Origin of the sequence: Acaryochloris sp. IP29b_bin.137, assembly GCF_028285745.1 — a bacterium.
GTDB lineage: Bacteria > Cyanobacteriota > Cyanobacteriia > Thermosynechococcales > Thermosynechococcaceae > Acaryochloris.
The window spans coordinates 1-45,491 of record NZ_JANQOP010000228.1 but is presented as its reverse complement, the minus strand read 5'-3'; the positions used below and the strand labels follow the sequence as shown (position 1 = coordinate 45,491).

At 48.0% G+C, this 45,491-nt stretch carries 33 protein-coding genes; 23 read left to right on the top strand and 10 right to left on the bottom strand.

Annotated elements, in window-relative coordinates:
• The first annotated feature begins 538 nt into the window (after positions 1 to 538).
• The 7 genes from Q0991_RS15840 to Q0991_RS15810 all read left to right on the top strand — a co-directional run bounded on the left by Q0991_RS15840 (position 539) and on the right by Q0991_RS15810 (position 12,212).
• Entirely contained in the window at positions 539 to 724 is a 186-nt protein-coding gene (locus Q0991_RS15840) for a hypothetical protein (protein WP_299489984.1), read from the top strand.
• A gap of 126 nt (positions 725 to 850) precedes the next feature.
• Complete coding sequence (locus Q0991_RS15835) at positions 851 to 1,714, top strand: class I SAM-dependent methyltransferase (RefSeq protein ID WP_299489982.1); 864 nt, start codon at positions 851 to 853, stop codon at positions 1,712 to 1,714.
• Between the two features lie 645 nt (positions 1,715 to 2,359).
• Positions 2,360 to 3,496 carry a glycosyltransferase family 4 protein gene (locus tag Q0991_RS15830; protein WP_299489980.1) on the top strand — a complete coding sequence of 379 codons (1,137 nt, stop codon included), beginning with the start codon at positions 2,360 to 2,362 and terminating at the stop codon, positions 3,494 to 3,496.
• On the top strand, positions 3,423 to 4,709 hold the full coding sequence (locus tag Q0991_RS15825; RefSeq protein ID WP_299489978.1) for a glycosyltransferase family 4 protein: 1,287 nt from the start codon (positions 3,423 to 3,425) through the stop codon (positions 4,707 to 4,709). The genes Q0991_RS15830 and Q0991_RS15825 overlap by 74 nt, the downstream gene beginning before the upstream one ends.
• A 22-nt stretch (positions 4,710 to 4,731) precedes the next feature.
• On the top strand, positions 4,732 to 6,519 hold the full coding sequence (locus tag Q0991_RS15820; protein ID WP_299489976.1) for a hypothetical protein: 1,788 nt from the start codon (positions 4,732 to 4,734) through the stop codon (positions 6,517 to 6,519).
• A gap of 68 nt (positions 6,520 to 6,587) precedes the next feature.
• Positions 6,588 to 7,850, top strand: coding sequence for a nucleotidyltransferase family protein (locus Q0991_RS15815; protein WP_299489974.1), 1,263 nt, complete (start codon positions 6,588 to 6,590; stop codon positions 7,848 to 7,850).
• A gap of 411 nt (positions 7,851 to 8,261) precedes the next feature.
• Positions 8,262 to 12,212 (top strand): G8 domain-containing protein, encoded by a 3,951-nt coding sequence (locus tag Q0991_RS15810; RefSeq protein ID WP_299489972.1) that lies wholly within the window; start codon positions 8,262 to 8,264, stop codon positions 12,210 to 12,212.
• Positions 12,213 to 12,235: 23 nt separating this feature from the next.
• Here the strand turns inward: Q0991_RS15810 and Q0991_RS15805 are convergent, their stop codons facing one another.
• The 3 genes from Q0991_RS15805 to Q0991_RS15795 form a co-directional block, all read right to left on the bottom strand.
• Positions 12,236 to 12,916: an ABC transporter ATP-binding protein gene (locus tag Q0991_RS15805; RefSeq protein ID WP_299489970.1), complete on the bottom strand. Its 681-nt coding sequence runs from the start codon at positions 12,914 to 12,916 to the stop codon at positions 12,236 to 12,238.
• Entirely contained in the window at positions 12,913 to 13,179 is a 267-nt protein-coding gene (locus tag Q0991_RS15800) for a hypothetical protein (RefSeq protein ID WP_299489968.1), read from the bottom strand. The genes Q0991_RS15805 and Q0991_RS15800 overlap by 4 nt, the downstream gene beginning before the upstream one ends.
• Before the next feature lie 147 nt (positions 13,180 to 13,326).
• Positions 13,327 to 14,298: an aspartate carbamoyltransferase catalytic subunit gene (locus Q0991_RS15795; RefSeq protein ID WP_299489966.1), complete on the bottom strand. Its 972-nt coding sequence runs from the start codon at positions 14,296 to 14,298 to the stop codon at positions 13,327 to 13,329.
• Positions 14,299 to 14,617: 319 nt separating this feature from the next.
• Here Q0991_RS15795 and Q0991_RS15790 point away from each other — a divergent pair, with 319 nt between their 5' ends.
• The gene (locus Q0991_RS15790) at positions 14,618 to 14,821 is read left to right on the top strand and encodes a hypothetical protein (RefSeq protein WP_012162404.1); all 204 of its coding nucleotides are present in this window, start codon (positions 14,618 to 14,620) and stop codon (positions 14,819 to 14,821) included.
• A gap of 62 nt (positions 14,822 to 14,883) precedes the next feature.
• Here Q0991_RS15790 and Q0991_RS15785 read toward each other — a convergent pair whose 3' ends face one another.
• The 3 genes from Q0991_RS15785 to Q0991_RS15775 form a co-directional block, all read right to left on the bottom strand.
• Positions 14,884 to 15,726: a sulfurtransferase gene (locus Q0991_RS15785; protein ID WP_299489960.1), complete on the bottom strand. Its 843-nt coding sequence runs from the start codon at positions 15,724 to 15,726 to the stop codon at positions 14,884 to 14,886.
• 18 nt (positions 15,727 to 15,744) lie between these two features.
• Complete coding sequence (locus tag Q0991_RS15780; RefSeq protein WP_299489957.1) at positions 15,745 to 16,974, bottom strand: LL-diaminopimelate aminotransferase; 1,230 nt, start codon at positions 16,972 to 16,974, stop codon at positions 15,745 to 15,747.
• 621 nt (positions 16,975 to 17,595) lie between these two features.
• Complete coding sequence (locus Q0991_RS15775) at positions 17,596 to 18,564, bottom strand: sodium-dependent bicarbonate transport family permease (RefSeq protein ID WP_299489954.1); 969 nt, start codon at positions 18,562 to 18,564, stop codon at positions 17,596 to 17,598.
• Positions 18,565 to 19,632: 1,068 nt separating this feature from the next.
• Here Q0991_RS15775 and Q0991_RS15770 point away from each other — a divergent pair.
• The 8 genes from Q0991_RS15770 to Q0991_RS15735 all read left to right on the top strand — a co-directional run bounded on the left by Q0991_RS15770 (position 19,633) and on the right by Q0991_RS15735 (position 33,498).
• Positions 19,633 to 27,261: a choice-of-anchor I family protein gene (locus Q0991_RS15770; protein ID WP_299489951.1), complete on the top strand. Its 7,629-nt coding sequence runs from the start codon at positions 19,633 to 19,635 to the stop codon at positions 27,259 to 27,261.
• Positions 27,262 to 27,467: 206 nt separating this feature from the next.
• Complete coding sequence (locus tag Q0991_RS15765) at positions 27,468 to 28,229, top strand: hypothetical protein (RefSeq protein ID WP_299489949.1); 762 nt, start codon at positions 27,468 to 27,470, stop codon at positions 28,227 to 28,229.
• Positions 28,230 to 28,282: 53 nt separating this feature from the next.
• Positions 28,283 to 28,882 carry a DJ-1/PfpI family protein gene (locus Q0991_RS15760; protein ID WP_299489947.1) on the top strand — a complete coding sequence of 200 codons (600 nt, stop codon included), beginning with the start codon at positions 28,283 to 28,285 and terminating at the stop codon, positions 28,880 to 28,882.
• A 206-nt stretch (positions 28,883 to 29,088) separates the two neighbouring features.
• Entirely contained in the window at positions 29,089 to 29,652 is a 564-nt protein-coding gene (locus Q0991_RS15755) for an SRPBCC family protein (protein WP_299489945.1), read from the top strand.
• A gap of 210 nt (positions 29,653 to 29,862) precedes the next feature.
• Positions 29,863 to 30,744, top strand: a complete 882-nt coding sequence (gene glyQ / locus Q0991_RS15750; RefSeq protein ID WP_299489943.1) for a glycine--tRNA ligase subunit alpha — start codon at positions 29,863 to 29,865, stop codon at positions 30,742 to 30,744.
• Between the two features lie 63 nt (positions 30,745 to 30,807).
• Positions 30,808 to 31,953, top strand: a complete 1,146-nt coding sequence (locus Q0991_RS15745) for an AI-2E family transporter (protein ID WP_299489941.1) — start codon at positions 30,808 to 30,810, stop codon at positions 31,951 to 31,953.
• Between the two features lie 43 nt (positions 31,954 to 31,996).
• Positions 31,997 to 32,356: a single-stranded DNA-binding protein gene (locus Q0991_RS15740; RefSeq protein WP_299489939.1), complete on the top strand. Its 360-nt coding sequence runs from the start codon at positions 31,997 to 31,999 to the stop codon at positions 32,354 to 32,356.
• Between the two features lie 161 nt (positions 32,357 to 32,517).
• Positions 32,518 to 33,498 (top strand): serine/threonine-protein kinase, encoded by a 981-nt coding sequence (locus tag Q0991_RS15735; RefSeq protein WP_299489936.1) that lies wholly within the window; start codon positions 32,518 to 32,520, stop codon positions 33,496 to 33,498.
• On the opposite strand, the gene Q0991_RS15730 is transcribed toward Q0991_RS15735, so the two are convergent.
• Positions 33,449 to 34,546, bottom strand: a complete 1,098-nt coding sequence (locus tag Q0991_RS15730; protein ID WP_299489932.1) for an ABC transporter ATP-binding protein — start codon at positions 34,544 to 34,546, stop codon at positions 33,449 to 33,451. The two genes, Q0991_RS15735 and Q0991_RS15730, sit on opposite strands and share 50 nt — an antisense overlap.
• 572 nt (positions 34,547 to 35,118) lie before the next feature.
• On the opposite strand from Q0991_RS15730, the gene Q0991_RS15725 reads away from it, so the two are divergent.
• From Q0991_RS15725 to Q0991_RS15715, 3 genes are all read left to right on the top strand, one after another.
• The gene (locus Q0991_RS15725; protein WP_299489929.1) at positions 35,119 to 35,457 is read left to right on the top strand and encodes a P-II family nitrogen regulator; all 339 of its coding nucleotides are present in this window, start codon (positions 35,119 to 35,121) and stop codon (positions 35,455 to 35,457) included.
• 58 nt (positions 35,458 to 35,515) lie between these two features.
• Positions 35,516 to 36,394, top strand: coding sequence for a shikimate dehydrogenase (locus tag Q0991_RS15720; protein ID WP_299489926.1), 879 nt, complete (start codon positions 35,516 to 35,518; stop codon positions 36,392 to 36,394).
• Between the two features lie 218 nt (positions 36,395 to 36,612).
• Positions 36,613 to 38,181, top strand: coding sequence for a hypothetical protein (locus tag Q0991_RS15715; protein WP_299489923.1), 1,569 nt, complete (start codon positions 36,613 to 36,615; stop codon positions 38,179 to 38,181).
• 49 nt (positions 38,182 to 38,230) lie between these two features.
• On the opposite strand, the gene ntcA is transcribed toward Q0991_RS15715, so the two are convergent.
• Positions 38,231 to 38,920 (bottom strand): global nitrogen regulator NtcA, encoded by a 690-nt coding sequence (gene ntcA, locus Q0991_RS15710; RefSeq protein ID WP_299489920.1) that lies wholly within the window; start codon positions 38,918 to 38,920, stop codon positions 38,231 to 38,233.
• Positions 38,921 to 39,273: 353 nt separating this feature from the next.
• Between ntcA and fabI the strand changes: the two genes are divergently transcribed.
• From fabI to Q0991_RS25210, 3 genes are all read left to right on the top strand, one after another.
• Positions 39,274 to 40,050, top strand: coding sequence for an enoyl-ACP reductase FabI (gene fabI, locus Q0991_RS15705; protein ID WP_299489917.1), 777 nt, complete (start codon positions 39,274 to 39,276; stop codon positions 40,048 to 40,050).
• Positions 40,051 to 40,142: 92 nt separating this feature from the next.
• On the top strand, positions 40,143 to 41,624 hold the full coding sequence (locus tag Q0991_RS15700) for a hypothetical protein (protein ID WP_299489914.1): 1,482 nt from the start codon (positions 40,143 to 40,145) through the stop codon (positions 41,622 to 41,624).
• A gap of 497 nt (positions 41,625 to 42,121) precedes the next feature.
• Positions 42,122 to 42,670: a pentapeptide repeat-containing protein gene (locus Q0991_RS25210; RefSeq protein WP_366524975.1), complete on the top strand. Its 549-nt coding sequence runs from the start codon at positions 42,122 to 42,124 to the stop codon at positions 42,668 to 42,670.
• A 117-nt stretch (positions 42,671 to 42,787) separates the two neighbouring features.
• Here Q0991_RS25210 and Q0991_RS15690 read toward each other — a convergent pair whose 3' ends face one another.
• The gene (locus Q0991_RS15690; protein ID WP_299489909.1) at positions 42,788 to 43,387 is read right to left on the bottom strand and encodes a Uma2 family endonuclease; all 600 of its coding nucleotides are present in this window, start codon (positions 43,385 to 43,387) and stop codon (positions 42,788 to 42,790) included.
• A 266-nt stretch (positions 43,388 to 43,653) separates the two neighbouring features.
• Between Q0991_RS15690 and Q0991_RS15685 the strand changes: the two genes are divergently transcribed.
• Entirely contained in the window at positions 43,654 to 44,097 is a 444-nt protein-coding gene (locus tag Q0991_RS15685; protein ID WP_299489906.1) for a pentapeptide repeat-containing protein, read from the top strand.
• 114 nt (positions 44,098 to 44,211) lie between these two features.
• Here the strand turns inward: Q0991_RS15685 and leuB are convergent, their stop codons facing one another.
• Positions 44,212 to 45,300, bottom strand: a complete 1,089-nt coding sequence (gene leuB, locus Q0991_RS15680) for a 3-isopropylmalate dehydrogenase (RefSeq protein WP_299489903.1) — start codon at positions 45,298 to 45,300, stop codon at positions 44,212 to 44,214.
• Between the last annotated feature and the right edge of the window lie 191 nt (positions 45,301 to 45,491).

The window sequence follows — 45,491 nt, the reverse complement described above, 5'->3', positions numbered from 1 at the left end:
TAGCAACTCCCGAAGTTTTGGGATAGGACTATGACCGCAGGGAAGGTTAAACCTTACGAGTCCTCCGGTCAAACCGGAGGCTTAAGAAGGATAGTTAAGGATAGCTAAACTAAACCCTTTCCATACTACTGCCTTAATCAAAGACCCTATTGGTACATTATTAACTGAGTATCTATATCTACAATTTGGAGTAAAACCAGTAATATTGGTTAAGCACCCTCTTTCTCAAATTGCTAGTTATAAGCGTGTTAAGTTATGGCCTCCCTTGCTTCCATTAAGCCAACAGCATGAATTAATGACAGACTATTTTCCCAATAAAAGGGAATCTTTTTCTCAAACGTGGACAAATTCGCTGATAGAAGCTTCATTATTTTGGAAAGCAATGTATAAAGTATTGTTGTCTCAGGCTGATACATATCCTGACTGGTTACTTGTCATTCATTAGGAACTTTGTAAAAATCCTATTTCTTACTTCAAGGATTTATATAGAAGCTTGAATTTGAATTGGTCATCTAACATAGAAAGGAACGTTCAGAAAATGGCTTTAAGTAATACTTCTGCAGAAGCTAGACAGGGTAGATTTCATGATTTCAATCGCAATAGTGCCGAAATTTTTAGCATCAGACGTGACTCTCTGACGATAGAAGAAAGAAAGATTATCTTTGACCATGTCCAAGATGTTGCGCTTCAAATCTATTCTCGTGATAGCTTTGCTATTGATTAGTTAAGGATAAAAACAGTATTTAGAAGAGCAATGATATTTAAGAGCATATAGAATTTGGAGATGTTTTAAGTTCGCCAGCACTAGTTCAAATTTTTTAACCGATCGATATCTATAAAAACAAGAACGTTGGAGATTAGTTTATGTAAAAATAGCAGCTTAATTTTTTTTAGGGAGTTAAATAAAGCCCCAAGTAGAAAATTGTTAACAGTTAAGCTATTGTATAGAAATGGCAACTCGAAAAGTATTATGAAGAAAATAAATATAGAAAAAAAAGAAGAGGCTGATATTAATGCTTGGGCATCATCTGCTCAAAGGAATGAACATAATAATTTTTTGGAACATAAAATCCAAAAGATGGTAGCAGCTGATACGTTTTTAAATAAAATCAAAAAATACGAAACCATTTTTCAATCTTCACACAGTATTTTAGAACTTGGAGGTGGTAGCTGCTGGGCCTCACATATTGTGAAGAAAAAATACCCCAATGCTTTTGTCGTTGGGACTGATATTGCTCATGCAGCTATTAAAAGTTCCCATATTTGGGAATCTGTTTTTAATGTCCAAATTGATGAAGTTCAATCATGTACGTCATATAAGACTCCATTTTCTGATCAGTCTTTTGATCTAATATTCTGCTTTGAATCAGCGCATCATTTTGGTCGACATTATCAGACTCTTATCGAAATCAAAAGGCTACTTAAACCAAATGGCATCTGCCTGTATCTACACGAGCCAGCCTGCCAGCCTTATATTTATCCTTTAGCTTATAAGCGGGTCAATTCGCTAAGAGAAGAAGTTAAAGAAGATATATTAGTCTACAGAAAAATCATTAAGTTGTGTGAGTCTGTTGGCTTACATGGAAAAGTTGATTTTGACCCTATTCTTGGCAATAGAAAGCCTAAACAAACAATCTATTACTACACATTAAGCATTTTCCCTTTTTTACAGCACGTTCTTCCCTGCTGCATTGACATAAAGATAAAAAAATAGTCTGGTAATCATATAACTCCAAAAAAATATTTTATAAGTAAAATGGCAACGTAATATAGCAATCTAAAATAATTTATGAGATTTAATGAGGCTGAAATCCTTATCAGTACCTATTAAGATCGAATATTATTCTCACAACTCACTTCGGATTGCTATATATAGCTTTTCTTGTTCAAACAATAACAGTAGATAATCTATCATGATGGGAGATGGTATTCTGAAGAATTACCTGCAAAATAGAACTTAAACTTTTTCATCGATATAGACAACATTCTTTTTATCCTAATGATCAAGAGTTGCGAAGTTATAGGAAAGCCCAAATTGCAGCCATGCTTTTCAGCATTTCGAGCTTGGCTATCTCGCTCCTTACTCAACAATTTCAACTCCGATGGAAGGACGCACGAATGTCTGAAACAATTTATTTATGTTGTTACATAATATATATAGTGCGTAAGTCTTTTATGACTTGCTTTTCTGTTTACTAGACTTCTTGCATAATTATGCTCATAGTGTAAACACCAAGATATCTAAGTCAGATCAGGAAATAAGTTGAGGTAGAGATACATCATAAAATTAATATTGCAAGAAACCCATTAACCTTTTAGACAAAAGTATATTCTTACTAACAAAAAGCGATATTATCTTGTGGCTCAAATTCTCTGTGTTGGAAAAGGCTGGTTTCCTAACGAGCTAGGCGGATTGAACCGGTATGTATACGAGTTAACTCGTCATCTCTCGTTGCAGGATCAGGTTCAATTGGCTGCAGTTGGTTTGTCTGATACTCCTGGGCAGAACTTCTTGAAATTCATCAACCTCTCGACCGTTGATCGATCTCTAGTCTCTCGATTAGCTGAAACTTGGTTTAATTCACGTCAATGTTGCACTTTAGACCTTAATGCTGTCAATCTCCACTTTTCTCTTTATAGTCTGCCGATGTTGGGGCATTTACCCCAAGATGTTCCGTGGACCTTTACGTTTCATGGTCCCTGGGCTTCAGAAAGCTTGGCAGAAGGAGATAAAGCGTTGGGGGTGCGGGCGAAACAGTGGTTTGAACGGTATGTGTATGACCGTTGCGATCGCTTTATTGTTCTGAGTCAAGCGTTTGGCAATATTTTGCACCAAGACTATCGCATTAGTCGGGATAAAATTCACGTGATTCCCGGCGGAGTCGATACCCAGAGATTTAGCCTGACTTTATCCCGGGAAGATGCCCGCAGTCAGTTAGGCTGGCCGCAGGATCGGTTTATATTATTCTCTCCTCGGCGCTTGGTGAATCGGATGGGATTGGATCGATTGATTGATGCGATCGCAACGTTGAAAACAACGAACCCTGATATCTGGGTTGCGATCGCAGGTAAAGGACCTTTAAGAGATACCTTAGCGGCACAGATCTCTGACCTCGGTCTGGCAGATCACATCAAACTCTTGGGCTATCTGCCGGATGAACAGCTCCCAATGGCCTATCAGGCCACAGACCTCACTGTGATTCCGAGCCAAGCTCTAGAAGGATTTGGACTAATTATCCTAGAATCGCTGGCCAGTGGAACGCCAGTGATGACAACCCCCATCGGGGGGATGCCGGAAATCTTGCAGCCCTTTACCCCTGAGTTGATTACCCATGAACCCAGCGCAGCTGCAATTGCCGAGAAATTGAGCGATGTTTTAACCGGCCAAATATCCATGCCAAGTCGGGAAGAATGCTACGATTATGCCTTCGACCACTTCAATTGGCCTAAAATTGCCGCTCAAGTCCGTCGTACATTACTTACAGCCAGTAGATGATTGGTTGCCTATTGATAAGCAGGTTGGTATTGCTGGCGTGATTAATGGTCTTGCGATGAAGGTTCTCTTTTTAGATCAGAGTGGGCAATTAGGAGGAGCTGAGCTGTCTCTCACAGATGTTGCTAAGCATTTTAAGCATCAAGGCCTCGTGTACTTATTTGAGGGCGGCCCCTTTGCTGACAAGCTGGCTGCGGCACAAGTGCCTTATAAAGTCCGCCAACGCCCTAGCTTATCTATCTCTAAAGAGAGTGGTCTGTGGCAAGGCCTCCTAAGTCTTCGACAACTGCTTCCCCTGGTGGGAGAAGTGGCCAAGATGGCACAGACCTATGATCTGATATATGCCAATACGCAAAAGGCGTTAGTCGTAGGGGCCATGGCTAGTGTATTGGCCCGCAAGCCGTTGGTGTATCATTTGCGGGATATTTTATCGGCGGAGCATTTTAGCCCGATCAATCGAAGAGTTGCGATTACCCTAGCAAATACGTGCGCGACGTTGGTGATTGCCAATTCTCAAGCCACTCGGCAGGCTTTTATGGATGCAGGGGGGCGTCCGCAACTGATCAAGGTTGTATATAACGGTTTTGATCCTGATCAATACGAAGGTCAGCCCCTGCTCCGACCTGTGTTGCAGCAGCAACATGCGATTCAGGAGGGATTTTGGATCGGGCACTTCAGTCGACTCTCGCCTTGGAAAGGTCAGCATGTCTTGGTGGATGCGCTGCAGTACCTGGACGAAGCGGTGCAAGTGCTATTGGTCGGGAAAGCCCTATTTGGTGAGGATGATTATGTGCAGTCTTTGCAAGCCAAAATCTTGAATTTTGGCTTGCAAGACCATGTTCATTTCTTAGGCTTTCGTTCAGATATTCCGGCATTGATGGCGAGTTGTGACTTAGTGGCCCATACCTCGACCTCGCCTGAACCCTTTGGTCGCGTTATTATCGAATCGATGCTGTCAGGCTGTCCTGTAGTGGCAGCCAAAGATGGTGGTGCAACAGAATTAATTGACCATGGCAAAACAGGATGGCTCTGCCCCCCGAATGATCCGCAACAGCTGGCTCAAATGATTGGTGAGTGCCAACGCCAGCCGCAGCTCAGGCAGAAAATTGCAACTCAGGCAAGAGTCCAGGCCAGCCAAACCTTTAGCCTGGAGCAGACCAATCAGGTGATCGCAGGGCTATTGCAGCAACATGTGCGGAGAACAACGTCATCATAGTTAGAGTGTTGATGAAAAATAGATGAATGATCTTTTTAAGGGCAAAATGCTTCAGTTGTTGCTGACCGTACCGTTCGTCTGTTGGGGTGGCCCATTTCCGGTGATTGGCCCTGCTTCCCAGTTCAAGCCCCTTGTGCCCCAATATGCCTTGGCCCAGACGCCCTCATCAACCCGTTATCGTCAACGGGCTCAGAGGATTATTCGACATTTTGCCCAGCGTAAACCCCATGGTTTTCCTAAGAATCTGAAGCGATATGCCCGAACGGGCATTTACCATGCGATGGCGAGATATGAGGTGGGTGATGTTGCCGCCGCCAATGCGCTGGCGGATCGAATTTTTAGCGGCGATCTCAAAGTCCTGGGGAATGATCAAAGCTTTATTGTGATGACCGGGATGGATCTATATCTGCGGTATCGGCAGCATATGCCATCGAGTTTGCGATGGAAAATCCGTCAGTTTGTTACTGGCAATCACCGATACCCTAAACCCTTGACGGCAAATCATCGGTTGATGCGAGCGACGGGTCACTATTTAGCCGCACAAACCTGGTCGGATTGGGGGCAAGCTCAGCCAATGCAGCAGCAAACCAAAGCGCGTATTTCGAAGTTTATTGCTAATCTAGGCGTTCACGGCATGATTGAGCATGATTCGCCCGTCTATCATGTGTTTTATCTCAATAGTTTGTTATCCCTTCAGGATCATGTTCGTGATCCGGCGTTCAGACGACAGACCCAGATTGGGTTGGAGCTGTTGCTGACATCAATGGCCCCAGAGTGGCTGAATGGCTATTGGGCGACGGCGACCTTACGAACGTTTGCCTTTACTCATGATCCGCATCAAGCCGCTCAGATTGGGCCTGTGGGGTGGTTATATTGGGGCGGCAGGAGGCCGCCGATGTGGTTAGGAGCAGCAGTGATGCATGCCGTTTCGGCCTATCGTGTGCCAGAAGTTTTGGTCCAAATTAGTCGTGATCGCACCCAGCCCTACCGTCACCGTGAAACTCATGGTGCCCACTTTAATGGCAAAGCGAAGTATCGCAAATATACATATATGGATCGCCAGTATGCGCTATTTAGTCAATATGACGGTTTGGGCCGGTTGGGATGGAATGAACAAATGCAGCGCATGGGATTAGTCTGGGATGCGCCTGCATCAGGGGCCTCTCTCATGATCAAACAACCTGTGAAAGGCATTCGGGGGGATACGAAGCGCGGGCAAGTCTTACAGCATCAACGCACCTTGATTGGGGTATATAAAGGCCCAGTGACAGCGTTTATACCCAACAATTCAACCATCCTTCATCGGTTTGAACAATCGGGTTGGCTATTTATGCATGGTTCCTCGGTGTTGATTGGTTTGAAGTTCATCAATGGGTATCAATGGCAAAAAAAACAGAAAATTGGTTATGGGAAGCGCTATCGAGCAACATTTAACCGTCTTATCAGTCAAGGTGCTAATAATGGTGTGATTCTCCAAACAGCTCCGGTTGAGAATTTCCAGCAAGCTTCAACGCGGGCAACCCTACAAGCATTTGCTAAAACAGTATTGTCCCAAACCCAGATTGATCGAAGGGGGTTAAGTCAGGCGAATCCAACGTTGAAATACACCGATCTGGAGGGGAACCGATTGGCATTGAGGTTTAATCGCGATCGCACGGTCAATAACCAACCGATTAATTATTTAGCATGGCCCCTGTTCGATAATCCTTGGATGAAAAGCAATCGGAAATTTTGTCTTACCATCCAGTATCGGAACACCATCCGTGAATATAGCTGTCAGAATTGGACCATTCGAGAACGAAAGTTGTAAGTCAAATGGAGTAGCGTTCATCACCACTACTGTTGAGAGAGGCTGGCTAAGAGAGTTTGCCAGACGCTATGGCTAATCCGGTTCATGCTCATAACCCAGTCCAGCAGGATTGGATGCCGAAAGGCGATGTCCCCGCTCGCGAGATTGCTTTACTGGTTGGTTGTGCCCGTAGTCAGATGGATGATGAGCACCGACAACAGATTCGGGACCTCTTGTCTCCACCGATGGATTGGGCAGTCCTCCAACACCTGGCCCGAAAACATGGTATTTTGCCGCTGCTCTATCAAAACTTAAAACAGGCTGGCGCAGATCTGATTGATGCCCCCGTCTTGGCGGAGTTGCGCCGCTACTCTCAAGGCATTGCGTTCCAAAATTCCGTTTTTACCCGTGCCTTGCTTAACATCCTCAATCTGTTTAGTGCCAATGATATTTTGGCGCTCCCTTTCAAAGGAGCCGTACTAGCTGCATCGGCTTATAACAATATCAGTCTTCGCTCTTTTTGTGATTTGGATATCTTGATTCGTCAACAAGATTGCCTGAAAGCGGTTGACGTCTTGACTCACCAAGCGAATTATCGAACGAGTCGAGAATGGCATTTTTTGAACGAGTCATGGGAATTGCTCTATCGGCGATCCTATCGCGAGATTTCCCTCACCAACGGGGTCGTGACGATTGATCTCCACCAGGCCCTCACTGTTGAACAGTACTTATCCACGCAGTTTTCCTTTGATGAGTTATGGCATCATCGTGAGTCGATAGAGATTGCTGCTCAGTCCATTCCCATTTTTGCAACGACTGACTTGCTCCTTTACCTGTGTGTGCATGCCTCTAAAGAATGTTGGCGCAAGTTGAAATGGATTTGTGACATCACTGAATTCGTTCACGTTCATCCAGAGTTAGATTGGCCGTTTCTCTGTCAGCAGGCACATATCCTCCATTGTGAACGGAGATTATTAACGGGATTACTGCTCTCCCAAACGCTGTTAGACTTACCTTTACCGGATGTTGTGCGGCAACGAGCTAATCAAGATCAAGTTTGTTATGACTTAGCAGCTGAGTTCAGCCAGCGTTTGTTTTGGGACCAGAATCAGCTAGATCGCCAGTTTACCGTTGAAAAATTTCGTCTGCATCTCAAATCTCTGGAAAATTTTGATGATCGGCGTTTAAGTGGGGAAGAGTTAATCCGGCAACTGGTGACTCTCCTCATCAAGTTATTACCCAATAGTGAAGATCAAAAGTTTATCCCTCTTCCTCAGCTTTTATATTTTTTATATTATGTAATTCGACCGTATCGGTTATTACTAAAAAAGGCTCGATCCACTCAAGAATAAGCTGAGATGCATGGGTTAATGTATATTTTTTGTATAAGATAAATATAATCTTAGAGATTAAGTTATATGCTTATTCTCCCTGCAGAGAGGGTATTATAACTAGTGTGTAGCGCTTCTATCTAATTTGTGAAAAGCATTAGCCTTGGTTATTTAAGCCCTAATTCTTTCATAGCAAGAATACGTCAATTCTTAAAGCAGAGATAATACTCTACTGGTCATTCTTGCAGCAAACACTGAAAAATATTTTTGCGTAGTCATTGTAGTCACTCTTGAGTGCTGGATTAAAGATCTTTGCATGCAGGGTGCGTGCTTAGGCTAGCTTTTCGCATGATGCATTACTGACCTGTTCGTAATGCGCAACGTCAAATGATTTCTTGGGGGAGACCTTGCGATCTCAAGGTCTAATTTGTAATGCAAACACATCAGCATCCGTCGTCGTCCACCACTCATGGGAGAGACTCTACTCATGCAAGCCCACATCCCGATCAACCGGGACTGCATGCCGAACATTCAGCCTTACTGGATTTAGTCCCCCATGCTCAGGTGACCCATAAGGCGATCCACAATGGGTCCTGGTTTGACCCCAATACTTGGGAAGGGGGACAAATTCCAGGAGACGATGCCAAGGTGCTGATTCCCACAGGGCTACACATTGCCTATGACCAGGAAAGTACAGCCAGAATTGACACCCTACGCGTAGATGGTACTCTTCAATTTGCCGCCGATCAAAATACACAGTTACTGATTGATACCTTTGTTGTGGCTCCAGAGGCAACCTTGCTGATTGGGACGGAAGATCAACCCGTTCAGGCGGATATCACCACCCGGATTACCTTTACCAGCGACCAACCCATCGATACGACTTGGGATCCGAAACAGCTCAGTCGAGGCTTAGTGAGTCATGGTCAGGCCAGAATTTTTGGTGCGGAGAAGCTTGATTTCGTCGCCTTACAGCAAGATCCATTGGCTGGCGATAATGAACTGGTTCTGAACCTGGACGGTATGAGTGAACCCCTGGGTTGGCAAGTGGGTGATCAATTGGTTTTGGGGGGCACAGGCTACAACTGGCGGGGCAGTAATGATGACAATACCCGGTTTCAGGATGAGGTACTCACGATTACGGCGATCAATGGCAACCGCATCCGATTCACAAATAATGACATTTTGACAGGGAATAACTCGGTTCTCCGCTTCGATCACCAACGACCCTCAGGCTTGCAAGATCAGGTCAGCCTGTACATTGCTAATACCACTCGCAATGTTGTGTTTGAGACTGAAAATGCAGATCAAGTGCCCATTCAACAGCGCGGGCATGTCATGTTTATGCACAATGCCGATGTGCAGGTTCTGAATGCTGGGTTTTACAACTTAGGCCGGTCCGACAAGTCTCAGATTGTGGATGATCCCGGACAGAATGTGGATGGTTCTGTAGGGCATGGCACTAACCCCAGAGGGCGATATGCCCTCCATTTCCATCGCACAGGTGCAGATGATATTCATGGCACTCCTGCTCTCGCACAGGGTAATGCGGTCGTGGGTAGTCCGGGATGGGGGATTGTCCACCACGATAGCCATGCTGATCTGACCGATAATGTCGTGTTTGATGTGGTTGGGGCTGGAATCGTAGCGGAGTCTGGCAATGAAATAGGGACCTGGCATAACAACCTCACGATTAAAACTACGGGGGATGCTAATCCAGGCCATGATATTAACCCTAAGTCTCCCCGGACCAATCGATTTGACTTCGGATTTAATGGCGAAGGCTATTGGGTTCAAGGTGCGGCTCAGGTAGCCATGACGGACAATATTGCCATTAGCTCCGCAGGACCTGGCATCGCCTTTCTAGGATTGGATGCTGGTACAGAATCGGTTCGAGATGCCCAGACTGTGGCGGTTGACACACTGCCCTCTGAACTTAGAGACATTGCCAAGGGGAATAAAGATGACAGTGTGGTTGATGTGGCCGCAGTGCCCTTACGCCAGTTGACCGGATTTCAAAGCTATAACGCCATCGAAGGGATTAGCCTGTGGGGACGGGTACAGAATGGAGATGGGCAATTAACGGTTAACGGTAAACCCAAAACTGCCCATGATTATCGCTCCATTATTGATAATTTTGTCTTGTGGAATATTCATAACAGTGGGGTGTTGTTAAGGTATAGCGGCAATGTCGATCTTCAAGATGGCATCATCCATGCCAGGCGACCTCGCGCTACGGGGATTCATGTCAACGATACGGCCCTAGAACAGCGATACCGTAATCTACATATCGAAGGCTTTAAAACCGGGATTGCGGTTCCCTATGACGCGGACAGAGACTTTGTTGGATCTTTACTGCAAGACAGTACGCTCATTAACAATCAACAGCACTTTGGTGTCACGCCTGGACAGCTGGTTGTAGACAACCCAGATTTTTCCGCTTTTTTCCAACTACAAGGGAACACATTTTCAGCCGTCGCCGATAATCTGGGTCCTACCGCTCAATTTACGAGCGCAGCGGTGGGTGGTCTGGCGGTTGGATTCGATGCGACGGCATCCTTTGACTCAGATTCGCCCTATATCGATCAGGCCAGTCAAGGGATTGTCAGCTATGCCTGGGATTTTGATGGGGACAACATTGTCGATCACTTTGGTCGCCAGGTTCGTCATTACTTTGACCAGGCGGGGTCCTATGACGTAACACTGCAAGTTTGGGACCAATTTGGTGTGGCTGATACCCTCACCCAAACCATTGAAGTGGCATCCACCACCTATGGCAATGTCTTTAGCAATGGTGAATTTTCCCAAAGCCCCGAGTTTCGCACGGGTGGGAAAAACCACAGTAATACGGCTAATTCGGGATGGTTTGCTGCGGATGGGGTGGCTTGGGATGCCGCAGAGGAAGGTGTGGTTCTTTCCCAGAATGCCAGTCGTTCCCACTTCGGACAGGTGATTTATGACGATTGGATCAGGAGGGGCATTCAAACCCTCAGTCTTGATTTGCGGAATATAGAAGGGGGCGTCAAGCCTAATAATGAAATCACGATTAGTCTCTGGGGGATTAACGGCGAATTCTATAACAACTCCAACGTGAACGATGGTCCGTTCCAAGCCGGGGCCTTACCCATGGAGCGTCATGAGTTAGTGCGTCAAACCTTTGGGGGAGAGAACTTTGACTGGACGACGCTGACTTGGGACCTTGACTTTAGCGGCGGCTATCAATTTCTGGTTTTTCAACTCAATACGGTTGGCACCAATGATGGGGATGATTGGGTGGTAGTCGATAATGTGAGCCTGACGGGTCCAGGGGTGTTTGGCCCTTTACCCAGCTCGGCTCGCATCAGGACTTTACCCATTATTTTCCGAGGATCGGCCATTGATGATTATGCCGTGGGTGGTTTTGTTAAGGATAAACTCTACGGTGGGGAAGGCAACGATACACTCAAAGGACTGGGCGGCGACGATTATCTAGGAGGTGGCCTAGGGCGCGATCGTTTAGATGGCAGTGAGGGTGACGATACGTTGCAAGGGCATGAAGGCAATGATCACCTTTGGGGTGCAGCGGGAGACGATAGCCTCCATGGGGGGGAGGGGAATGACTATCTTGGGGGAAGTTGGGGAAATGACATCCTCGATGGCTATTTAGGTAATGACTCCCTCAAAGGCCATCATGGAAACGATCGTCTATGGGGTGGCGATGGAAATGATACGTTGCATGGCGGTGATGGGGATGATGACTTAAGTGGTAGCTTTGGCAATGATCGTTTGGATGGCGCAAATGGTAACGATTATCTCAAAGGACATAGCGGCAATGATTTTCTCTGGGGTGCTAGTGGCAACGACACTCTAGACGGTGGTGATGGAGATGATTCTCTGGTAGGACGTGAAGGCAATGATTTTTTATGGGGCGCTCGTGGCAATGATACCTTAAACGGCGGAAAAGGTAATGATTCTCTTCGAGGATATGATGGAGATGATTTTCTACAGGGTGCCAGCGGCAATGATACCTTAATCGGCGGAGTCGGTAATGATTCTCTGACTGGAGGTATAGGGGTAGATCTTCTTATTGGTGGTGCTGGAGAGGATATATTCTTTCTAGATATATTGGCAAACAGCGCAGACAATATTGCTTCTTTCTCAATAGTAGAGGATGAAATCGCATTCCATTCTCACTCACAACTATCCCTACCCATTGGCCAGCTTACCGATCAGCATTTCATGTTAGGCACGACAGCGACAACAGCAGCACATCGGTTTATCTACGATCGCGCCAATGGAGAGCTGTTCTATGATGCGGATGGGAGTGGTGCAGCTCAGCAAATTTTGGTGGGAACCTTGCAAAACAAAGCCAACCTACGGGCAGACCATATTCAAATAGTCTAGGATTCTTGGAAAGATTCTCAAGACTAATTAGACGTGGCCTGCCATCGTTTAATCAGCTTCTCTCGCATTGATGCTGGCTGGCCCTGGTCAATCACCTGCCCCTGTTCTAAGAGGAAAGCACCATCGCAATAGTCGAGTTCTTCTAGGCGGTGGGTGACCCAAAGGGCCGTAATACCGCGTTTCTTGACCAGCCTCTGGACCTGGGCCACCAAATCGCCTTGACTTTCAGGATCCAGGAGGGCTGTGGGTTCATCCAACAATAGAACTTCGCAATGGCGGGAAATCGCACCTGCGATCGCAATTCGTTGCTTTTGGCCGCCGCTAAGGGCATAAATAGGCCGTCGCTTGAGATCAATTAAGTTGACGGCATCCAGGGCTTCATTGACCCGCTGGTGAATTTCAGCCATGGTCAAATTCTCTTCGACTAGGCCAAAGGCGACATCCGCCCCCACAGTGGGCATCACCAACTGGTGGTCTGGATTTTGAAACACAAATCCCACGGGCTGAGCCACATCAATTTGCCCCGCTTGGGCTTTGAGTAACCCCACGAGAAGACGGAGCAAGGTGGATTTGCCACTGCCATTGGTGCCCAACAGCATCCAAAATTGCCCCTTGGGCACCTGCAGGGAACAGTTTTTCAGTACAGGCTGATCTTTAGACCATCCAAAAGATAAATTTCGGAGTTGGATGGCAGGGTTGGTCATGCTCCCAGCTCAAAGAAGCCAGCAGCACGACCCGCTCCAGCTCCTCCAGATTTGTCAGACATTTGCACAGCGGTAATTTCGTTCACCAGAACGGCGGCTTTTTTATCGGGTTCGCGATCGCACGTCATTTCTAAAATGGTCGGATTCCCCGATTTGATGGCGGCTAAGACTTGTTGATACAGTGCTTCAGCATCAGCAGATTCTTTACGCTGAACCGAGAGTCCTAGAGGGGTGCCACGAAGGGAAATGTCAATGGTGTACATATATGGTTAAAGGTGCTGTATGAGGTGCATTCACAGGAATGAACAGGTCTGAAATCCTAATTTTAGGTATTAAGACCTGTGATTGTCCTGTTCCAGTATTGCAAATTCCCGCCCAGACTGTGCAGGCCGGAAAACCGGATCTCGATTCTAGCGGCTACGGTTGCTGATCAGGTAAAGCAGAGCCATGCGCACGGCAATGCCGCTGGTCACCTGATGGGGAATCAGACTGAGACTTTCGTCATCCATCAGATCCGAGCTAATTTCGACGCCTCGATTGACGGGGCCGGGGTGCAGCACTTTGACATGGGGTTGGCATCGCTGGATGAGATCGCGGGTAATCCCAAACTGCTGGTGATACTCCCGAATACTGGGAATCAAATGCTGGCTCATTCGCTCATGCTGCAATCGTAGGGTCATCACAAAATCCGCCTGTTCTAGAGCCGGTTCTAAGGACCAATGAACTTGAGCACCATAGTCTGCAAACTCCTTGGGTAACAGAGTTGGTGGACCTGCTAAATGCACATCCGCTCCGCAGGTGACTAGGCTAGAGAGATTCGAACGAGCCACCCGCGAATGCAAAATATCGCCGACAATGGCAATCTTTTTACCCGTTAGGAGGTGAGTAGTTGGCTGATCTGGATCTAAGGTTGTGCACAAGGTAAATAAATCCAGCAACCCCTGGGAAGGATGCTCATGAAAGCCATCTCCAGCATTGAGAACACCGACCTGCTCTCCCAGATCGTCCATCGCTTGGGCAATCATCTGGGGAACCCCCGAATGCTGATGGCGAATCACCATCATGTCTGCTCCCATCGCCAAGAAGGTTTTGGCCGTATCCAGAATGGTCTCGCCTTTGCTCAAAGAGGAAGTACCTGGGGAGAAGTTGAGGACATCAGCAGAGAGGCGTTTGGCAGCCAGCTCAAAACTGCTGCGGGTACGGGTGGATGGCTCAAAGAAAAGGTTGGTGACTAACCGAGCTTGCAAGGTGGGGACTTTTTTGGTCTTGCGATACAGCACATCTTTGAAACTATTGGCCGTTTGCAAGACGATATTCAATTCATCGGCGCTAAAGTCTGCTAGAGACAAAACATGGTGACGATTCCAGGTCGTTTCAGCCATAAGCACCCAACTACAATTAACGAAGGTCGGCTAGGCAATTCCAATTGCTGCAAGCAGTATATCGGGATTTGGCTAGGACGACTCAGTTGTTCATTCTCTATGTCTGCTAATCTGAACAACGTTATCTGTGTGTAAGAGTATAAATTTTGCCAACTGCTAATCAAGGCATTATGTGTGTCACGCTATGCCAATCACTCACTAATTCTTTCATGCCTATTTTTGTGGTGCGGCTTGATGAGCGAACTGGCAACGTCTTTATTTTAGCGGGCGATAATATAGAGATAGAGATATACTCTAATGGCCGCTGGAGGTTTTTATCATGAAGCCTGACTTCAATGAAACATCAAAAGCTGAACTGCGCGCCTATGTCATTGCTCATCCTGACGATAAAGACGCATTTCGTGCCTTCGTTGATCGCTTTACAGCCGATGCATCTTCAACCACTTTTAAAGCACCACAGTCAAAATCCGAGATTGAAGAAGTCGAGCATTTAATTCAACAGAAAGTCCAACAACTAAAATAAGTCATCGATGACTTGACGCAAGTTTGAGTATGCTTATCAGCATTGCTAGGAAACTGCCATTTCTAAACTTGAGCTTCCATATTCTCATCTAGAGGATAGGAGCACCAATCACTCCAACTCCCGGCATAGAGCTTGCCGTTTTTTATACCTGCGATGTCGAGGGCTAGCAGGTTCACACAAGCAGTTACTCCTGAACCGCAATAGACAATCACTTCATCAACATTTTCTAAGTCAGCATAGTGAGCTTGCAATTCAACAGAAGGGCGTAAAAAACCGTCTTCATTTGTTACGGCTTGCCAAGGATAGTTAACTGCCCCTGGAATATGTCCCGCTACTGGATCGATCGGTTCGTGATTGCCAAGATATCGCTCATGGGCACGAGAGTCCACCACCGTTACCTTGGGTTGATCTTTGCGGGCTTTGACCGTCTGAATATCCACGGCTTGAGCAGGGTTAGGATTGGCTCGAAACTCTCCTGATCGGGCCTCAGGAGTATCAGTCGTGATGGAATAGTGGGCTTGATAGGCTGCCAATCCTCCATCCAAAACGGCCACTTTTTCATGACCGAGATAGCGAAGTAACCACCATAATCGTGAAGCGAAGGCTTGCCGACTATCGTCATAGGCCGCAACCCAGGTCTCTGAAGTAATGCCCATCTGGGAGAGCTTCGCTGCAAATTGAGACGGATTGGGTAAAGGATGGCGTCCCCCATGGGTTTGCACAGGAGACGATAAATCTTCATTCAAATCCAGATAGTAGGCATCGGGAATATGACCTGCCTGGTATTGCTCTCGCCCTTGCTGAGGGGCGCTTAGGGCAAACCGACAGTCCACAATCACTACTTGTGCATCATGAAGATGCTTATGCAGCCATTGCGGTGAAACCACATTACCAACATGTGCCATTGGTCCAGCCCCAATTCCTTAGAGGTTTGCTGTAATCCGCCGCATGGCTTCTTCAACATTGGCCCGGCTATTAAAGGCCGAAATCCGAAAATAGCCTTCACCCGCTGCGCCAAAGCCGGATCCAGGGGTGCCAACCACATTGGTTTTATTCAACAACTGATCGAAAAAGTCCCAGCTAGAAATACCATTGGGCGTCTGCACCCACACATAGGGTGCATTAACGCCACCAAACACCTGTAACCCAGCAGCCGTTAATTTCTCACGGATGATTTTGGCATTTTCCAGGTAAAAGCTGATTAGACCTTTGGTTTGTTCCTGACCCGCTTCAGAATAGACGGCCTCTGCACCGCGCTGGACGATATAGGAGACCCCATTAAACTTGGTGGATTGGCGACGGTTCCACAGCTTCCAGAGTTCGACATCGGATTCATCCGCTGCTTTGGCCATTAAGGTTTTGGGGACAACCGTCAGGGCACAGCGAGTCCCAGTAAATCCGGCATTTTTAGAGAAGGAACGAAACTCAATCGCACAGTCTCTGGCTCCCTCAATCTCATAAATAGAGTGGGGAATCTCAGGATCGGTGATAAAGGCTTCATAGGCGGCATCAAACAGAATGATGGAGCCATGGGATTTGGCATAGTTCACCCAATCTTGCAGATGGCTCTTGCTGGCCACTGCCCCTGTCGGGTTATTGGGGAAACAGAGATAGATCAAATCCACCTTTTGGCTGGGAATTTGAGCTGTGAAGTTATTGCCTGCATTAATCGGTAAATAGGTGAGTCCTTCATATTCGCCCTGGTCGTTGCAAGGCCCCGTATGTCCAGCCATCACGTTGGTATCCACATAGACGGGATACACCGGATCGGTGACGGCAATAGTGTTGTTATCGCCAAAAATATCGAGGATATTGCCGCAGTCGCACTTGGAGCCATCCGAGATAAAAATCTCTCCAGCATCCACATCACAACCCCGGGCCTGAAAATCATGGGCTGCGATTTTTTCCCGTAACCAGCCATAGCCCTGCTCCGGACCATAGCCTTTGAAGGAATCGCGATTCCCCATATCTTCAACGGCGGTGACCATGGCACTTCGGCAGGCCTCTGGTAGGGGTTCGGTCACATCCCCAATGCCAAGCTTGATAATCGGTGCGTCGGGATTGGCCTCAGCAAATGCGCTGACTCGGCGGCCAATCTCGGGAAATAAATAGCCTGCTTTGAGCTTTAAATAATTGTCGTTAATCGTTGCCATGTTGTCTTAGCGATGAACACTCTCAACCAGCTTAGAACGTTACTGTTCCACTGAGTCGGTTTCGCTAAATTGACAACATCATTCCCTAACTTACAGTCTGCCAATGAGAGGCAATGCGATTGAGGCGACGCACAACCATAAGCCAACATGCATGCAGTGATTGAAGAATCGTTTAGGCATCATTTTTTAAACCACGAACACTTGCTTTTGTTTATGTTCGCTTGTCTTTTCTGCTTCTTTCACCGTACAAACACTGATTTTTAACCAGTAGTAAGATCTTTTAATAAACCCATTGAGTAGGTAAACGGTTATTATTAAGCGAACCTGAAGTAGAGGCTACAAGTCTTTTTCAAACAGCGCACTAACAGGATTTCTGGGATATCTGTGACGGAACAGCTTTACCAAAAATTGTACAAAAGAGGACGACTATTTTTTATGCCTGTTTAAAAGGTTAGGCGAGCAAAAAATAAGGTCATAAACAGTATCCCGCCTCGTTTGGTCTAAGTTCCAGTTCTAACTCACCAGCCTATTCCCGCAACATTACGGATGACAGCATAACTATCAACATCTGACTGAGCTGAAACATCTAAGATTTTACACAGTGTTCAAAGAAACAAGCGCTTAGTTCCATAAAAACTCGATTCCAGCCAGGTACAGCGGGATGCCGACAATAATATTGAACGGAAAGGTCACAGCTAAGGCTGTTGAAACATAGAGACTTGGATTAGCTTCAGGAACGGTCATTCGCATGGCAGCAGGAACGGCAATGTATGAAGCACTGGCACAAAGCACTGAAAATAAAAGTGCATTGCCAACGGACATGCCAATGAGTTTGGCGATGCCCAACCCAATGCCGGCATTGACGATGGGTATCAGTATGGCAAACCCAACTAAGAAAACACCGGTTTTTTGCAAGTCTTTAATTCTGCGAGCGGCCACTAACCCCATGTCGAGTAAGAAAAAGGTGAGCACACCATAAAACAACCCTTGGGTAAAGGGTTCTAAGACTTCCCACCCATGCTCACCAGTTAAGACACCAATAATTAAACTGCCCACCAGCAGAAAAACGGAGCTGTTGAGAAACGCTTCTTTGAGGACTTCGGCCCATGCAAAATCTTGTTCGCGATTGGCGGCAAACAGGTTAACTAAGATTAAGCCGACGATAATAGCGGGAGATTCCATCAACGCTAGGGCAGCCACCATAAAACCATCAAAATCAATGCTTAACTCGGTTAGGAAGGCGCTGGCAGTGATAAAAGTAACGGCACTAATGGAACCATACGTGGCTGCGATCGCAGCCGCATCATAATTCCCCAGCTTAATTTTGAGGATAAAAAAGGTGTAGAGCGGAACGAAACATGCCATCACCACCGCAGCAGCTAACGTCAGCATCACATCTTGGGTAATCCCACTTTTAACCAGCTCAACTCCACCTTTAAACCCAATGGCAAATAGAAGATACAGCGAGAAGAGTTTCGGAATCGGGGCAGGTATTTCTAGGTCAGACTGAACAAAAACAGCCGTCATACCTAAGAAAAAAAATAGAACAGGTGGATTCAGTATATTTGAGACGATGAGGCTGACGTCCATATGGACTCCTCCGGATGCAACAGAAAGCACGCACAAAAAACTATCAAGAGATGATTTCTCTGACAAACCCTTGTTTAACGTGGACAGCAACCAGATGTCAATGAGTGAAAAAACTGCTTATTCCAGCAGTTTAAAGATGTATAAATTCATACAGAATAAGAAACTACACGTCCTATAGATTAACGCTTCTTCATTAAAGATTGAGCAAACTCGTCATAGAGAATAAATTCGACCTTCAAAACTATTAAAAGACAATAAAGATAGATTAATTTACGCAAGAAACAAGGTACCGAATTTGCACTCATACACCGAAATATCCTTGAGCAGAGATGCTAACTCAGTTGAACTTAATATTTATTCATTTAATAATGATGTAGAACGATTGGGACCTGCAATTTTGACGTTGATAGCTTTTGATCCACAAAAAATAAATCCTCATTTTATTAAAAAGAATAAATCAGTTTTCTAAAACGCGGTCATCAGACTAGAGAGCTTTTAGAAATGCAGCTGCTGTATTTCATTGATTTTTTTATCTAAAAAGCTAGAAAACGACTATTACTTAAACGGCTATTTTATTGCCTACCAAAATACATAATATAAAAGCGAAGAAAAAGGCAGAATAGCTGTTGAAAGTTTAGAAGCCCAAACTCACTTTTTAGCCTGGACAAAGTGTGGGAGATTATTTCGAGATTCTGCAAAGCATTAAGAAATAACTTAGTTTATTTTTGTTTTTTTCAACATAATCAAAACTTAACCGCAACTGGAAGTCTTCTTAATCTCTAGTTTAGCTCGTCTTTACATCCCTCTGCGAGTCTTACTGACGGTACTTCTAAAGCAGTATTTGTAGTTCTTAACACTGCTGGACAAAGTCTTTTGGAGTGCTTCTTACTTGCATGATTCTTCGTTGGGGGATGGCAGTATTTACGGTTAACGAAGAATCTACTTTCTCAATTCACTCATCACTACTTCAAAGCTAAATTAAGCAGCCGAAAAATTGCTCATATTTAGGTCTCTTCTGAAGACGATTAAGTTTTCAGGTTGTTTTTTACTGTTTGTTTAGGAATGCTCATGGCTACTTCCCTCTCAGCTGGTGACATCGCAATTATTGGCATCAATGCTGATAATCCTGATGACTTTAGTTTTGTCCTGCTCGTCGATATCGATGCAGGAACTGAAATTCGGTTCACCGATAGTGGCGTCCTCAGTGATGGCAGTTTTCGGGCCAACGAAGGAGCTGTGAAGTACACTGCGCCCTCTGCTCTGACTGCAGGTACGGTCGTCAATTTTGTGAACAACAATGCCGACTTCACTGCCGATAACGATACTGGAGTCGGCACGAGTGGGTTCTCCCTATCCACTAGTGGCGATCAAATTATTGCCTTCCAGGGTCTTTCCACCGACCCCACCTTTCTATTCGCCTTACTGACCAACAGCACGGAATTCCAGGCCGATGCGACCTCTTCAAATACATCGGCGCTCCCCCCTGGCCTTGAAATCGGCACTACCGCAGTTGCTGTAGGTGCAGGTGCTGGACCCGCACAAGAGGTGGATAACGCCGTCTATAGCGGTCCAGTAACGGGGTCCCCTACTGAACTCTTGGCCGCGATTAGTGATGCCAGTAATTGGACTGGAAGCAATTCCCCCCTGACGTTGCCCACCGATTCTCTGACTATCGGCAATGGTGGTCCGACCGGTGGCTCTGAGGGTCCTTTAACCAAAATTGGGGGAGTCACACTCGACAACGGGGCTGAAATTAACGCCTTTGACCCTGTCTCTCAAAAGCTTTTTGTCGTGTCGGGTGAAACGGAATTACAGGTCGTGGATCTGAGGGATCCGACCCAGCCCCAAGCATTAGACTCCATTGACTTATCTAGCTTCGGTGGCGGGGCGAATAGTGTCGCGGTCAAAAACGGTGTAATTGCGATCGCAGTCGAAGCCGACAACGCCGTCAACGCCGGGAAAGTGGTATTTCTGGACGCGGACGGTAATATCCTCGCCCATGTAACCGTCGGTTCCCTCCCCGATCAGCTCACTTTTACCCCGGATGGGACGAAAGTTTTGGTCGCCAATGAGGGCGAACCTGAGGATGGAATTAACCCAGCCGGGTCGATCAGCATTATTGATCTATCAGGAGGAGTCGACGCTTTAACCCAAGACCAGGTTGCCACCGCTGATTTCGAGGCCTTCAACGGTCGAGAGGATGAGCTGCGAGCCAAAGGTGTTCGCATCTTTCCCGAGCAGCGCGTTTCGCAGGACGTTGAGCCGGAATTTATTTCAGTCTCCCCCGATGGCACCACCGCCTTTGTCACACTCCAGGAGAACAATGCCTTTGCTGTGCTCGATCTAGCCACTGGGACCGTGCAGGATATTCTCCCCCTTGGTGCCAAGGATTACAGCAAGGGGCCTGCTGAACTGACTCAACTTGATTTAGATCTCCCCCTCTTAGGTGTGACCCCGGCGGGTGATCAAATTAACTTGGGAGGGCTCTCAGGTTTGTGGTTCGGCGGGGTTGATAAAACCACGGGCAACCAAGTTTTCTACACCATTCCCGATCGGGGTCCCAACCCGGACACGCTAGATGTTGATGGCGACGACCTTAATGAGCGACCTTTCGCGTTGCCAGACTATCAGGCCAAGATTATCAAGTTAGAGGTGACTCCTGATCGTAGCCAGGTTGCCATCACCCAAGAGATTCTCCTCCGTCAAGGGGATGGAATCACGCCCATCACGGGTCTCTCCAATCTGGCGGATGAATCCATTGATGAGCAACCCGTTGATTTATCCGGTAATCCGATAGAACTCGATCCCTTGGGCGGTGATTTTGAAGGTATTCTGACCGATGCTGAGGGTAACTTTTGGATGGTGGATGAGTATCGTCCCGCCATCTACAAGTTTTCCTCAACCGGGGTGCTTTTGAATCGCTATGTGCCAGACGGAACGGCAGCTCAAGTCGGTGAGGAAGAGGGAACCTTTGGCGAAGAAACCTTACCCGATGAATATATTAACCGTCGCCGCAACCGAGGCTTTGAAGCCGTCGCGCTCGATGCAGAGGCAGGGATTCTCTATGCCTTTATCCAGACGCCCCTGGCGAATCCTGATCGCGATGCTTCTGACAATTCTGACGTGATTCGGATTCTCGGCATTGATACTGCAACGGGTGAACCTGTTTCTGAATATGTGTATTTACTCGAAGATCCAGCCGTACGGTCTGGGGGTCGGGTCGATAAGATTGGTGATGCGGTATACGCAGGTGACGGCAAATTCTTTGTCATTGAGCGGGACTCCGCTGTGGGCGAGACCGCCAAGAAATATATCTTTGAAATCAATCTCAAGGGGGCCACTAATGTTCTGGGCCTGAATGCCTTTGGAGGCGAAACGCTGGAGCAGCAAACGGCCAATGATTTAGCGGCCATTGGCATTAAGCCCGTCAACAAACTTAAGGTGACCAATCTGCCCTCTTTGGGATATCTGGCGGGCGATAAGCCAGAAGGACTAGCATTGCTGCCAGATGGCTCTTTAGTGGTTCTGAACGACAATGATTTTGGGTTAGCGGAAGGCAATATTCCTTTGGATGGAAGTGCGCTGTTGAATCCCAATCCCACCCAAACCACCCTGGGCTTTATCACCTTTGGTGAAGGCGATACCCTCGACCCAAGCGATGAGGATGGCAGTATCAATCTGCAAAATCATCCGGTGTTTGGGTTGTATCAACCGGATGCGATCGCATCCTTTGAGGTCAATGGTCAAACCTACTACATCACTGCCAATGAAGGCGATGCCCGCGATGAAGATGAGCGAATTAGTGAGTTAGCGCTAGACCCTGACGCCTTCCCGGATGCTGAGACGCTTCAGCAAGATGAGACCCTCGGTCGTTTGCAGGTGTCCACCATTGATGGAGACATTGATGGCGATGGTGATTATGACCAGCTATTCTCCTATGGTGGTCGCTCCTTCTCCATTTGGGATTCAGTTGGGAACCAAGTCTTTGATAGTGGTGATCAGATTGCTCGCATCACTGCGGAGCAAACCCCAGAGTTATTTAATGCGAACGATGGTGATCCAGAAGCCGTTGATACCCGATCTGACAACAAAGGGGCGGAACCAGAAGCGGTTACCGTCGGTGTCGTGGGCAATCGCACTTTTGCCTTTATCGGTCTAGAGCGAGCAGGAGGTGGCGTTCTGGTCTATGACGTCAGCACCCCCACTCAACCCGAGTTTTTACAGTACATTCGCGATGATGAAGATATTGCACCGGAGGGATTAACCTTTATCTCGGCTGCTGATAGCCCCAATGGTCAGCCTTTGTTAGTGGTGACCAACGAAGAAAGCAGCACGGCCGCAGTCTTTGAATTCACCCCTCCCTTGAAGATCTCCGATATTCAGGGAGAGGGACATCTGTCTCCGTTTGCAGGGCAGACGGTGAGTACTACCGGTATTGTTACGGCTGTCGCTGAAAGAGGTTTCTATCTCCAAGATGCTACAGGAGACGGCAATGACAATACTTCAGATGGTATTTTTGTGTTTACCAGTAGCGCCCCGGCGTTCAGCGTTGGCGACGAATTGGCGTTAACAGGTGGCGTCTCAGAATTTATACCGGGTGGCGCTGGAACGGGTAATCTTTCCGTTACTCAACTGAGCAATATTACTGATACCACTGTTTTGTCTAGCGGTAATGACCTGCCAGAAGCAGTTGTAATTGGCTCTTCGGGACGACTGCCGTCCAACACGACGGTAATTAGTGAGGATGAGCTGCCAGTTAATCTCCAGATCGATTCAGGTGAATTTGACCTTGAGAATGATGCGATTGATTTCTACGAGAGTCTCGAAGGTCAACGGGTCACCATTGAAGATGCAGCGGCAGTCTCTCCCACTCGTGTCTTCAGTGAAGACTCTGCTGAAGCGTTTACAGTGCCAAACCAAGGGGCGACCTCCGATGATCCCCTTAACGCACGGGGCGGCATTAATCTTGATTCGGGGCCAGATAATACGGGCGATCAAAATCCAGAAATTGTACAAATTCAGTTTGACCCTACGATCTCTGGAGAAGATACGCCCCCAGCACTCAATGTTGGTGATCAGTTAGGGGATGTGACCGGGGTCGTCGGCTACAGCTTCGGCAACTTTGAGGTCAACGTGACCGATCCGATTATGGTAACACCAGGTGGCTTGGAGCAAGAGACCACAGACTTAGTGGGCACCGATAATCAGCTCACTGTGGCCAGCTACAACGTCCTTAACCTAGACCCTTCTGATGGTGATGGGACGCCAGGAGGTAACGATCAGTTTGATAAGCTCGCTCAGCAGATCGTCAATAACCTCCAGGCACCGGACATTATTGCCCTGCAAGAGATTCAGGACAACTCTGGATCTTCTACCGATGACGGCATCTTAGATGCAGATGAAACACTGCAGGATCTGGTGGATGCGATCGCAGCAGCGGGTGGTCCCACCTACGAGTTTCGCACCGTCAATCCTCCTTCTGATGGGGCCTTTGGCGGACAGCCTGGCGGCAATATTCGCAATGCGTTTCTGTTTAACCCGGATCGGATCAGCATTGACGACGACTCTTTGACGCTCTTGTCGCCAGACGTTCTGGCTGATGCCGGAGTGAGCAATTCCGATGCCTTTGACGGGAGTCGCAGTCCGCTACTGGCCCATTTTGAATTTAATGGTCAAACCGTCGCTGTGGTGAATAACCACTTCTCCTCCCGGTTTGGCTCTACTCCCGTCTTTGGTGGTCCCCAGCCCTTTGTTCAAGCAGGCGAGGAAGCCAGAGCAGCACAGGCTCTAGCTTTGAATGAGTTTGTCGATTCCCAACTGGCGGATAATCCCGACGCCAATATTATCGTGACGGGTGACCTCAATACCTTCCAATTTGCCGATGAGATCGCCGCAGTTTTGCCTGGAACTGGGGACGAGCAGGTCCTGACGAATCTCGTTTCCCAAGCGGAGGCAGATAATGATGCCTACACCTTTATCTTCAACGGCAACAGTCAGGTGCTGGACCATATGTTGGTTACCGACCCACTTTTGGAGGGAGCTGAGTTCGACATTGTTCACGTCAACAACGACTTTACCCGTGACGATAACGCAGTTGAGTTTGATAACACAGTGGTCGCCAGCGATCATGAGCCGATTGTGGGACGGTTTGATATCGCAGGCGGAGGTACTGATAGCCCCTTCACTCTGGAAATTCTCCACACCGCTGACCAAGAAGCTGGAATTCCAGCCCTAGACGATATTCCCAACTTCTCGGCGGTGCTCAATGCCCTTAAAGCCCAGGATCTCGGCAATGATGGTGAACCTGACAATACCGTAGTACTGTCGTCGGGAGATGCCATTATCCCAGGTCTCTTTTTCAGTGCCTCCGAAGACGTCTTTGGGGGCGCGGGCCGAGCCGACATTCTGATTCAAAATGAGCTGGGCTTCCAGGCGATCGCCCTCGGCAACCATGAGTTTGACCTGGGAACCGAGCTGCTGGCGGATCTGATTGGGGGTGCTGAAGATGACCCAGCCACACCGGATATTGACGAGTCCTTTGTGGGCACCGCGTTCCCCTACCTGAGCGCTAACTTGGACTTCAGCACCGATGTCAACCTGGCAGAATTTGTGGTTGATGATGCTCAGGCTCCTGAAGCCAATAGCCTAGCCGCTAGCACAGTTATTGACATCAACGGCGAAAAGATTGGAGTTGTCGGTGCCACCACGCCCACAATCCCCAGCATTTCTAGTCCTGGTGATGTCACTGTCCTCCCTGGCGACTTTGAGGGTGATCCAACTCCGGAACAATTGGATGCCCTGGCAGCAGAAATCCAGGCAGATGTCGATGCCTTGTTAGCGGCCAACCCTGATATCGACAAGGTAGTGCTGTTGTCCCATATGCAGCAGATTGCCATTGAGCAAGAGTTAGCAACCCGCCTCAGAAACGTCGATATCGTCATGGCAGGTGGCTCCAATACGCGGCTGGTGGATGAAACCGATCGCCTCCGGGATAGCGACACTGCCCAGGGCGATTACCCCATCTTCACGACCGATGCAGACGGAAATCCGGTAGCAATTATCAATACCGATGGCAACTATAAATACGTGGGTCGCCTGGTGATTGAATTTGACGAAAATGGTCATATTATCCCTGACAGTTATGACGCTGAGGTCAGCGGTGCCTACGCCACTGACGATCAAGGTGTAGCCGAACTCAATGCCGAGGGTCTGGTTGATCCAGAGATTCAGGCCATTGTGGATAATCTCCGAGACGTCATCGTTGCCAAGGAAAGCAATGTTTTCGGCCTCAGTGAGGTCTACCTGGATGGGCGACGCGAAAGTGTACGGACTGAAGAGACCAACCTTGGGAACCTGACTGCCGATGCGAATTTAGCGATCGCACAGTCCTTCGACGATTCTGTAGTCATCTCCCTGAAAAACGGCGGCGGCATTCGGGATGATATCGGTCAGAGGATTGTGCCCCCCGGTGGAACGGGTGAGGCTGAAGAGCTTCCTACCGAGACTGTATTTGATGCTGATGGCAATCTGGTCAAACCCGCAGGGGGAATTTCTGAGACGGATATTGCCAACACGTTGCGATTTAACAATAACTTGACCCTGTTGACGTTGACCGCAGCAGAGCTTCGGGCCGTGATTGAACATGGTGTTTCAGCCACAGGTCCCGGTGAGACACCAGGTCGATTCCCCCAGGTCTCTGGGATTCAGTTTAGTTTCGACCCCGATGCCTCAGCAGGCAATCGCGTCCAATCCCTAGCGATCACGGATGCCGACGGCAACGATATCGACGTTGTGGTCCAAAACGGTGAATTGGTAGGAGATACTGGCCGCACGTTCCGGATTGTTACCCTTGGCTTCTTAGCGGATGGTGGCGATGAGTATCCCTTCCCCACTGGTACAGCAGCAAACCGCGTCGATCTGGATGGTCCTGATGGAATAACCGAAACAGGTGCAGCCAACTTTGCACCTACGGGTACGGAACAAGATGCATTGGCCGAGTACCTGGCAGCAAACTTCCCTGCCGATAATGATCCAACGACCCCTGCTTTTGCTGTTTCTGAAACTGCCCCCGCAGAAGATACTCGCATTCAAAATCTTGCGTTCAGAGAGGATACAGTCATTGACGCAGTTATGCCTATTGTTAATGAAATTGTGGGGACCAATGGTCGAGATATCCTGCGGGGAACAGCTGAGGCCGATCATATATTCGGTCTCAGGGGTCGAGATGCCCTATTTGGCAACGGTGGAAATGACGAGATAACTGGTGCTCAAAGCAGAGACCGCATAGTCGGGGACAGCGGAGATGATACCCTTGACGGGGGTCCCGGCAGAGACCGCATAGTCGGGGGAGCTGACAATGATCTACTGATTGGGGGAGCGAACCGAGACCGCCTATCAGGGGAGACAGGGAACGACACTCTTATCGGGGGTGCCAGTGCGGATTGGCTGTCTGGTGGGCCTGGAGAAGACTGGTTTGTCATCGAAATCGGTCAAGGTCCAGATAGAGTTCTCGATTTCGATATTGACTTGGATACTCTGGGGCTGGCTGGAAGGTTAACCGTTGGTCAACTCAGCGTGACGACAGACGATCGGAATACTCGCATCTCCTTGGCGGGTTCAGAGCAAACCCTTATGATTTTGAGAGGCGTTTCAGCCGACTTGGCAGACCTATCTATCCAGGCCTATCCGGCTGTCTAACCCATCGTTTTGCGAAGCCGTTTCTTGTAACAAACAGACTTACTGAGCATTCGTTAGGTGTATGATTCTGGTTGTACGAGGGACGGCTTCAATTTGCTTTTAAGGACAATTCAGCTAAATCCATATGGCTAAATCTTGTTCATTGTGATTGATTTGGTTCTTGCACCGGGCGAAGGTTATAAACCCGTGTCGTTTGTATTAATTCCATGAGTAGGGGTGACTACAGCATGAGTCTATCGATTCAAGAAATCAGTATTATCATTGCCGCTAAAGATCTCAGCCCCTCCCTTCTCAACCCTGATTTCCTTAAATATAGCGATATTGTGCCATCGGATTGGCAGTATGATCAGGACCCTGTGGTTACGAATAATGGTGCACGGATTTCCTACAACAACGGCATTCGCATTACCTCTCAGCCCAATCGGGTCGCGTTTGCTCAGATTGTTCCCTCCCAGGATCAACCGCAATTTCTGATCCATTCAATGGCTGCCAAGTTTGCAGAGACACTCCCCAATGCCGCATACCTGGCGGTGGGAATTAATCCTCGGGGATTGGTGCCCTTCTTTGACAACGAGCGGGGAGCCCATGAATTTCTCTTCCAAAAACTGTTTGCAATGGGATCTTGGCAGGAGTTTGGTCAGGCCCCTGCACAAGCTGCGATTCAGCTCAGTTATGTCCTCGAGCAGGGGCAGCTCAACCTGGCGATTAATGAGGCCAAGCTCAAAGGACAAGAGGGTCAATCCGTCTCAGCAGTCGTCTTTTCCGGGAATTTTAATTATCCTGTCCGGGGAGAGGCGGGTATCAAAAGGGTTCAAAATGTCAAAGAGCGCATCCAGCTTTGGCAATCTACCGTTGGAACTTTCCAGCAACTGGTTAACGAACGTTTTTTGGGGGTTGCCAATGAGCCGTCATCGACTAGCGATATTCCGATGGCTCCTCCATCTATAGAAAGCGAGATGGTGCTTTAAGTTCCTTTTCTCCTCAGCCTGGTTCAGTTTCTTTACTACGGGGGCCAATAGCGATGGCTAGCAAAAAAATCTTGATGCTTGTCGGTGACTTTGTCGAAGACTATGAAGTGATGGTTCCTTTTCAAGCATTGTTGATGGTCGGACATACGGTGCATGCAGTTTGCCCCAATAAGAATGCTGGAGAATCTGTAAGAACTGCGATTCATGATTTTGAAGGAGACCAAACCTATAGCGAAAAACCGGGCCACAACTTTACGCTGAATGCCGCTTTTGCAGATGTGTCTGCTGCTGAATATGATGCTCTCGTGATTCCAGGTGGCAGGGCTCCAGAGTATTTGCGTCTTAATCCCGAAGTGATCCAAATCGTGCAGCACTTTGCCCAAGCTCAAAAGCCATTGGCGGCCATTTGTCATGGGGCGCAACTGTTATCTGCAGCGGGTGTTTTGCAGGGAAAACGCTGTTCTGCTTATCCTGCCTGTGGCCCAGAAGTCACGGCAGCGGGTGGGGAGTATGTAGATCTTGCTGTGGATGATGCGTTGATTGACGGCAATTTGGTCACAGCACCTGCGTGGCCAGCTCATCCCAAGTGGCTATCAGCTTTTTTACAAGTTTTAGGCACCCAAATTGAACATCCTGAAGCAGTCCTAGCTTGATAAATTTGCTTCTGAAGTTGGCCAGCATTTGTGGCTGTGAAAGGTTCTGGGCATTGTCGAGGAATTTTCCATCTGTTCAGTCTCTGAATGGAGCGGGGCATACCATCAGTGAGACGAATCTATGCAACAAAAACAAACTTTCTTTATGATTTGTAAAGAATGCCTTGCATTACTCAATCTCAACTGGCGGTTTCACAAGCTCAACGATGCAGACCTCTTTCCCTACGTACCAGTCCCTGGATGCTTTGACAACTCGGCTGTCTAACCTACAAAACCAATCGTTACGGCGGGGAGAAGCCGTTGTTTTGGGTCGTGCAGGGGAATATGTGGCACAAGTTTTGATTGAAAGTGCACCAGAGACAGCTTGGCAGGTTCTGACGGATTTTGAGCATTTAGCCCAGTTCCTACCCAACGTTGCTGCAACCCAAGTGTTGGAAGCATCGGCACAGCGAACAGTGGTTGAACAAACCAATGTTTCCCAAATTCTTTTTGCTCAGATGCAATCTAAGATACGAACCGAGAATAGAGTGATGGCTCCTGGCAAACTGGGCTTTCGCCTGCTTGAGGGAGATCTTAGTCATTTGCAGGGGTATTGGCAGGTTTTACCACTTTCAATGTCTCAGGTATTTGTGATGCAAGTCGTTTCTGCTGAGGCAGATATGGGACTGTTGGAAGGCAGCTTTCATCTTCTGTTTCGAGAGACGTTAAAGCATACCCTAACCGCCATTCAACAAGAAGCTCAGGGAAGAGCCTTACTCCAAGCCGCTTAAAACCTCAGACTTCATCTGAAACAAGCTTTGGATTGGAGACCTCAGGGGGTGACAAGCCACCGACCATTGTTTCAGGGTAAAGATTGTCGCCATCAGCCACCTCTGATCCAGTTTGCGTTCTACAAGATAAGTTCTAAAAAAAGCAACCAAAATGTAAACGAGCCTCGTAGACTAGGTAACTGACACCCATCTACATGCAGGTCAAGCGCTGTGAATTTTCAATCCGTTATTGCCAAACTCCACGAATTTTGGAGCGATCGCGGTTGTCTAATCGTCCAGCCCTATGACATCGAAAAAGGGGCAGGTACCAAAAGCCCCCATACCTTCTTGCGATCTTTAGGCCCAGAGCCCTGGGCCGTCGCCTATGTCGAACCCTGTCGCCGCCCTGCTGATGGTCGCTACGGCGAAAACCCTAATCGGTATCAGTACTACTATCAGTACCAAGTTTTAGTCAAACCCTCACCGGACGATATCCAAGATATTTATCTCGACTCCCTGCGAGTCCTGGGTATTCAGCCCGAAGATCACGATATTCGCTTTGTGGAAGACAACTGGGAAGATGCCGCCGTGGGCGCTTGGGGTGTGGGCTGGGAAGTCTGGCTAGACGGCATGGAAGTCACCCAGTTTACCTACTTCCAGCAGTGCGGTGGCTTGGACTGCCGCCCCGTCTCTATTGAACTCACCTATGGTCTAGAGCGGTTGACCATGTACTTGCAAGAAACCGATGCCATCGCAAAAATCGACTGGAACGGTACCCTCACCTATGGCGATGTTCATCTGCAAGGAGAAATTGAGCAATCCACCTATAACTTTGAAGCCGCTAACCCAGAACTCCTGTTTCAACTCTTTAGTTTGTACGAGCAAGAAGCCCTGCAACTCATAGAGAGAAAATTGGTATTACCCGGATTAGACTACGTGCTCAAATGCTCCCACTCCTTTAATCTCTTAGATGCCAGAGGCGTTATTTCTGTGACGGAGCGAACTCGCTATATTGGCCGCATTCGCCAAATGGCCCGCCAAGTCGCCCAACTCTATCTTCAACAACGTGAAGAATTAGGCTTCCCTTTACTGAAAACGCAGTCCGTCTCCTAAAATTCGGTAAGCAAGAGGGGCGTCCTCCCTTTCAATCCTTGATGTCGATATTGGAGGCAGATTTTGAGTCTAGGGAAATGGATTGGCTTAGTTGTCTTCTTGGTGTCGCTCTATATCCTGTGGGAAATTCGCCAAGTCCTGCTGTTAGGATTTACGGCGGTTGTCCTCGCCTCAGCCCTGAATGGTTTAGTTCGCCAGCTTACTAAGCGGGGATTGAGTCGGGGACTAGCGGTTGCCTTAGCCATCTTTTCCATTGTGGGCGTTGCCTGCATCATCGGCCTATTGGTTATCCCCCCTTTTGTAGCTCAGGCCCAAGAATTGTTGAACCTAGCGCCGCAGAGCTTGACCCGAGTTGAAGAATTGATTGAAGAAGCCCAAGAAACGGGCTTGGCCTTTGGTTTACCGAGCGCTGGCATTGAAATCCCGCTTGACTCCCTGATTGACAATATCCGAGACAAAATTCCAACCGTCGCCGAAACTGCCCTCAATAACTTTTTTGCCTTATTTTCTAACTCCCTCTTGGTCGCCCTGAATATTCTTCTGATTCTGGTGTTGACCATCATGTTCTTGGTCGATCCCGACCAATATCGACGCATCTTTATTCGTCTGTTCCCCTCCTTTTACCGACGGCGAGTCGATTATATTTTGGGGCTGTGTGATGCCGCTCTAGATAACTGGATTGTGGGCATCTTATTCAACATGACCGTTATTGCCGTTTTCAGTGGTCTGGGTCTCTTGGTTCTAGGTGTGAAACTGGTGCTTGCCAATGCTCTGATTGCGGGGCTCCTAGAAGCGATCCCTAATATTGGCCCTACGCTGAGTTTAATCCCACCCATGGCAATTGCCCTGTTGGATGCGCCCTGGAAAGCGGTTGCCGTGTTGATTCTCTACATTCTGATTCAACAGTTGGAACAATATTTGCTGGTTCCGGCGGTGATGGCCAAGCAACTCTCCCTCGCACCCGCAGTCACCTTACTGTCTCAAATCGTTTTTGCCATCTTCTTTGGCTTTTTGGGGCTGCTCTTAGCCTTACCGCTGATGGTAATTGGCCAAATTTGGGTCAAAGAGGTGCTGGTCAAAGATATCTTGGATCGATGGGAAGACCATCGCTTTGACGCCAATGCGGTCTTTACGCCTGATATTGTCTCCCTTGCAGAAGGTTCATCGGATTTACCAACTGTAACGCCGGGTGAGGAAGAATCCAGCTAGAATCGATCAGCAATATGACCAAGTCAGTCTAGGAAAGCCAACCATGAGTTTAAATTTAGTGAGTCTAGTGGGTCGTGCGGGGATGGACCCAGACGTTAAGTATTTTGAGTCTGGCAATGTGGTTTGCAATGTAACGTTGGCCGTCAGACGTCGCTCTCGCGATGACCAGCCTGACTGGTTTAGCCTAGAGTTTTGGGGCAAAAATGCAGAAACGGCTGCTAGCTATGTCCGTAAAGGTAGCCTGATTGGGGTCACGGGGGCCTTAAAGTTTGATCGTTGGCAGGATCGGAACACGGGGGCAGATCGCTCTCGGCCCGTCATTCGAGTGGATCGCTTGGACTTACTGGGTTCTAAACGAGATAGCGATCCCAATGCGGTCAGCACCTATGAGGATGAATTCTAAGGGCGACCCATCTCTATCATTCGGCAGAATTATCGGGAGAATCGTTGGGCTGGGATCAAGAATCGTAATATTTCTAATTAAAAATCGGGGAAAAGCAGCATTTTCTGTGAACTCGTTCTGCCCTGCGGTTATGATGATTTACTGCAGAGCCGAGTATATATATGTTGGGAACCACATTAGCCGATCGCTACAAGATTACTAAAGCGCTCGGCAGTGGTGGATTTAGTAAAACTTATTTAGCGACGGATACCCAGCATCCCGACAAGCGTCGTTGTATTGTCAAAAAGCTACAGCCTGAGTCCGATGACCTATTTACGGTGAAAACCTCTCGCCGTCTGTTTGCTACGGAAGTCAAAGTCCTGAAACGTTTGGGGGATTATGACCAAATTCCTCAGCTTTTTGATGATTTTGAAGCCGATCAAGACTTTTTTCTAGTCGAGCAATATATCGAAGGTCACAATCTCAAGCAAGAATTTGGCTGGCGACGCTGGTCAGAAGCTAAAGTTATTGCCTTTCTCCAAGATGTGCTGACGACCTTGGCCTATGTGCATCAGCGCCGGGTGATTCATCGGGATATTAAACCTGCTAACCTTATTCGACGCAAGAAAGATAAAAAAATTGTCTTGATTGACTTTGGCTCGGTCAAAAATAAACGCCGCATTGCTCAGACCGTTGTCATTGGCACCGATGGCTATATGCCCAGCGAACAGTCCATTGGCCGCCCGAATTTTAGTAGCGATGTCTATGCTGTTGGCATTATTGCCATTCAGGCTCTCACCGGTATCGATCCCACCAAGGGCAAACTGGCCTTTGATCCCAAAACCGGCGAAATTGCCTGGCGACGATATATCTCTGTTAACCCCGTCCTCGGGGACATTATCGATAAGATGGTCCGCTATGATTTCCGCCAACGCTATCCCTCTGCCGTTGAAGCCTTAGCAGCCGTGAATGAATTGATTGAAGAAGTCCCTTCCATTGAAAGACGCCAAATGCTTCAAACAGCAGCATCTTGGGGAGCAGGTTTGCTGGGCGTTGGCTTGGCCTATGGTGCCTTTACGCAGAAATGGTTGTTCCCCAGTGCCAATACCTTGATCAAGCAGCTATTTGGGCCGATCGCACTGGATTCTGAGGAAAAATCCTAAGATGGTGAGGCACAACGGACAAGCTAACGGACGTACCGATGGGTAAGGCTGTAGACGAAATGGAGCGAGCATGCAGTTCTCGTCCCGAGGGTGTCTTGAGGCAATATCGATATTCCCGCCCTAGAAACTGACGATCTCGAATAATGGTCGAAGCGGTTTGATCGGGTTGTAAGATCAGGTCTTCTTGGCGAATCATCACTACCGCTCGGCTATACTCAGCCGATGCGATCTCAAGCGTCTCACTCGCCGCGAAACACCCCACTTCGGTTTGCCAGCCGTTATTTTGGCGCTGCGCCTCTAGAAAATTAGCTTGGGTGACAAATTCTGCCACAAACTGAGACTGGGGATGTTGGTAGATTTCTTCGGGGGTTCCCATTTGCTCAATACAGCCTTGACGCATCACCGCAACTTGATCTGCGATCGCAAGGGCTTCTTCCTGATCATGGGTGACGAAGACAGCCGTCGTACTTGCCGCTTTGAGAATGTCTCTCAGCTCTTGCCGTAAGCGCAGACGCACTTGGACATCCAAATTGCTAAGGGGTTCATCCAACAGCACTAGCTGTGGTCGAGGGGCTAAGGCCCGAGCCAAGGCAACTCGCTGCTGTTGCCCCCCTGATAACTCATGGGGATAGCGATTTTCCATTCCCACCAGTCCGACCAGTTGCAACACCTCAAACTGGCGCTGCTGCTTAACCTGGGTAGAGAGGTGTTTATGTTGCTGCAACCCAAAGGTGACGTTATTCGCAACCGTGAGATGGGGAAATAGGGCAAAATCCTGAAAAACCATGCCAATCTTACGCTGCTCAGGGGACGTCCATCGTCGGGGACTGGCAATGACTTGCCCATTAAGCCATAAGCGGCCCTCTTCAGCTTTTTCAAAGCCCGCAATTAATCGCAGCAACGTCGTTTTGCCACACCCTGAAGGCCCCAACAGGCCCAAGATCTCGCCTGGATTTAAATGAAAAGAGACGTGATTGACAGCAGCAGGCAGTTGAGGGCTATAGCGTTTGGTCAGATTGTCTAATTGTAAGATTGCGGACTCGATCATGAAGATGACAGAAACAGAGAAAAAACGGATCAATCTAATAAGGACAGATGGGAGTTAACGCACACTACAGCAGCATACAAACGGAGCTAAGCGGATTGAACAGAGAAGGCTGACTTGCTGGCGCTTGCCCCTCTCTATTTGGTGATTGGCTCAGTCAACTTAACCTTATTCTCTCCGCAAGGAGGAAGTTTTTGCAACTTATTCTTATTAAGACAGACTTGAGACAGCAATACCCCGGCGTTTGGGGGATTGATAGTGAAGTCTTAGAGGGGAGTGTTCTCAATCTTCACTGCTGGCAGCCTTGAAAAACATTATCCGGTCCGCCCCTCAATAGAAAGCCCCCTATCCAATCAACCCAGTCCCCTCAAACCCAGTCTCCCGTGCAGATTAATCCGCTTCAGGCCTACATTGCGATCGCGACTGGATTCCAATTGATATCTTTTTTTACGACACTTCGTAACGTGGCACACAGGTTTCTAGTCACAAAGATGATGATATTTCCATAAAGTTCAATCGTTTACCCCAGATCATTCATTACATTGAATCTTGTCCCGAAGTTTGGAGCAAAGACCTTGAAAAAAGTTGAAGCGATTATCCGCCCCTTTAAATTAGATGAAGTCAAGATTGCGTTGGTTAATGCTGGTGTTGTGGGCATGACCGTATCTGAAGTCCGAGGGTTTGGTCGTCAGAAAGGACAGACGGAACGCTATCGAGGCTCTGAGTACACCGTTGAGTTTCTCCAAAAGCTTAAGGTAGAAATTGTGGTTGAAGACCATCAAGCCGATATGGTTGTCGAAAAAATTGTCAATGCGGCCCGCACTGGTGAAATTGGGGATGGCAAAATCTTTATTAGCCCTGTGGATCAAATTGTTCGAATTCGCACCGGTGAAAAAGATTTTGAAGCCGTCTAGACGGTTTTGTCTGCCCTTACCCCTCTCTTGAACAAACAGTTACAGCGGTTACCATGTCATGGTGCAGATTTCGGGTGCCACAAAATTACTGGGCGTTATGGGTTATCCCATCGAACATTCTTTATCACCAGTAATGCATAATGCTGCGCTAAGTGCGCTGGCAACCCAACAGGCTCAAGCTTTTTTGGAGTATGTCTATATCCCCTGGCCGGTTACCGCTGAGGCTTTACCCACGGTGGTATCAGGTTTAAAAGACCTGGGATGCCTAGGGTTCAATATCACCATTCCCCATAAACAGGCCATTATCCCCCTCTTAGCAGAAACAACTGCGATCGCACAAACTGTGGGAGCCGTCAACACCGTCTGGCTTACGGATGCCGGGTGGGTGGGAACCAATACCGATGTCCAAGGATTCCTATCGCCGTTACAATCGCTGAATCGGGATTGGCCTCATATCACGCCCTGCATTTTGGGCTGTGGCGGCGCTGCTCGAGCTGTGTTAGCGGGTTGTGCTCAGTTGGGTTGTCCGCACGCGCATGTAATCGGTCGCCAAAATGCAAAATTGGAGCAACTACGAAAGTCGTGCGCAAATACCTTATCCATTGAGATCCACACGCACCTTTGGCAAAAGCTATCCCATTTCTTGCCACAGACTGATCTATTAATTAACACGACCCCCGTGGGGATGTCTCCTCATACGCAAGCCTCTCCGCTATCAGTTGCAGAGGTTCACCTGCTACCCGCAGATGCCATTGTTTACGATTTAATCTACAACCCCAATCCCACCCTATTGTTACAAGCCACTGCTGCGAGCGGGCGTACAGCCATTACAGGGGTCGAGATGCTGGTTCAGCAAGGTGCTGCAGCCCTATCACTTTGGATTAACCAACCTGCTCCCGTAGAGGTGATGCGACAAGCATTGCTCGCCTGTTTTTAACCGCTCTCTGGTTCTTAATAATCTGTCTAAAATACTCTAATCAGAATAAAATAGAGGATTTTAGGCGAAAATCTACAATAAATCTGCAATCAGTTGCTTAGTCTACCTCCAAGATGGGCAAACTGACTCCATAGTTAGTTATAACCACCTCGTGCAGTACACGAGGTTCTTCCTTCGGGGCACAAGTTTGTACAGTTTGTTGGGGGACAAAATATTTTATGAAAGCGTTATTGACTGCAGGGCTAATCGCGCTGACACCCACGATTGCTTTGGCTCAATTTGGATTACCTGTAGACGTACCTGAAGCGCCAGATAAAACTCAGTTCAAACCCAAAGGACTGCCGATTCCCAAGGCCCAAGACCTAAGCCAGGCGTCGCCCAGGGTGACGACCGATTTCACCAAAGCCTATCCCGAAGTAGCCTTATTTGATGATTGGCAGCCTCAACAGATTCAAGCTTTAGCAGATTTACCCCAAGACACCAATGGCAACTACCAACTGAAACCCGGACTGTATGAACAAACCTTCGAAAGCTACAGCCTTCAAGTCGGTGCTTACGCTCCAGGCAAACGGAATGGATATCATTCCGCTCCCTTGCTAGAGGATCAACAAGCCCTGATCAGCTCTCTGCTACAGACTGCAGCCCAGGTTAAGGACATTACCCAATCCCAAATTCAATCTTTAATTTGGGCTATCCTCTCCCGAGCAGAATTCAAAAAACTTTCGCCAGAACTCCAAACAGCGGCGAAGCAACTGCTCCAGCCCAAAGTTATTCAACAGCTGAATCAGCAAGCCTTGGGCCTGATTCCAACCGAAAAACGCTCCGAGGTGTTTGCAAGCCTACCGCAGAAGATGCACAACCAGCTTGAGGCTGAAGCAAGTATGCGGGCCGCACTTAGCGACCAGAAAAAGTACAGCGATTTAGAGCGGATTGCGATTCAGTCCGGTCATCCTAAATCTTCAGTCTTAAAAACCAAAACTCCCCAAGGCCAATGGTCCTATCATCCCAATGGTTTCTTTATACGGTCGATCCCTTCAGGGTATCGCCGTACTCTTGTTCAGTTAGCTGTCCCCGAACGCTATAAAGTCAAGCGAGACCCCCTGGGTCGGATTATAGAGATCTCAGATCCGGCGGGTAACCGCATCGAAACCGATTATGACGATACAACTCAACCTTTAGCGATTCCTGAGGATCCCAACCTTGTTGGCTACGCCTTTGAAGAAATCCGTTTTATCCGTTCACCCGCCAAAACTACTCCACCAGAAACCGTGACCCTCGCCAACATCGGTTGGACGCTGATGCACAACCCTCAAGCTAGCAGCCGTAGCCGCCCGCTCAATGCAATTCCAACCCGGATTGCAAGCAGAGTTGCAAGCCAGCTACAACTAGCTGAAACAATTGACGACTCTTCTCCAGCAACAGTTTTTGCGGCCTGGGAAAAAAGAGCCCAACAAGCCGAGGATCATCAACAGAGGATAGACCGCTATATAAAACGCTGGCAAACCACGTCGAGTAAACCCTCTCGCAAAAAGATTCAACAGCTTGCCGATTTATATCATTATGCTGATGCCATTGCTGATGCCACAGATGATAAAGGGTGGGCCTCCTACAAATGGCTCAAAGGTCACCAAGCAGCTATCTTTCAAGCCTTGCAATACGAAACTGCTTTGCTAGAGAGGGGGAGTCAACCGCCCACTCTCACCTTTAACCCAACATCAACGGTTACCCTCTCTCCTGAGCAACAGCGCCAGATACTAGGATTAGCCAACCGTCCCTACCAACCCTAAGTATTTGCACCATGTGCCTAAACCAAGGTTCTGGCTCAGGCACACCCTACTAGGCAAAACTTTGTCCCAGCATCACAGGATCATGCACGGTGATTTTTTTCTTATGGATCGAAATCTTTTCTTGATCACGAAGATCCCCCAGCAGGCGGGTGACGGTAACTCGGGTGGAGCCGATCGCCTCTGCGATCGCTTGATGAGACAGTTTCAAATCTACGGTAATCCCGTTGCCATTGGGAATACCAAAATCGCGGCAGAGGATCAGTAGAAAGCTAATCAACCGGGATTCCATATCCCGATGGGCTAGCGTCTCAATCATCATTTCCGTTTGAATAATCCGAGAAGATAAACCTCGCAAGAGAACCATCGGTAAATCGGGATCGTTTTGCAAAGCCTTTTCCACTTGTTCAATGGGAACAGACAGTAGCTCAACGGGTGTAAACGCAACCGCATGATAGAACCGATCCGATCGCTGCTTGGTTAACAGGGATAGCACCCCGAAAACACTATTCTCACGCAACAGGGCGACGGTGATTTCTTCACCCGCTTCATACACCCGAGATAATTTCACCGCTCCTTTGATCAAGAAGTACATCCGCTCGGCTGGATCACCGGGAAAAAAGATCGTCTTTCCTCGATCAAATGTTTCGGTAACAGGCGGAAAAACACCACTACCCATATGCCGAAACACGGCTGAAAGCGGATTATCGGGTGTCAATCGGTTAGGGGGAGGCGAGACCATTAACATACTCATACCCTGACTTGATACAGAGGATTTGTTCAGAAGAGACAAGCTAACTATTATTTATTAAGTGCGAAATAAAAATGTTGAACTAGACGTCGCTCCTGTAATCTCAGGATTATGATCAAAGTCAGATTTTTTAAAGGTGCAGTTTACATAAATTAAGCGGTTAGATGGGATTGTTTATGTATCGAAATATACATATATAAAAACTATCCACGGTGGAAGGCCTTATCTGCAAAGATATCAGTTTTGACCACAACTCGTTCTAAGCTAGATCTGGAGCTAAGGTTCGGGCTTCTTTGAATTCATCCTTCTCCTAGCTTGTCATCCGTCTATATCAACCCACGTTCATGCTTGATCTAACTGGAAAAAACGCCCTCGTTACCGGGATCGCCAACAATCGATCCATTGCTTGGGGGATCGCCCAACAACTCCACAGTGCTGGCGCAAACCTTGGCATCACCTACCTCCCAGATGAGAAAGGACGACATGAGTCGAAAGTCAAAAAGCTGGTTGAACCGCTTTCTCCCAGTTTATTTTTACCTTGCAACGTCCAGGATCAAGCCCAAGTCGATGCAACGTTCGACGCCATTCGGCAGCAGTGGGGACGCCTAGATATTTTGATTCACTGCTTAGCCTTTGCCAACAAAGAAGACTTAGGGGGAGACTTTAGCAAGGTTAAAGTCGAAAACTTCAATTTAGCGTTAGATGTAAGTGCCTATTCCCTGGTGCAATTGAGTGCCGCAGCTAAGCCGTTGATGACGGATGGAGGCAGTATCGTAACCCTAACCTATCTGGGGGGTGCCAGGGTGGTCCCCAACTACAACACGATGGGAATTGCCAAAGCCGCCCTGGAAATGAATGTGCGATATTTAGCGGCTGAAATGGGCTCGCAAAAGGTGCGCGTCAATGGCATTTCTGCGGGACCGATTAGAACCCTAGCGTCCTCAGCGGTGGGCGGTATTTTGGATATGATTCACCATGTGGAAGCCGTGGCTCCCCTCCAACGAACAGTCACCCAAACGGAAGTTGGCAATGCGGCTGCCTTTCTATGTAGCGATTTATCCACAGGAATTACGGGTCAAATTCTGTATGTTGACTCTGGGTATTCCATTATGGGCATGTAGTTTGGGCATAAAACAGATGATGTATTCGTAGGCTACAGTAGAATCTTCAGCGCTGAAGACCTCGGTTGGCCTCTAAATTCAGCAAGATCTCTATGAAGAAATGGGCTCACCCCCTGGATCGGATTGCCATATCAGTGATGGTTGGTCTCACACTCTTGATCGGCTGCATCATCATTGGTGGTGACCATACCGTTCCCTATGTTCAAAAGTTTAACTGGCAAGCCAAAAGCGTTGGCATTGAAGACACAGCCTTTATCTTGTCCTTCAATCGCACCATGGATTGGCCCAGTGTGGAACAACATCTCCAAGTCACCCCTGCGCTTCCTGGTAAGCTGAGCTGGTCTGGGCGACGGCTGGCCTATACCTTGACGGAACCCATCCCTTACGGCACGGCATTTGAGGTGGAGCTGGATAAGGTTGAAGAAGCCCGTCGCAGCTCCAATGATCAGCCCAAGGTCATGCAACCCTTTGTGGGGCAGTTTCGGAGCCGCGATCGCGCCTATGTCTACCTCGGGGTCAATGGTGAAGAAGCGGGTCGACTGGTTCTTAATAATTTGACTCAAGCACAAAAAACGGTTTTGACCCCTGCTGAGCTAGTGGTGACAGAATTTAAGCCGTATCCCTATGGCGATCGCATTTTATTTGCAGCCACGGATCGAAACCAAGAAACGCAAGGCAATTTCAATCCCCAGCTCTACACCGTGACGACGGGAATACAGGCCAATCCCCCCGATCTAGATAGCAGCCCCCAACTTGCGCTGGGCCAAATCGATTTAGTTTTGGATAACAAGCAATATCAAATCCTCAAATTTGATTTGGCCGCAGATGGAAGTCGAATCGTGATCCAACGAGCCCCCAAACAAGGAACTGGCTTGGGTCAAGTTTCCCTCTGGCAACTACCCGACGGTGAATCCATCCAACTTCTCGAAAATGTCCAAGGTGGAGATTTTCTGATCGCGCCAGATAGCCGTTCCCTCGTGATTGCACAGGGGCAAGGCCTTGCGATTTTGCCATTAGATAGCCGTACTAATGATCAGCCCCTCGGCTTTCTACCAAAATTTGGTATGGTCCTGAGCTTCGCTAAGGATGGCTCCGCAGCCACGATGGTCAAGTTCAATCCTAACTTTACTCGTTCACTATTCTTAGTCACCAACCAAGGCCAACAAACCGAACTTTTAAAGACCTCCGGTTCAATTCTAAGTGCGACCTTTGATCCCAAAAAGGAGCAACTCTATTGTCTACTCACTCAAGTAAGCGCTGGTGAACAGTATAAAGAAACGCCTTACTTAGCCATGATTGACCTAAAAACCAGACAGGAAAGTCGATTGCTAGACCTGCCCAATCAGCGCGATATTCACGTCTCGTTAGCCCCTGATGGTTCGGCTTTACTATTTGACCAGGCCATTGCAGCAAATCCTGAAACTGATACTCAGTCTGGCAGCGAAGATATGATTCAAACTTCGCAAGGCAGTTCTGTAACGACGAGTAATCTTTGGTTACTGTCCCTCCAAACGGGTCAAGCCCCTCAACCTCAATCAATCGGGTCTGGTTTAAATCCAGTTTGGCTACCCTAGGAAGATCCCAATCTATGATCAGCCTAAGACATAGAGGAGCTAGATCCCATATAGGACTTGCATTTCTCTCCCTATCCCAAGGTTGGGAGAAGAGGGCTGGAGGATGAAGGCCAATCTTCAAGATTCTCGATCTGCCAGCACCAGAAGCTGAGAATGGTTGATTTCTGTACCTATCCCCTCTAGGGAGGGGTGCCCGAAAGGTGGGGTGGGTAGATGGTATGGGTATCTAACCGTTACACGCTTTACTAGCTTGCAGCATCAGTTGTAAATTCAAAAGTTTTAGAGTCTGAAAGCCCTAATTTCTTATTCAGAAAAAGCTCGATTAAGAGGCACAGATAAGCTCCAACAATGTAGAACAATTTTGAATTTATAATTGCTGAAGCAACTGCGAGTTGGCCATTGGGGAGATCGGTGATTTCGATGTTGAGGTTAAATGGAGTGGAATCCTGGAGGAATTGGCTCCAGGTTGGAATAGTTGTGTTTTGCAAGTTGTAGTGATGACTGCTGAGGAATTGTTGGAGCGATATGCTGCTGGGGAAAGAGATTTCCGCCAGAGCAAACTGGAATATACCGATTTGAGTAGCTTCATTCTGAGGGAGTGTGACTTTACTGAAAGCCACTTCGAGAATAGCATCCTCAGAGGTGTTGATTTGACGAGAAGCAACCTGTTTGGCGCCAACTGTGGGGGCGCTGATCTGAGTGAGTCGATCTTGATAGGAACCTCCTTGATAGAGGTGTTGCTGAGCGGTGCCAACTTGAGGAATGCTAATCTCAGCAATGCCGACTTGCTCAACGCTGGGTTGGCTCGGGCGAACCTGATGAATGTTGATTTGAGAAATGCCTACCTGGGTGGCGCCTATTTGAAGGGGGCTAATTTGAGAGGGGCGGCTTTGAGTGATGCTGTTCTTGAGTACGTGACCTTGGTTGATACCAATTTGAGAGGGGCTAATCTGGATGGAGCGAGAGTGACCAATTGTTTCTACAAAAACACTATTCTCCCCAGTGGCACTATTGTGAGTGATGGTACTGCCTTTGGAGATGTCTGAAATATTCACTAAATCAACACATGACCTTTACTCGGAAAAGTGGACAGTCTCATTTAGATTCCCATCACGGCTCGCTGCTTCATGAGCCTTTACGTACAGAAAAGTTTTAAGGTTTAGCTACTTACCCAACTCTATGTGTGCTCGTGGAGAGAGCTGTTCCAGGTTCTCATACAGTTGTGCGATCGCACAGGAAAAGCCAATACTCTCGAAGGTAACGGTGTCACCCGTCTGATAAATGGTTGGCACCCATAGATTGTCAGATTTTCGTTGGAATCGTTCCACCAAAATCTGTTTTTGGTGAATCAGCACATATTCTTCCAGCGCTACAATCGATTGGTAATCAGAAAACTTATCTCCCCGATCAAAAGCTTCCGTTGAATCTGACAACACCTCAACCACCAGCTTGGGATGGAGGATAAAGTCTTGGGTGGAACTGCGGTCTCGTTCATCGCAGGTCACCGATAAATCTGCATAGTAAAACAGGTTGAGGGTGGGTAGTCGGACCTTCATATCCGTCGCATAGGCAATACAGCTAGTCCCACGCAGGTGATTCACCAGCAAGGCAGACAGATTGCCTGTAATAATGACATGGGCTTTACTCGCACCTGCCATGGCCACAATTTGCCCTTGCAAATATTCATGCTTAATGGGACTCACCCGTTCAATTTCTAAATAGTCTTCGGGGGTGAAGTAGGCATAACTTTTAGCAAGGGTCATGGTTCTCGTTTCAATATCCTTGAGGGGCGCTTACCTGCTAGTTTATTCACCCATAATAGCGAGAGTTCAGCTTACTGTAGTTGATGATGGACGATGGGGGTGCGATCTCTTGAGGAAATCCCGTTGAGAGGGTTTAGCCCTGATTCAGGATCCCCTATAGCCTTACAGTCTAAGACGGTTGTGTCTGGGGAGTTGAGGTTAAATGGAGTGGAGTCCTGGAGGAATTGGAGCCAGGTGGGAACCATTATATTTTGCGAGTTGTAGGGATGACTGCTGAGGAATTGTTGGAGCGTTATGCTGCTGGGGAAAGAGATTTCAGTGGGGTCCACCTCAAGACCGAAGCCAGGCTTGCTAATACTAACTTGCAAGGAATTAATCTGAGCAACGGTACTATGATCAGCGCTTACTTGAGAGGTATTAATTTGGAAGGAGCCATCTTGCGAGGTACTAACTTTGCCTTCGGAGACTTGATGGGGGCCAACCTGAGTAATGCCGATTTGGAGGGAGCTATTTTCCAGGAGGCTGTTCTGCTTGGGGCTGTCTTCGAGAATAGCAATCTCAAAGATGCTTTTTTCGGTCTCGCGCTCATTGAAGAAGCTAATTTTAGAGGGGCTATTTTCGACAATACTGACTTCATGGAGTGTATTCGGAACAAGACCATCTGGCCAAATGGGAGAATTATAACTGATCCCAATCCCACCAGGAACTAAAGTACCCTCATGCCCTCATGTACCTCTGCTGCTCGCAAACTAGCAAAATTGGGATTCCTTGAGACTGATCGGAGTTTTGTGTAAGCGATCTAAAATCCATGTTCTATGGAGGATTTAGCCCTGATTCAGAATCTGGATCAGAGTTTCTCCAATAGCCTTACAGCCTAAAACGGTTGTACCCGGTGATTGAATATCCCCAGTCCGATAGCCCTGAGCCAACAAAGTCAGCACCGCAGATTCAACTTTATCCGCCGCCGCAGGCTGATCTAAGCCATAGCGCAACATCATCGCCACACTCAGCACTTGAGCCAGAGGATTGGCCTTATCCTGACCCGCAATATCTGGGGCAGACCCATGAACCGGTTCAAACACCCCTGGACCGTCTGCACCTAAACTGGCCGAGGGTAACATGCCGATACTGCCCGTGAGCATGGCAGCAATATCTGAGAGAATATCGCCAAAGAGATTACTGGTAACGATAGTGTCAAACTGTTTGGGCCAGCGGACCAGCTGCATGGCGGCGTTATCTACATACAGATGAGAGAGTTCCACATCAGGATATTCAGAAGAGAGATCAGTGATGCGATCGCGCCACAGTTGCGACACTTCTAATACATTCGCTTTATCCACCGAACAGAGCTTTCCACCCCGTTTTTGGGCCGTTTCAAAGGCGACTCGACCAATCCGATCAATCTCAGCCACGGTATAGGCCATCGTATTGACGCCGCGTTGTTCTCCTGTTTCGGTGCTAAATACCCCTTTGGGTGAGCCGAAATAGACGCCGCCCGTCAGCTCCCGCACCACCATAATGTCCACACCTTCAACCACTTCTGGCTTTAGACTGGACGCATCAATCAGCTGGGGCAAAATTTGAGCGGGCCTAAGATTAGCAAAGAGTTCTAGCCCTGCCCGTAATCCCAACAGTCCAGTTTCAGGACGAAGGTGACGGGGCATTGTGTCCCATTTATAGCCCCCAATTGCAGCCAGAAGCACGGCATCACTCTGCTTGCAGGCATCTAAGGTTTGTTTGGGTAGCGGGTTCTCCACCGCATCAATCGCCGCTCCTCCAATCAATGCCTCATTAAATTCAAAGGTCAAACTTTGCCGCTGCCCTACAACCTTGAGCACATCAACAGCCACGGCCATAATTTCAGGGCCAATACCATCTCCGGGCAACAACGTAATTCGATAGGACTGAGTCATGATTGTTTCGATAGAAAGCGCACAGGCTATCTATCATATGACGCAGCAATCCCCAACACCACAGAACTTGAAAATCTTCATGACTCTGGCCCTTTTGGGGATGACAAGGTACTTCAAATCTAGAGTCAGCAGTAGATAGGGCAGTGTGATTTCAAAGAAAATAGGGTGGCCGAAACGACTACCCTATCCAA

Coding starts and splice junctions, on each gene's coding strand:
- Q0991_RS15780 (WP_299489957.1), bottom strand. CDS start 16,974: ATGGCAACGATTAACGACAATTATTTAAAGCTCAAAGCAGGCTATTTA.
- Q0991_RS15715 (WP_299489923.1), top strand. CDS start 36,613: ATGAAAGCGTTATTGACTGCAGGGCTAATCGCGCTGACACCCACGATT.
- Q0991_RS15795 (WP_299489966.1), bottom strand. CDS start 14,298: ATGGCTGAAACGACCTGGAATCGTCACCATGTTTTGTCTCTAGCAGAC.
- Q0991_RS15825 (WP_299489978.1), top strand. CDS start 3,423: ATGCCTTCGACCACTTCAATTGGCCTAAAATTGCCGCTCAAGTCCGTC.
- ntcA (WP_299489920.1), bottom strand. CDS start 38,920: ATGGTCTCGCCTCCCCCTAACCGATTGACACCCGATAATCCGCTTTCA.
- Q0991_RS15765 (WP_299489949.1), top strand. CDS start 27,468: ATGAGTAGGGGTGACTACAGCATGAGTCTATCGATTCAAGAAATCAGT.
- Q0991_RS15805 (WP_299489970.1), bottom strand. CDS start 12,916: ATGACCAACCCTGCCATCCAACTCCGAAATTTATCTTTTGGATGGTCT.
- fabI (WP_299489917.1), top strand. CDS start 39,274: ATGCTTGATCTAACTGGAAAAAACGCCCTCGTTACCGGGATCGCCAAC.
- Q0991_RS15770 (WP_299489951.1), top strand. CDS start 19,633: ATGGCTACTTCCCTCTCAGCTGGTGACATCGCAATTATTGGCATCAAT.
- Q0991_RS15730 (WP_299489932.1), bottom strand. CDS start 34,546: ATGATCGAGTCCGCAATCTTACAATTAGACAATCTGACCAAACGCTAT.
- Q0991_RS15755 (WP_299489945.1), top strand. CDS start 29,089: ATGCAGACCTCTTTCCCTACGTACCAGTCCCTGGATGCTTTGACAACT.
- Q0991_RS15800 (WP_299489968.1), bottom strand. CDS start 13,179: ATGTACACCATTGACATTTCCCTTCGTGGCACCCCTCTAGGACTCTCG.
- Q0991_RS15820 (WP_299489976.1), top strand. CDS start 4,732: ATGAATGATCTTTTTAAGGGCAAAATGCTTCAGTTGTTGCTGACCGTA.
- Q0991_RS15815 (WP_299489974.1), top strand. CDS start 6,588: ATGGCTAATCCGGTTCATGCTCATAACCCAGTCCAGCAGGATTGGATG.
- Q0991_RS15690 (WP_299489909.1), bottom strand. CDS start 43,387: ATGACCCTTGCTAAAAGTTATGCCTACTTCACCCCCGAAGACTATTTA.
- Q0991_RS15735 (WP_299489936.1), top strand. CDS start 32,518: ATGTTGGGAACCACATTAGCCGATCGCTACAAGATTACTAAAGCGCTC.
- Q0991_RS15685 (WP_299489906.1), top strand. CDS start 43,654: ATGACTGCTGAGGAATTGTTGGAGCGTTATGCTGCTGGGGAAAGAGAT.
- Q0991_RS15775 (WP_299489954.1), bottom strand. CDS start 18,564: ATGGACGTCAGCCTCATCGTCTCAAATATACTGAATCCACCTGTTCTA.
- Q0991_RS15810 (WP_299489972.1), top strand. CDS start 8,262: ATGCAAACACATCAGCATCCGTCGTCGTCCACCACTCATGGGAGAGAC.
- Q0991_RS15840 (WP_299489984.1), top strand. CDS start 539: ATGGCTTTAAGTAATACTTCTGCAGAAGCTAGACAGGGTAGATTTCAT.
- Q0991_RS15760 (WP_299489947.1), top strand. CDS start 28,283: ATGGCTAGCAAAAAAATCTTGATGCTTGTCGGTGACTTTGTCGAAGAC.
- Q0991_RS15740 (WP_299489939.1), top strand. CDS start 31,997: ATGAGTTTAAATTTAGTGAGTCTAGTGGGTCGTGCGGGGATGGACCCA.
- Q0991_RS15785 (WP_299489960.1), bottom strand. CDS start 15,726: ATGGCACATGTTGGTAATGTGGTTTCACCGCAATGGCTGCATAAGCAT.
- Q0991_RS15790 (WP_012162404.1), top strand. CDS start 14,618: ATGAAGCCTGACTTCAATGAAACATCAAAAGCTGAACTGCGCGCCTAT.
- leuB (WP_299489903.1), bottom strand. CDS start 45,300: ATGACTCAGTCCTATCGAATTACGTTGTTGCCCGGAGATGGTATTGGC.
- Q0991_RS15720 (WP_299489926.1), top strand. CDS start 35,516: ATGGTGCAGATTTCGGGTGCCACAAAATTACTGGGCGTTATGGGTTAT.
- Q0991_RS25210 (WP_366524975.1), top strand. CDS start 42,122: ATGACTGCTGAGGAATTGTTGGAGCGATATGCTGCTGGGGAAAGAGAT.
- Q0991_RS15700 (WP_299489914.1), top strand. CDS start 40,143: ATGAAGAAATGGGCTCACCCCCTGGATCGGATTGCCATATCAGTGATG.